Below are 54,608 nucleotides of genomic sequence, written 5' to 3'. Positions count from 1 at the left end.
AATGAGAAGTTCGCCACGGAGGTGGGACTTCCCGATGTGATCGCGCACGGCATGTTCACCATGGCCGAGGCGGTACGCGTCGTGACGGACTGGGCCGGTGACCCGGGCGCGGTCGTCGAGTACGGCGTCCGCTTCACCAAGCCCGTCGTCGTGCCGAACGACGAGAAGGGCGCGCTGATCGAGGTCAGCGGCAAGGTCGCGGCCAAGCTGGACGACAACCGCGTCCAGGTCGACGTGACGGTGCTGAGCGAGGGGCAGAAGGTGCTGAGCATGTCCCGCGCCGTGGTGCAGCTCTCCTGAGGGGCCGCGCCCGAGCAGTACGGCGATGAGTCCCGAGCGGTACGGCGATGAGTAAGGGGCACCCCTCCACGGGGGTGCCCCTTACCCCGCTTCCCCTGCCTCCGTATCACTCGCCTCTTGACTTGTTAGTGATTGGCCACTAACTTAGTTCTCATGGTCAGGATGAGCGCAGAAGAGCGACGCGAGAGCGTCATCCGCGCAGCGATCACCGAGTTCGCGCGAGGTGGCTACGACGGCACCTCCACCGAGGCGATCGCCAAGCGGGTCGGGGTGTCGCAGCCGTATCTCTTCCGGCTGTTCAAGAACAAGCAGGAACTCTTCCTCGCGGCGGCGACCCGCTGTCTGAATCAGACCCGCGAGGCGATGGCGGATGCCGCGCGCGATGTGGCGCCGGAAGATGTCCACCTGGCGATGGGGACCGCGTACAAGCAGCTTCTGGCCGAAGACCCCGACAGGCTGCTCATGCAGATGCAGGTGTACGTCGCCGTGGCCTCGGCCGAGGCGGCCGGGGACCATGACTTCGGCGAAGCGATCCGGGCCGAGTGGGAGAAGCTCTGGGACTTCTCGCATCTTGCCCTGGGCGCCGATGTGCAGGAGACCACGTACTTCCTGTCCTACGGAATGCTCATCAACGTCCTGGCGTCGCTCGGCTTCCCGAAGGGGCATCGCGTCTGGTCGGGCTTCGACATGTCCAACATTCCAGTGGCGGAGTAGGGCGCTCGCGCGTCCATGGATGTGCGCGTTTCTCTGCCTACGGAAGTTAGTCATCGATAACTAACATCAGGGGAAAGTCATGGAACAGAGCACGGCCCGCCGCGGCAGCGCCGCCTGGGCACTCGTCATCACCAGCGTCGCCGGCTTCATGGCGGCCCTCGACAACCTCGTCGTCACCACCGCACTCCCCTCCATCCGCAAGGACCTCGGAGGCGCGCTGGAGGACCTGGAATGGACGGTGAGCGCGTACACGCTCACCTTCGCCGTCCTGCTGATGTTCGGTGCCGCGCTCGGCGACCGCTTCGGCCGGCGCAGGCTCTTCATAGCGGGCCTGGCCGTCTTCACCGGCGCCTCCGCCGCGGCCGCCCTCGCACCCGGTATCGACGCCCTCATCGCGGCCCGCGCCGTCCAGGGTGTTGGTGCAGCGATCATGATGCCGCTTACCCTGACCCTGCTCACGGCGGCCGTCCCGGTCGCCCGGCGCGGTGCGGCTCTCGGCATCTTCAGCGCCGTCACCGGCCTCGCCGTCGCCAGCGGCCCACTCATCGGCGGCAGCCTGACCGAGCACATCTCCTGGCAGTGGATCTTCTGGCTGAACGTACCGATAGGCCTGGCGCTGCTGCCGCTGGCCCGGCTGCGTCTGGACGAGTCGTACGCACCCAACGCCCGGCTCGACATTCCAGGCACCCTGCTCGTCAGCGGCGGCCTCTTCGGGATCGTCTATGCACTGGTCAACGGCCAGGCCGACGGCTGGAGCAGCACCCCGATCCTGGCCGGTCTGATCCTGGGCACGCTCCTCCTGGCCGCCTTCGTGAGACACGGTCTGACGAGCAAGAACCCCATGCTCCCCATGCGGCTCTTCCGCAACCGCGCCTTCTTCGGCATCAACGCCGCGAGCCTGCTGATGTTCCTGGGGATGTTCGGTTCGATCTTCCTGCTCAGCCAGTTCCTGCAGGGCGTCGCCGGGTATTCGCCCACCGAGGCGGGTCTGCGGATGCTCCCCTGGACCGGAATGCCGCTGATCGTCGCGCCCGTCGCCGGATATCTCTCCGACAAGATCGGCGGCCGCCCGGTCGTCGCCACCGGCCTCGCCCTTCAGGCCGTGGGTCTGGCGCTCTTCGCGCTGGTCTTGGAGCCGGGTGTGTCGTACTCCGCGCAGCTGCCCGCACTGATCCTCAGCGGCATCGGCATGGCGCTGTACTTCGCCCCCGCTGCCAGCGTCGTCATGGCCAGCGTCCGCACGGCCGAACAGGGCGTCGCGTCCGGCGCGAACAACGCCCTGCGCGAGGTCGGCGGCGCGCTCGGTGTCGCGGTCCTCGGCGCGGTCTTCGCAGCCCAGGGCAGCTACGAGTCCCCCCAGGCCTTCACCGACGGCACCGTCCCGGCACTGTGGATCGGCGCGGGCGCGGTGGCCGTGGCGGCCATGGTCGCCCTGCTGATCCCGGGCCGCCGCCACCTGACACCGGCCGACGCCCCGGTGAGCTCGGAGGCCGTCGAGAAGTCCGTGCCCGTCGGCGTGTGACCGGAGGCGATGTGTCCCGTCGCCGTGTGATCCGTACGACAGCGGCGTACGCATCCGGTCCGTGGCCCCGCCCGAGAGGTGGAGCCACGGACCGTACCCTTGTCCCCGTGCAGGAACTCCACGACGCCCCCCTCGCCCCCCTGACCACCTTCCGGCTCGGCGGCCCCGCGACCCGCCTCGTCACGGCGACCACCGACGACGAGGTGGTCGCCGTCGTACGCGAGGCGGACGCCGCAGGCACCCCGCTGCTGATCATCGGCGGCGGCAGCAACCTGGTCATCGGCGACAAGGGATTCGACGGCACCGCGCTGCGCATCGCCACCCGCGGCTTCGAACTGTGCGGTACCACGCTGGAGTTGGCCGCGGGCGAGGTCTGGACGGACGCCGTCGCCCGCACCGTGGAAGCGGGCCTCGCGGGCATCGAGTGCCTGGCGGGCATCCCCGGCTCGGCCGGTGCCACGCCGATCCAGAACGTGGGCGCGTACGGCCAGGAAGTCTCCAGCACCATCACCGAGGTCGTGGCCTACGACCGCCGCAACGGCGAGACGGTCACCGTCCCGAACGCCGAGTGCGCCTTCTCGTACCGCCACAGCCGCTTCAAGCAGGACCCCGAGCGCTATGTCGTCCTGCGGGTCCGTTTCGAGCTGGAGGACGCGGGCGGTCTGTCGGCGCCGCTCAAGTACGCCGAGACGGCGCGCGCACTCGGCGTCGAGGCGGGCGACCGTGTCCCGGCGGCCGCCGCCCGCGAGACCGTACTGAAACTGCGCGCGGGCAAGGGCATGGTGCTGGACCCCGAGGACCACGACACCTGGTCGGCGGGTTCCTTCTTCACCAACCCGATCCTCGATCAAGCCGCGTACGAGATCTTTCTCACCCGGGTTCACGACCGCCTCGGCCCCGACGTCGCACCGCCCGCCTTCCCGGCGGGGGAGGGGCGCACCAAGACCTCGGCGGCATGGCTGATCGACAAGGCCGGCTTCACCAAGGGGTACGGCACCGGGCCGGCCCGGATCTCCACCAAGCACACGCTCGCCCTCACCAATCGCGGTGAAGCCACCACCGAGGACCTGCTCGCGCTCGCACGCGAGGTCGTGGCGGGCGTGCGCGAGGCATTCGGTGTCACGCTCGTCAACGAGCCGGTGACGGTCGGCGTCAGCCTGTAACCCGGCCTGTTCCCGGTCTGCAGCCCAGCCTGCTCAAGGCAAGCATCGGTCCGCAAAATCTGATGGAACCCGCCGTGCTCCCCAGGTTGTCGAGTGAGTGACAGGGTCTTCGGACCACACACCGCTCGGGGGGAGCGCCAGTGCGTCAGGGCGGCTCGGCTCGCGATTCGGAATTCGCGGATTTCGTGACGGCGTCACATGTGTCGCTGCTGCGGACCGCCCGTCTGCTGACGGGTGATCCGCACATGGCCGAGGATCTCGTGCAGACCGCGCTGATACGGGTCTATGCGCACTGGGGCCGCTCGGCCGGCTGGGACTCGCCTCAGGCGTACGCCCGCAAGGCCGTCGTCAATCTCTACGCGACCTGGCGCAGGCGCCGCTGGCACAGCGAGGTCGCCCACACCGGAGCGGAGAGCGCGGCGGACGGTCACGACATGGCCGGGAGCGCGGAGGCGAGGCTCGAACTGGGCCGCGCGCTCGCGGCTCTGCCCCGCGCCCAGCGAGCCGTGGTGGTCCTCCGCTACTACGAGGACCTGTCGGTGGAACAGACGGCCGAGCTGCTCGGCTGTTCGCCCGGGACGGTCAAGAGCCGTACCAACAGGGCCTTGGAGCGGCTGCGTACTGCGGGTGCGCTGGCCGGCTATGCGGGAAGGGGCGCGCGGTGAGCGACGAGGAAGAGGTGCTGAGGCGGGGCCTGAAGGATCTGGCCGAGGTGGGCGGTCAGGCCGGGGGTCTGACGGCGGTGGAGGCATTCCTGGCGAAGGCCCACCGGGCCCGGGCTCGCCGACGTGCGGCGGTCGCCGGCTGCGCAGTGGTGCTGGTCGCGGGTGGCGCGGGGCTGGGCGTGCGGCTCTCCGCCGGCGACCGAGCGCCGGACAGTGTGGTGAGCAAGGCGACCGAGAGCCCGTCGCCGCGGAAGGGGGGCCCGTTGGCGACCGGGCCTGCCAAGCCCGAGGAGCGGGTCAGGTACCGGTACGACATGTCCCAGACCTGCAATCTGCGGCATGCCGTCTTCGGCGGCCGCACCTGGGAAGTCGGCGACAAGGGGCCGCAGTACGTCCTCCGCTGGGCGCACGGAGCCGACCGCCACGGCGGGTACATGACGCTGATAGACACGGACACCGCCCTCTTCGAGACCGACGACCCCACACTGCCCGCGTTGGAGCTGCATCCCGTCTCCGGGAAGGTGCCCTGCATCGGCCAGGAACCGCAGCGGGCGCTGTCCGACGAGCCCGCCTACCCGATGGGCCCGAAGAAACCACGCATAGGCGCCAGGTATCCGTACTCCATGACCAAGGAGTGCGAGATGCAGTACGCGGCCTTCGGCGGCAGGTGGTGGAAGGCCGACGAGAAATGGTCATCAGGGGTCCGGGTGGACTGGGTGAACGAAACGCCCCTCGCCGCGTACATGACCCAGGTGGACAGCACCACCGCTCTCCTGGAGATCCCCCAGCCCCAGAAGAACTGGAAGATCAACTACCAACTGGTCGACCACAAGGGCGACGAGTGCGACTGAGCCGCGTAGTTGCACCCGGGGCGGTTCCCGGACAGGGCCTAGTACGCCACGCCCACACCCTGCTTGACCGTCGCGGGGTTCTCGATCATTCCCAGCATCGCGTGGGCCACATCCGCACGGCCGATCGTCCTGCCGCTGCGCGGAGTGCCGCCCACAACCGTCCGGTACGTGCCTGTCAGTGGCTTGTTCAGCAGCCGTGGCGGGCGTACCGAGGTCCAGTCCGTCGTGCTGCGCGCCAGCTCCTCCTCCATGGAACGGAGGTCGTCGTACACCGGCTTCAGCAAGGTGTTGATCACCGCGAGCGTCGTGCGGTCCAGCATCGGCTGGCGCTCGGGGACCGGGCCGAGCGGGGCCGCGCTCACCACCAGCAGTCGGCGTGTGCCCTCCGCCTCCATCGCCCAGAGCACCGAGCGCGTCAGCGCGGCCGCGACCCCGGCGTCCCCGCGCCTGCGTGCACCAAGACCCGAGAGGACCGCGTCACGCCCGGCGACCGCCTTGCGCAGCGACTCGCCCTCCTTCAGGTCCGCCTGGAACACCTGCAGGCAGGGACCCGTGATCGTGAACCGAGCCGGATCGCGCACCACCGCCGTCACCTCGTGCCCCGCCGCCAGCGCCTGCGTGACGATCTCCTGACCGATTTGGCCGGTCGCACCGAAAACTGTGAGCTTCATGGCGCACCCTCCTCGGGTGGGTAAGTATTCACTCACCTCTAGAGTGGGTAAGTACTCACTCACTCGTCAAGTCCCGTCGGAGGATCCATGCAGAAACCGGCTCGCGCCCGCATCGTCGACGCCGCCCATGAACTCATGCTCACCCTCGGCCTCGCCCGCACCACCACCAAGGAGATCGCCAAGGCGGCAGGCTGCTCCGAGGCCGCGCTCTACAAGAACTTCGCGAGCAAGGAGGAACTGTTCATCGCCGTCCTGAAAGAGCGGCTGCCCAAGCTGAGCCCGCTGCTCGCCGGCCTCACCGCCGAGCCGGGAAAGCATCCCGTCGAGGAGAACCTCACGGCGGTCGCCCGCGAGGCCGCGCTCTTCTACGAGCAGACCTTCCCGATCGCCGCCTCGCTCTACGCCGAGCCGCAGCTCAAGCGACGCCACGAGCAGGCCATGCGTGAGATGGGCGCGGGGCCGCACAGGCCGATCCAGGGCCTGGACGTCTATCTGCGGGCCGAGCAGCAGGCGGGCCGTATCGGCGCCGAGGCGGACACCTACGCCGCCGCCTCGCTGCTTCTCGGCGCCTGCGCCCAGCGTGCCTTCGCCTACGAGATGACGGAGGGCGGCAAACCCCCACAGCCCCTCGACGAGTTCGCCGCCGGCATTGCACGCACCCTGCTGCGCGGAATCAGTCCGTAGCCAGCCAGTTGTCGATCCCCGCCAGCAGCTTGTCCTTCACCTCGTCCGGAGCCGCCGACGCCCGCACCGACTGGCGTGCCAGTTCGGCCAGTTCGGCGTCCGTGAAGCCGTGGTGCCTGCGTGCCAGTTCGTACTGGGCGGCCAGCCGCGAGCCGAAGAGGAGCGGGTCGTCCGCCCCCAGAGCCATCGGTACCCCCGCGTCGTACAGGGTGCGCAGCGGCACATCGGCGGGCTTCTCGTACACGCCGAGCGCGACATTCGACGAGGGGCACACCTCGCAGGTCACCCCGCGCTCCGCCAGCTTCCGCAGCAGCCGCGGGTCCTCCGCCGCCCGTACCCCGTGGCCGATCCGCGAGGCGTGCAGATCGTCCAGGCAGTCCCGTACGGAAGCGGGACCCGTCAGCTCGCCGCCGTGCGGCGCCGCCAGCAGGCCGCCCTCCCGCGCGATGGAGAAGGCGCGGTCGAAGTCCCGTGCCATGCCCCGGCGTTCGTCGTTGGAGAGGCCGAAGCCGACAACCCCACGGTCCGCATAGCGCACTGCGAGCCGCGCAAGTGTGCGCGCATCCAGAGGGTGCTTCATACGGTTCGCCGCGACCAGCACCCGCATCCCGAGGCCGGTCTCCCGCGAGGCGCGCTCCACCGCGTCCAGAATGATCTCCAGCGCCGGGATCAGCCCGCCCAGCATGGGGGCATATGAGGTCGGATCGACCTGAATTTCCAGCCAGCCGGAACCGTCCCGGACGTCCTCCTCGGCCGCCTCGCGCACCAGCCGCTGGATGTCCTCGGGGGAGCGCAGACAGGACCGCGCCATGTCGTAGAGCCGCTGGAAACGGAACCATCCGCGCTCGTCGGTGGCCCGCAGCTTGGGCGGTTCGCCGCCGGTCAGGGCATCGGGCAGATGGACGCCGTACTTGTCGGCGAGCTCCAGCAGGGTGGTGGGCCGCATCGACCCGGTGAAGTGCAGATGCAGATGAGCCTTGGGCAGCAGGGTTACGTCACGTACACGCTCCATCCCAGGATCTTGCCGCAACACCGCGCCCAGGGACAGCCGCTTTCCCCGATCGGGTTCTTGCCCGAACGAAGAAACGGAACCCACCGACTCTGTCGAGTCGGTGGGCTCCGCCGTCGCAGGACGTCAGTCGCGCGCCTCGGCCAGCAGCTTCTGCAGCCGTGAGACACCCTCGACCAGGTCCTCGTCGCCCAGCGCGTACGAAAGACGCAGATAGCCGGGCGTGCCGAAGGCCTCGCCCGGTACGACCGCCACCTCGGCCTCGTCCAGGATCAGCGCCGCCAGTTCCACCGAGCTCTGCGGGCGCTTGCCGCGGATCTCCTTGCCCAGTAGCCCCTTCACCGAGGGGTATACGTAGAAGGCGCCCTCCGGCACCGGGCACAGCACGCCGTCGATCTCGTTGAGCATTCGCACGATCGTCTGCCGGCGGCGGTCGAAGGCGGTCCGCATCTCGGCGACCGCGTCCAGCGAACCGGAGACGGCGGCGAGCGCCGCGACCTGCGCCACATTGGACACGTTCGAGGTGGCGTGCGACTGCAGGTTGGTCGCGGCCTTCACCACATCCTTCGGGCCGACGATCCACCCCACGCGCCAGCCGGTCATCGCATAGGTCTTGGCCACACCGTTGACCACGATGCACTTGTCGCGCAGCTCGGGCACCAGCGCGGGCAGCGAGGTGAACTTCGCGTCGCCGTAGACCAGGTGCTCGTAGATCTCGTCCGTCAGCACCCACAGCCCGTGCTCGAGCGCCCAGCGCCCGATCGCCTCGGCGTCGGCCTCGCTGTAGACCGCGCCGGTCGGGTTGGACGGGGAGACGAAGAGCACGACCTTCGTACGCTCCGTGCGCGCAGCCTCCAGTTGCTCGACGGAGACCCGGTAGCCGGTGGTCTCGTCGGCCACGACGTCGACCGGGACGCCGCCCGCGAGGCGGATCGACTCGGGGTAGGTGGTCCAGTACGGAGCCGGGACGATGACCTCGTCACCCGGGTCGAGGATCGCGGCGAACGCCTCGTAGATCGCCTGCTTGCCGCCGTTGGTGACCAGGATCTGCGAGGCCTCGACCTCGTAACCGGAGTCGCGCAGCGTCTTCGCGGCGATGGCGGCCTTGAGCTCGGGGAGCCCGCCCGCCGGCGTGTAGCGGTGGTACTTCGGGTTCTTGCAGGCCTCGATCGCGGCCTCGACGATGTAGTCCGGTGTCGGGAAGTCCGGCTCACCCGCGCCGAAGCCGATCACCGGACGTCCGGCGGCCTTGAGGGCCTTGGCCTTTGCGTCGACGGCGAGGGTCGCGGACTCGGAGATCGCACCGATGCGGGCGGAGACCCGGCGCTCGGTAGGAGAGGTTGCAGCGCTCATACGGCCATCGTCCCAGACGGCCATCCCGCCCGGCACACATGTTTCGAGTAGCGGACAGGAACCGGGCCGAAGCTATCTGTTCGACGCCGGGCCTGCGAGCACGTACACTCACTCGTCGTTGGCCCACACCAACCACATCTTCGGATGGGGTAGGTTGGGGAAACCACAAAGGGTCGTAGCTCAATTGGTAGAGCACTGGTCTCCAAAACCAGCGGTTGGGGGTTCAAGTCCCTCCGGCCCTGCTACACACACCTTCGCCAGGATGTGTGCGCATGTACGTACATTCAATGAACCGGCCGTGCGGCTCCACCGGGCGCGGCGCGGCCACGACCCGGAATCAGGTGAAAGATCGTGACGGACGCCGTGGGCTCCATCGACATGCCTGATGCCGAGGACGAGGCGCCTGAGTCGAAGAAGAAGGCCCGCAAGGGCGGTAAGCGCGGCAAGAAGGGCCCCCTCGGTCGTCTGGCGCTCTTCTACCGACAGATCGTTGCCGAGCTGCGCAAGGTCGTCTGGCCCACTCGAAGCCAGCTGTCGACGTACACCACAGTGGTGATTGTCTTCGTAGTCGTCATGATTGGTCTGGTGACCGTGATTGACTATGGGTTCCAGGAAGCCGTCAAGTACGTCTTCGGCTGATCCCGCGGAGGGCGCCGGCAGCGGCGCCCCTTTCGCATGTTCCACCCCATCTGTATCCAGGAAGAAGCAGCCACCGTGTCTGACCCGAACCTGAACGACGCCATCGAGTCGGCGGAGTCCGTGGAGGACGAGCTCGACATCGTCGAGGCGGCGGACGCTGTGGAGCCGGACCAGGCCGAGGCTGCCGACTCCATCGCCGGTGAGCCGGCCGAGCAGGCCGCGGTGCACGTCGAGGAAGAGGCCACCGACGTGGCCGAGGTCGACGAGGACGAGGCCGCCGCAGCCGCTGTCGAGGACGAGGCCGAAGAGGCCGCCGACGTAGAAGCCGCCGAAGAGGCGGTTGATGTCGTGGAGGAAGAGCCCGCCGCCCCGGTCGACCCCGTCGCCGCGCTCCGCGACGAACTGCGCGGTCTGCCCGGCGAGTGGTACGTCATCCACACGTACGCCGGTTACGAGAAGCGCGTGAAGGCCAACCTTGAGCAGCGCGCCGTCTCTCTGAACGTCGAGGACTTCATCTACCAGGCCGAAGTGCCCGAGGAAGAGATCGTCCAGATCAAGAACGGCGAGCGCAAGAACGTCCGCCAGAACAAGCTCCCCGGATACGTCCTGGTCCGTATGGACCTGACGAACGAGTCCTGGGGCGTCGTCCGCAACACCCCCGGCGTCACCGGCTTCGTGGGCAACGCCTACGACCCGTACCCGCTGACCCTGGACGAGATCGTCAAGATGCTCGCCCCGGAGGCCGAGGAGAAGGCCGCCCGCGAGGCCGCCGAGGCCGAGGGCAAGCCGGCTCCGGCCCGCAAGGTCGAGGTCCAGGTGCTGGACTTCGAGGTCGGCGACTCGGTCACCGTCACCGACGGCCCGTTCGCGACGCTGCAGGCGACGATCAACGAGATCAACGCCGACTCGAAGAAGGTCAAGGGCCTCGTCGAGATCTTCGGCCGCGAGACCCCGGTCGAGCTGAGCTTCGACCAGATCCAGAAGAACTAGCTCCTTCAGGCAGTCCTCTGGAACATACGCCTCCGAACAGGTCAGATCGGCTCTCGCAGCCGCTCTGACCTGCTCGGTTTTTGGCCGCACAGCCCCAGCAGTTATCGTTGTGCGGTTGCCCCTTGGGCAGCAGGAAAGACATGAATAGGAAGAGGACCCGGAATGCCTCCCAAGAAGAAGAAGGTCACGGGGCTTATCAAGCTCCAGATCCAGGCCGGCGCGGCCAACCCGGCTCCGCCGGTCGGCCCCGCGCTGGGTCAGCACGGCGTCAACATCATGGAGTTCTGCAAGGCCTACAACGCTGCGACCGAGTCGCAGCGTGGCATGGTCGTGCCGGTGGAGATCACGGTCTACGAGGACCGTTCCTTCACCTTCATCACCAAGACTCCGCCGGCCGCCAAGCTGATCCTCAAGGCTGCGGGTGTGGACAAGGGCTCCGGCGAGCCTCACAAGACCAAGGTTGCCAAGCTCACCGGCGCCCAGGTCCGTGAGATCGCCTCGGTCAAGATGCCCGACCTGAACGCCAACGACCTGGACGCCGCGTCGAAGATCATCGCCGGCACCGCCCGTTCGATGGGCATCACGGTCGAGGGCTGACAGCCCCCGTTGACCTCAGTGGTAGGACCAAGCGCTGGTCCGCACCACGACTCCATACCTGAACCAACACAGGAGCAGAAGTGAAGCGCAGCAAGACTCTCCGCGCTGCGGACGCCAAGATCGACCGGGAGAAGCTGTACGCCCCGCTCGAGGCCGTCCGTCTCGCCAAGGACACCACCGCCACAAAGTTCGACGGCACCGTCGAGGTCGCCATGCGTCTGGGTGTTGACCCGCGCAAGGCCGACCAGATGGTCCGCGGCACCGTGAACCTTCCGCACGGCACCGGCAAGACCGCCCGGGTCCTGGTCTTCGCGACCGGTGACCGTGCTGCGGCCGCGGAAGCCGCTGGCGCCGACATTGTCGGCTCCGACGAACTGATCGACGAGGTTGCGAAGGGCCGTCTGGACTTCGACGCCGTCGTCGCCACCCCGGACCTCATGGGCAAGGTCGGCCGCCTCGGCCGCGTGCTCGGTCCGCGTGGTCTGATGCCGAACCCGAAGACCGGCACCGTCACCCCCGATGTCACCAAGGCTGTGAACGACATCAAGGGCGGCAAGATCGAGTTCCGCGTCGACAAGCACTCGAACCTGCACTTCATCATCGGCAAGGTCTCCTTCGACGAGACGAAGCTGGTCGAGAACTACGCCGCGGCGCTGGAGGAGATCCTCCGTCTCAAGCCGTCCGCCGCGAAGGGCCGCTACATCAGGAAGGCGACCCTGACCACGACGATGGGCCCCGGCATCCCGCTGGACTCCAACCGCACCCGCAACCTCCTCGTCGAGGAGGACCCGGCCGCGGTCTGAGCCTGACGGCTCACTCGGTACGTGAACCGGCCCCCGCACCTCGACAGAGGCGCGGGGGCCGGTTTTTGCTCAGGCGCCGCTTTTAATCACTGGCGCTGTCGGAGTCGAACGGTAGTGTCACGAGGGTTTGCGGAGCATCACGTACACCTGTGGGGGGAACATGCATCCGATGTACCGGAAGGCGGCCGGGGGGCTGCTCGCCGGAGCGCTGCTGTGCGGCACCGCGGCCTGTTCGGCGGGCACCACGCCGAAGCCGGACCGCCCGGCCGCGCAGAAGCCGCTCCGGGTCACCCTGGCGGCGGCGGTCAAGCGCGCGGCCGACCAGAACGAGAAGCTGACCTCGCTCTCGTACCGCATGAAGGGCCAGGTGCCGGGGGGCGGCGCGATCGAGGGCCAGGCTGCGATGGCGCTGAAGCCGCTCGCCCTGCGGATGAAGATGAAGCAGAAGAGCGCCGGGGAGAACGCCGAGGTCGAGATCCGCCTCGTCGGCGGCGTCATGTACCTCAACGGAGGCGAGAAGGCCGCTGCCGAGCTGGACGGCAAGACGTGGCTCAAGTTCGACCTGTCCGGGCTGGGCAAGGGCGGCCAGGACCCGCTGTCCGGGCTGGGCGGCCAGGCGGACCGGAACCCGACGGAGGACTCGTCCTCGCTGACCGCCGCCAAGGACCTCAAGAAGGTCGGCCAGGAGACGGTCGACGGCGTGGCCACCACCCACTACGCGGGCACCGTGCCGCTGGACGTGATGCGCGCGAGTCTCAAGGGCGAGGACGCGGCGACCAGGCAGCGCCGGGAGAAGAGCCTCAAGAAGTACGAGGAGATGGGCGTCAAGGCCGTCACGATGGACATGTGGATCGACGGGAACGATCACACCAAGCAGTTCCGCACCCGCGCGGCCGCCGAGAAGGGCCCGCTGGATCTCACCATCACGTTCCTCGACTACAACAAACCGGTCGTCGTGAAGGCGCCGCCGGCCTCCGCGACGGCGGACCTGGCCGAGATGTTCAAGGACATCGGGAGCGGCCAGGAGTGAGCCGTACGGCCCGATTTGCCTGACCGGGATCCGGTCCCGTACGCTTCCACAGAAGCCAAAGACCGCTGGTCGTTGCCGTGCTCTCGTAGAGGGTGTGGCGGCCGAAGGATCCGCTAGCTGCGGACGTCCTGCGCAGGTGACTGTGGACAGCTCCCGGATTCCATTCGGTTGAGCTACGCCCCGTGCGCCTGCGCCGGGGCGTTTCGTTTTGCCCAGCCCCTTCTGAGCGGTCCTCATCACCCGGAAGGAGGCCGACGCTCTATGGCAAGGCCCGACAAGGCTGCCGCGGTAGCCGAGCTCGCGGAGCAGTTCCGCAGCTCGAACGCCGCCGTGCTGACCGAGTACCGGGGTCTCACCGTGGCTCAGCTCAAGCAGCTGCGCCGTTCGCTCGGTGAGAACGCCCAGTACGCCGTGGTGAAGAACACGCTGACCAAGATTGCGGCCAACGAGGCCGGGATCAACACGCTTGACGACCTGTTCAACGGTCCGACAGCGGTTGCCTTCGTCACCGGTGACCCGGTGGAGTCGGCGAAGGGTCTTCGTGACTTCGCCAAGGACAACCCCAACCTCATCATCAAGGGCGGTGTCCTTGACGGTAAGGCGCTGTCCGCCGATGAGATCAAGAAGCTTGCGGACCTCGAGTCCCGCGAGGTTCTGCTCGCCAAGCTGGCGGGCGCCATGAAGGGCAAGCAGTCCCAGGCTGCCGCGCTCTTCCAGGCGCTTCCCTCGAAGTTCGTCCGCACCGCGGAGGCGCTTCGTGCCAAGAAGGCCGAGCAGGGCGGTGCCGAGTAATTCGGCTCGCGCATTGATCAGCGCCGCCTGAAGGCGAGCTGGTCGCAGCGGGCCGAACGCCCGCCGACATATACATCCCGGCACCAGCCGATTTAGTGGAAGGATCGCCCATCATGGCGAAGCTCAGCCAGGACGACCTGCTTGCGCAGTTCGAGGAGATGACCCTCATCGAGCTCTCCGAGTTCGTGAAGGCGTTCGAGGAGAAGTTCGACGTCACCGCCGCCGCTCCGGTCGCCGCTGCCGCTGGTGGCGCCGCTGCCGCCCCGGCCGAGGCCGAGGCCGAGCAGGACGAGTTCGACGTCATCCTCACCGGCGCCGGCGAGAAGAAGATCCAGGTCATCAAGGTCGTGCGTGAGCTGACCTCCCTGGGTCTGAAGGAGGCCAAGGACCTCGTGGACGGCGCCCCGAAGCCCGTTCTCGAGAAGGTCGCCAAGGACGCCGCCGAGAAGGCCGCCGAGTCCCTCAAGGGTGCCGGCGCGTCCGTCGAGGTCAAGTAAGTCCCCACTTGCGCCCACCGGCGCGTGGATTGAGTCTCTGACGCGTGGTTCCGCATAGGAGCCGCAAGGGACACAGCGAAGGGCGATCACCCAGACGGGTGGTCGCCCTTCGACGTGTGCGAGGCCTGCCCTGTTCTTCCGGATCCGGTGGGTATCGTGATCTTCGCCGTGCGCCCCTGACGCTGGTCAGTGACGATCTCAGCAGCCAGTTTGGGTTGGGGGGCCTTGACGAACCGCACGTAGCGCGCAATTCTCAGGACGCGTCGTCACAAGGATCCGGATCCGAGGCATGGATCGACGACCGAACGGGCAGTATCGAGGTGCGCCTGCTGGCGCGAGGGCAAGCCGCGGAGTTGAGAACAACGAGGGTCTCGAAAACCCGCACTGGACATCAGTGTGCCAAGTGGCTACACTGACCCTTTGCGCTGCCTGTTAACTGCCCCCTGCCCGTCACCAGGGGCATCCCCACGTATGAGCATCGTTGACTGAAGCATCCCTGAGCTGGCCATTTGGCCAACCAGGAGCGTCTGTCTCCGTGCCCATGGTGGGACCGGTACGCGCGTAGTGAGTCCGAGCCCTCGGAAGGACCCCCTCTTGGCCGCCTCGCGCAACGCCTCGACCGCGAATACGAACAACGGCGCCAGCACCGCCCCGCTGCGCATCTCCTTTGCAAAGATCAAGGAGCCCCTCGAGGTTCCGAACCTCCTCGCGTTGCAGACTGAGAGCTTTGACTGGCTGCTCGGCAATGCCGCATGGAAGGCTCGTGTCGAGGCGGCTCTGGACAGCGGACAGGACGTCCCCACCAAGTCCGGTCTGGAAGAGATCTTCGAGGAGATCTCTCCGATCGAGGACTTCTCCGGGTCGATGTCGCTGACCTTCCGCGACCACCGTTTCGAGCCTCCGAAGAACTCCATCGACGAGTGCAAGGAGCGCGACTTCACGTACGCGGCCCCGCTCTTCGTCACGGCCGAGTTCACCAACAACGAGACCGGCGAGATCAAGTCCCAGACGGTCTTCATGGGCGACTTCCCGCTCATGACCAACAAGGGCACCTTCGTCATCAACGGCACCGAGCGTGTCGTCGTGTCGCAGCTGGTCCGCTCGCCGGGTGTCTACTTCGACTCCAACATCGACAAGACGTCCGACAAGGACATCTTCACAGCCAAGATCATCCCGTCCCGGGGTGCCTGGCTGGAGATGGAGATCGACAAGCGCGACATGGTCGGCGTTCGCATCGACCGCAAGCGCAAGCAGTCCGTCACCGTCCTGCTCAAGGCTCTCGGCTGGACCACCGAGCAGATCCTCGAGGAGTTCGGCGAGTACGAGTCCATGCGCGCCACCCTGGAGAAGGACCACACCCAGGGCCAGGACGACGCGCTGCTCGACATCTACCGCAAGCTCCGCCCGGGCGAGCCGCCGACGCGCGAGGCCGCTCAGACGCTGCTCGAGAACCTCTACTTCAACCCGAAGCGTTACGACCTCGCCAAGGTCGGCCGCTACAAGGTGAACAAGAAGCTCGGCGCCGAAGAGCCGCTGGACGCCGGCGTGCTCACCACCGACGACGTCATCGCGACCATCAAGTACCTGGTCAAGCTGCACGCCGGTGAGACCGAGACCGTGGGCGAGAGCGGCACCCAGATCGTCGTCGAGACCGACGACATCGACCACTTCGGCAACCGTCGTCTGCGCAACGTCGGCGAGCTCATCCAGAACCAGGTCCGCACGGGTCTGGCTCGTATGGAGCGCGTTGTGCGTGAGCGCATGACGACCCAGGACGTCGAGGCGATCACGCCGCAGACCCTGATCAACATCCGGCCGGTCGTCGCCTCCATCAAGGAGTTCTTCGGCACCAGCCAGCTGTCGCAGTTCATGGACCAGAACAACCCGCTGTCGGGTCTCACCCACAAGCGCCGTCTGTCCGCGCTTGGCCCGGGTGGTCTGTCCCGTGAGCGGGCCGGCTTCGAGGTCCGTGACGTGCACCCGTCGCACTACGGCCGCATGTGCCCGATCGAGACCCCTGAAGGCCCGAACATCGGTCTGATCGGCTCGCTCGCCTCCTACGGCCGGGTCAACGCGTTCGGCTTCGTCGAGACGCCGTACCGCAAGGTCGTCGACGACCAGGTGACCGACGAGGTCGACTACCTGACCGCCGACGAGGAAGACCGGTTCGTCATCGCGCAGGCCAACGCCGCGCTGACCGACGACATGCGCTTCGCCGAAGCCCGTGTCCTGGTCCGCCGTCGTGGCGGCGAGGTCGACTACGTCCCGGGCTCCGACGTGGACTACATGGACGTCTCGCCGCGCCAGATGGTGTCGGTCGCGACCGCCATGATCCCGTTCCTCGAGCACGACGACGCCAACCGTGCCCTCATGGGCGCGAACATGATGCGTCAGGCCGTTCCGCTGATCACGGCCGAGGCGCCGCTGGTCGGCACCGGCATGGAGTACCGCTGCGCGGTCGACGCCGGTGACGTCATCAAGGCGGAGAAGGAAGGTGTTGTCCAGGAGGTCTCCGCGGACTACATCACCGTCGCCAACGACGACGGCACGTACACCACGTACCGCATCGCCAAGTTCTCCCGGTCGAACCAGGGCACCTCGGTCAACCAGAAGGTTGTCGTGGACGAGGGCGCCCGGGTCGTCGAGGGCCAGGTCCTCGCCGACGGTCCGGCCACCGAGCAGGGCGAGATGGCGCTCGGCAAGAACCTGCTGGTCGCCTTCATGCCGTGGGAGGGTCACAACTACGAGGACGCGATCATCCTGTCGCAGCGCCTCGTGCAGGACGATGTCCTCTCCTCGATCCACATCGAGGAGCACGAGGTCGACGCCCGTGACACCAAGCTCGGCCCGGAGGAGATCACCCGGGACATCCCGAACGTCTCCGAGGAGGTCCTCGCCGACCTCGACGAGCGCGGCATCATCCGTATCGGTGCCGAGGTCGTCGCCGGCGACATCCTGGTCGGCAAGGTCACGCCCAAGGGTGAGACCGAGCTGACCCCGGAGGAGCGTCTGCTCCGCGCGATCTTCGGTGAGAAGGCGCGTGAGGTCCGTGACACCTCGCTGAAGGTGCCCCACGGCGAGACCGGCAAGATCATCGGCGTACGCGTCTTCGACCGCGAGGAGGGCGACGAGCTGCCGCCCGGCGTGAACCAGCTGGTTCGCGTGTACGTCGCGCAGAAGCGCAAGATCACCGATGGTGACAAGCTCGCCGGCCGTCACGGCAACAAGGGCGTCATCTCGAAGATCCTGCCGATCGAGGACATGCCGTTCCTGGAGGACGGCACCCCGGTCGACATCATCCTCAACCCGCTCGGTGTCCCGTCCCGGATGAACCCGGGACAGGTCCTCGAGATCCACCTCGGCTGGCTCGCCAGCCGCGGCTGGGACGTCTCCGGTCTGGCCGACGACTGGGCCCAGCGCCTGCAGGCCATCGGCGCCGACCAGGTCGAGCCGGGCACCAACGTCGCGACCCCGGTCTTCGACGGTGCGCGCGAGGACGAGATCGCCGGTCTCTTCGAGGCCACGATCCCGAACCGCGACGGTGACCGGCTGGTCCAGCCGTCCGGCAAGGCCAACCTGTTCGACGGCCGCTCCGGCGAGCCGTTCCCGGACCCGATCTCGATCGGGTACATGTACATCCTCAAGCTCCACCACCTGGTCGACGACAAGCTGCACGCCCGCTCGACCGGCCCGTACTCGATGATCACCCAGCAGCCGCTGGGTGGTAAGGCCCAGTTCGGTGGCCAGCGATTCGGTGAGATGGAGGTGTGGGCGCTGGAGGCTTATGGCGCCGCGTACGCCCTCCAGGAGCTGCTGACCATCAAGTCCGACGACGTCACAGGCCGCGTGAAGGTCTACGAGGCCATCGTCAAGGGCGAGAACATCCCTGAGCCCGGCATTCCCGAGTCCTTCAAGGTGCTCATCAAGGAAATGCAGTCGCTCTGCCTCAACGTGGAGGTGCTCTCCTCGGACGGCATGTCCATCGAGATGCGCGACACGGACGAGGACGTCTTCCGCGCGGCGGAGGAGCTCGGTATCGACCTGTCCCGGCGTGAGCCGAGCAGCGTCGAAGAGGTCTGACGGGTCTGGCCGGGACCTCCTCGTGAGGTCCCGGCCCTGCCCCGGACCCGTACAGACCATGATTGAGACACGACCCCGAAAGAGGGATTGACGACAAGTGCTCGACGTCAACTTCTTCGACGAGCTGCGGATCGGCCTTGCCACCGCGGACGACATCCGACAGTGGTCGCACGGCGAGGTCAAGAAGCCGGAGACCATCAACTACCGCACGCTCAAGCCCGAGAAGGACGGACTCTTCTGCGAGAAGATCTTCGGTCCGACCCGGGACTGGGAGTGCTACTGCGGCAAGTACAAGCGTGTCCGCTTCAAGGGCATCATCTGTGAGCGCTGTGGCGTAGAGGTCACCCGCGCCAAGGTGCGCCGTGAGCGGATGGGCCACATTGAGCTGGCCGCTCCCGTCACCCACATCTGGTACTTCAAGGGCGTCCCGTCGCGCCTTGGCTACCTGCTCGACCTCGCGCCGAAGGACCTCGAGAAGGTCATCTACTTCGCCGCGTACATGATCACGTTCGTGGACGAGGAGCGCCGTACGCGCGACCTGCCCTCGCTGGAGGCTCATGTCTCCGTCGAGCGCCAGCAGGTCGAGAACCGCCGCGACTCCGACCTCGAAGCCCGCGCCAAGAAGCTCGAGACCGACCTGGCCGAGCTCGAGGCCGAGGGTGCCAAGGCCGATGTGCGCCGCAAGGTGCGCGAAGGCGCCGAGCGTGAGATGAAGCAGCTGCGCGACCGTGCGCAGCGCGAGATCGACCGTCTCGACGAGGTGTGGAACCGCTTCAAGAACCTCAAGGTCCAGGACCTGGAGGGTGACGAGCTGCTCTACCGCGAGCTGCGTGACCGCTTCGGCACGTACTTCGACGGCTCGATGGGTGCCGCGGCGCTGCAGAAGCGCCTGGAGTCCTTCGACCTCGAGGAGGAGGCCGAGCGTCTCCGCGAGATCATCCGTACTGGCAAGGGCCAGAAGAAGACCCGTGCGCTCAAGCGCCTCAAGGTCGTCTCCGCGTTCCTGCAGACCAGCAACAGCCCCAAGGGCATGGTGCTCGACTGCGTGCCGGTCATCCCGCCGGACCTGCGTCCGATGGTGCAGCTGGACGGTGGCCGCTTCGCGACCTCCGACCTGAACGACCTGTACCGCCGCGTGATCAACCGCAACAACCGCCTCAAGCGTCTCCTTGACCTCGGTGCCCCCGAGATCATCGTGAACAACGAGAAGCGGATGCTGCAGGAGGCCGTCGACGCGCTGTTCGACAACGGCCGCCGTGGTCGCCCGGTGACCGGTCCCGGTAACCGCCCGCTGAAGTCCCTGAGCGACATGCTCAAGGGCAAGCAGGGCCGTTTCCGTCAGAACCTGCTCGGTAAGCGTGTGGACTACTCCGCGCGTTCCGTCATCGTCGTCGGTCCGCAGCTGAAGCTGCACCAGTGCGGTCTGCCCAAGGCCATGGCGCTGGAGCTCTTCAAGCCGTTCGTGATGAAGCGCCTGGTCGACCTGAACCACGCGCAGAACATCAAGAGCGCCAAGCGGATGGTCGAGCGCGGCCGCACGGTCGTGTACGACGTCCTCGAAGAGGTCATCGCCGAGCACCCCGTTCTGCTGAACCGTGCGCCCACGCTGCACCGCCTCGGCATCCAGGCCTTCGAGCCGCAGCTGGTCGAGGGCAAGGCCATCCAGATCCACCCGCTCGTCTGCACCGCGTTCAACGCGGACTTCGACGGTGACCAGATGGCCGTGCACCTGCCGCTGTCCGCGGAGGCGCAGGCCGAGGCCCGCATCCTGATGCTGTCCTCGAACAACATCCTCAAGCCGGCCGACGGCCGTCCCGTCACCATGCCCACCCAGGACATGGTGCTCGGCCTCTTCTTCCTCACCACGGACGAGGAGGAGCGCGAGGTGCGCGGCGAGGGCCGTGCGTTCAACTCCACCGCCGAGGCGATCATGGCCTTCGACGCCCGGGAGCTCTCGCTCCAGGCGAAGGTCGACATCCGCTTCCCGGTCGGCACGATCCCGCCGCGTGGCTGGACCCCGCCGGTCGCGGAGGAGGGCTCGGACATCGCCGCGGGCGAGTGGCAGCAGGGTGACAGCTTCCGGCTGCGTACGACTCTGGGCCGCGCGCTCTTCAACGAGCTGCTGCCCGAGGACTACCCGTTCGTCGACTACACGGTGGGCAAGAAGCAGCTCTCCGAGATCGTCAACGACCTGGCCGAGCGCTACCCCAAGGTCATCGTGGCGGCGACGCTCGACAACCTGAAGGCGGCGGGCTTCTTCTGGGCGACCCGCTCGGGTGTCACCGTGGCCATCTCCGACATCGTGGTCCCCGACGCCAAAAAGGCGATCGTCAAGGGCTACGAGGCGCAGGACGAGAAGGTCCAGAAGCAGTACGAGCGCGGTCTGATCACCAAGCAGGAGCGCACGCAGGAACTCATCACCATCTGGACCAAGGCGACCAACGAGGTTGCCGAGGCGATGAACGCGAACTTCCCGAAGACCAACCCGGTCTCCATGATGGTCAACTCGGGTGCTCGCGGAAACATGATGCAGATGCGTCAGATCGCCGGTATGCGTGGTCTGGTGTCCAACGCCAAGAACGAGACCATCCCGCGGCCCATCAAGGCGTCGTTCCGTGAGGGTCTGTCCGTGCTGGAGTACTTCATCTCCACGCACGGTGCCCGTAAGGGTCTGGCGGACACCGCCCTGCGTACCGCCGACTCGGGTTACCTGACCCGTCGTCTGGTCGACGTCTCGCAGGACGTCATCATCCGCGAGGAGGACTGCGGCACCGACCGCGGTCTGAAGCTCAAGATCGCGGAGCGCGGCGCCGACGGTGTGCTGCGCAAGACCGAGGACGTCGAGACCTCCGTGTACGCGCGGATGCTCGCCGAGGACGTCGTCGTCGACGGCAAGGTCATCGCGCCGGCCAATGTCGACCTGGGTGACGTGCTCATCGACGCCCTGGTGGGCGCCGGTGTCGTGGAGGTCAAGACCCGCTCGGTCCTGACCTGTGAGTCGGCGGTCGGCACCTGTGCCTTCTGCTACGGCCGTTCGCTGGCCACCGGCAAGCTGGTCGACATCGGTGAGGCGGTCGGCATCATCGCCGCCCAGTCCATCGGTGAGCCCGGTACCCAGCTCACGATGCGTACCTTCCACACCGGTGGTGTGGCCGGTGACGACATCACCCAGGGTCTGCCCCGTGTCGTCGAGCTCTTCGAGGCTCGTACGCCCAAGGGTGTCGCCCCGATCTCGGAGGCGGCAGGCCGCATCCGTATCGAGGAGACCGAGAAGACCAAGAAGATCGTCGTCACCCCCGACGACGGCAGCGACGAGACGCCGTTCCCGATCTCGAAGCGTGCCCGTCTGCTGGTGGGCGAGGGCGACCACGTCGAGGTGGGCCAGAAGCTCACCGTGGGTGCCACCAACCCGCACGACGTGCTGCGGATCCTCGGTCAGCGCGCGGTCCAGGTCCACCTGGTCGGCGAGGTCCAGAAGGTCTACAACTCGCAGGGTGTGTCGATCCACGACAAGCACATCGAGATCATCATCCGGCAGATGCTGCGCCGTGTGACGATCATCGAGTCCGGCGACGCGGAACTGCTGCCGGGCGAGCTCGTCGAGCGCTCGAAGTTCGAGACCGAGAACCGTCGTGTGGTCACCGAGGGCGGTCACCCCGCCTCCGGCCGTCCGCAGCTGATGGGTATCACCAAGGCCTCGCTGGCGACCGAGTCGTGGCTGTCCGCGGCGTCCTTCCAGGAGACGACCAGGGTTCTGACCGACGCGGCGATCAACGCCAAGTCGGACTCCCTGATCGGCCTCAAGGAGAACGTCATCATCGGTAAGCTCATCCCGGCCGGTACGGGCCTGTCCCGTTACCGCAACATCCGGGTGGAGCCCACCGAGGAGGCCAAGGCCGCGATGTACTCGGCCGTCGGCTACGACGACATCGACTACTCGCCGTTCGGCACCGGCTCCGGCCAGGCCGTTCCGCTGGAGGACTACGACTACGGTCCGTACAACCAGTAAACGCTGGGGGTTCCGGGGGCGTCCTCCGGAATGACGCAGCGTACGCCCACAGGGCGGTCATCCCTCGCGGATGGCCGCCCTGTGTCGTCCATTGCAGGCTGGTGTGTCCTGCGCGTGTGCATTTGTTTTGACCGGAGCCGATGCGGTAGGTACGCTCTGACCTTGTGCCTGGGGTGTGCCTGGGCTCGTGTGCGTGTCCTCAACCGCATGGCGAGTCCGCGAAAGGCCACCGTAATCTGCGCTCTCTTCCCTTTGCGGGGGAGCCTGCAGCATTCGACACACCCGACCGCGTGGGTCGGCGACGTTCCAGGTTAGTTTCACATACGGCACACAGAAACCGGAGAAGTAGTGCCTACGATCCAGCAGCTGGTCCGGAAGGGCCGGCAGGACAAGGTCGAGAAGAACAAGACGCCCGCACTCGAGGGTTCTCCTCAGCGCCGCGGCGTCTGCACGCGTGTGTTCACGACCACCCCGAAGAAGCCGAACTCGGCCCTGCGGAAGGTCGCGCGTGTGCGTCTGACCTCCGGCATCGAGGTCACGGCCTACATTCCGGGTGAGGGACACAACCTGCAGGAGCACTCCATCGTGCTCGTGCGTGGTGGCCGTGTGAAGGACCTGCCGGGTGTTCGCTACAAGATCATCCGCGGTTCCCTCGACACCCAGGGTGTCAAGAACCGCAAGCAGGCCCGCAGCCGCTACGGCGCCAAGAAGGAGAAGTAAGAATGCCTCGTAAGGGCCCCGCCCCGAAGCGCCCGGTCATCATCGACCCGGTCTACGGTTCTCCTCTTGTCACGTCGCTGATCAACAAGATCCTGCTCAACGGCAAGCGTTCCACTGCCGAGCGGATCGTCTACGGCGCCATGGAAGGCCTCCGCGAGAAGACCGGCGCCGACCCGGTCATCACGCTGAAGCGCGCTCTCGAGAACGTCAAGCCGACTCTCGAGGTCAAGTCCCGCCGTGTCGGTGGCGCCACCTACCAGGTGCCGATCGAGGTCAAGCCCGGTCGCGCCGGCACCCTCGCGCTCCGCTGGGTCGTGGGTTACTCCCGCGCCCGTCGCGAGAAGACCATGACCGAGCGCCTCATGAACGAACTGCTCGACGCCTCCAACGGCCTCGGCGCTTCGGTCAAGAAGCGTGAGGACACGCACAAGATGGCCGAGTCCAACAAGGCCTTCGCGCACTACCGCTGGTAGTCGCTACCCACATCGAGACCGAGAGAAGATTGAGCCTTATGGCCACCACTTCGCTTGACCTGGCCAAGGTCCGCAACATTGGGATCATGGCCCACATCGACGCGGGCAAGACGACGACCACCGAGCGCATCCTGTTTTACACCGGTGTGAGCTACAAGATCGGTGAGGTCCACGACGGCGCTGCCACGATGGACTGGATGGAGCAGGAGCAGGAGCGCGGCATCACGATTACGTCCGCCGCGACGACCTGTCACTGGCCGCTCGAGGACGTCGATCACACCATCAACATCATCGACACCCCGGGTCACGTCGACTTCACGGTCGAGGTGGAGCGTTCGCTCCGCGTGCTCGACGGTGCCGTCACGGTGTTCGACGGTGTCGCCGGCGTTGAGCCGCAGTCCGAGACCGTCTGGCGTCAGGCGGACCGCTACGGCGTTCCGCGTATCTGCTTCGTCAACAAGCTCGACCGCACCGGTGCCGAGTTCCACCGCTGCGTCGACATGATCGTGGACCGCCTCGGCGCGACCCCGATCGTGATGCAGCTGCCGATCGGTGCCGAGGCAGACTTCAAGGGCATCGTCGACCTCGTTCGTATGAAGGCTCTTGTCTGGTCCGCCGAGGCCACCAAGGGCGAGATGTACGACGTCGTCGACATCCCGGCCACGCACACCGAGGCCGCCGAGGAGTGGCGCGGCAAGCTGGTCGAGACCGTCGCGGAGAACGACGAAGAGATCATGGAGCTGTACCTGGAGGGCGTCGAGCCCACCGAGGAGCAGCTGTACGCCGCGATCCGTCGTATCACCATCGCGTCCGGCAAGGGCGGCGGCACCACCGTCACCCCCGTCTTCTGCGGTACCGCGTTCAAGAACAAGGGCGTGCAGCCCCTGCTCGACGCGGTTGTGCGCTACCTCCCCTCCCCCCTGGACGTCGAAGGCATTGATGGCCACGACGTCAAGGACGCGGAGAAGGTCATCACGCGCAAGCCGTCCGAGGACGAGCCGCTGGCCGCCCTGGCCTTCAAGATCGCGAGCGACCCGCACCTGGGCAAGCTCACCTTCATCCGGGTCTACTCGGGTCGCCTGGAGTCCGGCACCGCTGTGCTGAACCCCACCAAGGGCAAGAAGGAGCGCATCGGCAAGATCTACCGTATGCACGCGAACAAGCGTGAGGAGATCGAGTCGGTGGGCGCCGGTGACATCGTCGCCGTGATGGGCCTGAAGCAGACCACCACCGGTGAGACGCTGTGTGACGACAAGAACCCGGTGATCCTGGAGTCCATGGACTTCCCGGCTCCGGTTATTCAGGTCGCCATCGAGCCCAAGTCCAAGGGTGACCAGGAGAAGCTGGGTGTCGCCATCCAGCGTCTCGCGGAGGAGGACCCCTCCTTCCAGGTCCACTCCGACGAGGAGACCGGCCAGACCATCATCGGTGGCATGGGCGAGCTTCACCTCGAGGTGCTCGTCGACCGCATGCGGCGCGAGTTCCGCGTCGAGGCGAACGTCGGCAAGCCGCAGGTCGCGTACCGCGAGACGATCCGCAAGGCCGTCGAGCGTATCGACTACACGCACAAGAAGCAGACCGGTGGTACCGGTCAGTTCGCGAAGGTGCAGATCGCGCTGGAGCCCATCGAGGGCGGCGACGCGACCTACGAGTTCGTGAACAAGGTCACCGGTGGCCGCATCCCCCGTGAGTACATCCCCTCGGTGGACGCGGGTGCGCAGGAAGCCATGCAGTTCGGCATCCTGGCCGGCTACGAGATGGTGGGCGTCCGCGTCACCCTGATCGACGGTGGCTACCACGAGGTCGACTCCTCCGAACTCGCGTTCAAGATCGCTGGTTCGCAGGCGTTCAAGGAGGGTGCCCGCAAGGCGTCCCCCGTGCTCCTCGAGCCGATGATGGCCGTCGAGGTCACCACGCCCGAGGACTACATGGGCGATGTCATCGGCGACCTCAACTCCCGCCGTGGCCAGATTCAGGCCATGGAGGAGCGCAGCGGTGCCCGGGTCGTCAAGGGCCTGGTTCCGCTGTCGGAGATGTTCGGCTACGTCGGAGACCTCCGCAGCAAGACCTCGGGTCGCGCAAGCTACTCGATGCAGTTCGACTCCTACGCCGAGGTTCCGCGGAACGTCGCCGAGGAGATCATCGCGAAGGCCAAGGGCGAGTAACTCTCCCGAGTACACGCTTTAGGCTTGTTACCGGAGCCTGCTGGGGACATTCCAGCCGTTACGCAAGTATTCGGCCGGAATGTCCCGGGCCCCGGCCATCCAGCAAAGATCACCTGGCGCCGATGAGTAAGGCGTACAGAACCACTCCACAGGAGGACCCCAGTGGCGAAGGCGAAGTTCGAGCGGACTAAGCCGCACGTCAACATCGGCACCATCGGTCACATCGACCACGGTAAGACGACCCTCACGGCCGCCATTACCAAGGTGCTGCATGACGCGTACCCGGACCTGAACGAGGCCTCGGCCTTCGACCAGATCGACAAGGCTCCTGAGGAGCGCCAGCGCGGTATCACGATCTCGATCGCGCACGTCGAGTACCAGACGGAGTCGCGTCACTACGCGCACGTCGACTGCCCCGGTCACGCGGACTACATCAAGAACATGATCACGGGTGCGGCGCAGATGGACGGCGCCATCCTCGTGGTCGCCGCGACCGACGGCCCGATGCCGCAGACCAAGGAGCACGTGCTCCTGGCCCGCCAGGTTGGCGTTCCGTACATCGTTGTCGCCCTGAACAAGGCCGACATGGTGGACGACGAGGAGATCCTGGAGCTCGTCGAGCTCGAGGTCCGCGAGCTGCTCTCCGAGTACGAGTTCCCGGGCGACGACCTTCCGGTCGTCAAGGTCTCGGCGCTCAAGGCGCTCGAGGGTGACAAGGAGTGGGGCCAGACCGTCCTCGACCTGATGAAGGCCGTCGACGAGTCCATCCCGCAGCCCGAGCGTGACGTCGACAAGCCGTTCCTGATGCCGATCGAGGACGTCTTCACGATCACCGGTCGTGGCACCGTCGTCACCGGTCGTATCGAGCGTGGTGTCCTCAAGGTCAACGAGACCGTTGACATCGTGGGCATCAAGCAGGAGAAGACCACCACCACGGTCACCGGCATCGAGATGTTCCGCAAGCTGCTCGACGAGGGCCAGGCCGGTGAGAACGTCGGTCTGCTCCTCCGTGGCATCAAGCGCGAGGACGTCGAGCGCGGCCAGGTCATCATCAAGCCCGGTTCGGTCACGCCGCACACCGAGTTCGAGGCCCAGGCCTACATTCTGTCGAAGGACGAGGGTGGTCGTCACACCCCCTTCTTCAACAACTACCGCCCGCAGTTCTACTTCCGTACCACGGACGTGACCGGCGTTGTGACCCTCCCCGAGGGCACCGAGATGGTCATGCCGGGCGACAACACCACCATGACGGTCAACCTGATTCAGCCGGTCGCCATGGAGGAGGGCCTCAAGTTCGCCATCCGTGAGGGTGGCCGGACTGTGGGCGCCGGCCAGGTCATCAAGATCAACAAGTAATTGCTGATCTGACCTGGTTGCTCCTGGAGCAACAGCTGGGGCCCCGCACTTCGGTGCGGGGCCCCTTTGCTGTGTCTGTCTGCGCTGAAGCCGGATCAGCCGGCGGTTCCTGCCTCGGGCTGCCAGGTCCAGGGGTGCGCGTCTGCCCCCAGGCCCACCACGGTGGCGCCCGAGCGGCCTATGTGAAGGGCGGGCGCGTCCAGTGCCGCCATGCCCCGAGTGCGCGTCAGGACCCTTCTGCCGGTGCGGAGTTGGAACCGTCCGTGGGTGTCCTTGCCGAGCAGTACGGGGCCGCCGGGCGCCGCGGCCACGCTCACCGGGGCGTAGCCGCCGAAGCCCTCCTTGCGGGGCCGTGCGGGGGCGCCCCCGGCGCGTACGGCCATCACGGCCGTGGCGGTCGGCCTGCGGTAGTACAGCTCTATGCCGCCGTCGTGGGTCGGCACAGGGGCGATCGCGTCCCCGGGCACGGGCAGGCCGCCGCCCGCGCGGTAGGTGAGCGGCAGGCCCATCGTGTCCTGCGTCCAGTGGTGTACGCCCTCGCGGCCGGCGGCAAAGACATGGACCCGGCCCGCGCGGTCCACGACCGTCGACAGGCCGTCCTGGATCTCCTCGCCGCCGAGGTCGCGCCAGCGGTCCCAGTTCCCTGAGGCGTCGCGGACCCGTGTGCTGATGCCCTTGTCGGCGTTGCGGACGAAGAGATGGACCCGGCCGTCGGGAGCCGCGACAGCGACGGGGACGCCGATGCGGCGGCCGCGGTCGTCTCCCCGCTCGGGGTTGCCGAGTCCCTTCCAGGCCAGGAACGCGCCGCCGGGGGAGCCCTGCTCCAGCAGGACGACCTCGCGCCGGTTGGGCCCGCCGCGGCCGCCGAGCTCGGAGAAGCGCAGCGCGAACAGCAGTTGGCGGCCGTCCTTCAGCGTTGCGCCGCCGAGCGCGGGCGCGAGCGGGCCGCCGCCGAGGTCGTCCGGGTTGCCCCACTGCCCGATGCCCGGCCTGGTCTCGCGCCAGCGGACCGCACGCAGCCCGAGCACACCGTAGGCGACCAGCCGGCCGGACGGCTCGGCGGCGACGACGGTACGGGCGCCGGGGTGGCGGTAGTGGGTGGAGCGGACCCAGCCCTTCTTGTTCTTGAGCGGACGGATGCCGCCGACGCTGTAGTCGCCGCAGCCGGACGGGTTGCCGCACTCCCACTGCGGGTCGCCGCCGTACGGGACGAGGTTCCCGGCCTTCTCCTTGAGCACCGCGGCCGGGAGGTTCTTGGGCCAGTGGCGGTTGTAGTAGCCGCGGAAGGCGGTGGCGACGAAGGCGGGCACATGGCCGCCGTCCTTCGTCGCACGGGCGACCCAGCGGACCATGGCGGCCCAGCTGAAGGAGGCGACCGCGGTGTGGTCGCCGTGATCCGAGTAGCCGCGCTGCTCGCTGTCCTTCTTGCGGGTGGCCTCGTCGCTGTGCTGGATGTCCGGGTCGGGGTCCAGGGTCTGGATCACGGTCGGCCGGTACTGCTCCATCAGCCCGACCAGTACGTCGACGAGCGAGTCGTAGTCGTACGAGACGGCCCTGCGCAGAGGGGAGTCGGCGGCGACGACGGTGGTCAGCCCCAGCGCGCGGTCCCGCCACAGGCTGGGCAGCGCCATGTACCGGCGCCTGGTGTGCATGGGGAGGTTGAGGAAGATCAGCTCGACCCTGCGGTAGCCGTTGACGAGGGTGTTGATCTCGGCACGGTGGCCGCCCTGCAGCGGGGCGACGTCCTTGGTCCACTCGGTGAACCTGCCGAGCCCGAGCAGGGATGCGTAGGCCTGGCGCAGGCCCTGGTGACGGGCCGAGGAGTAGGCGGCCTTGTCCGCCGGGTCGTTCGTGTTGCCGGGTATGTGGTTGATGCCCTCGTGCTCGCCGGCGGTGACGTACACGCAGACCAGCGGAACCCCGGCGTCCAGCATCCGCTGGGTGTCGGGGTTCATGAAGTACAGATCGTCGTCGGGATGGGCGAGTATCTGCATCAGCTGCGCCCGCCGGGAGCTGGCGATGGGTATGCCGGGTGCGGGGTCCGCGGTGGGGTAGGAGCGCCGCTGGGGTGGTGGTACGGAGCAGGAGCTGAGAGCGGCGGCCGCGGCGACGGCGGCTGTGGCGCTGACCACATTCCGTCTGCTCGGGCCGCTCAGGCGCGCGGCAGCCGCCCCCCGGGCATGCGCGATGTTCATCTGTCCCGCTCCGTCCGCTTCCCCCGCAGCGGGCAGACAGGCCCCCCTTGCTGCGTACTCTCACACTCAGATAAGGGCGGACGGGCTGGTCACAGGCGGTCCGCGCTCAGCAAGACGGCCGATCGACACGCGAGGTTGCCTCGCGTCGCAAGGGCGTGGGTGAGAAGCGGATCAGTGGGGTACTCTCTCCGGCCGCGATTGGCCAGGGGTCTGCCCCATATGGCACACTAGCCAGGTTGCTCGGTTGAGTGCCAATGCTGCGCGCCTCCCGCCGGGAGGACCGGAAGCGAGTCCCACAGTACTCGTCGCCCCATCTGCCGTAAGGCGGCGCTGGAGCGGACGTACGGGAATCTTCCGGGAAGTGTCAGCGGGGTACCGACCAGGCACTCGGTGGGTGTTCTTCCCCCGATGCGCGGCTACGGCCCGCACCCCTTGGTTGGGAAATCCTTCGGGAGATCTTCGTAGAGGGAGTGCGACACGCCCGACCGCGTGGGTCGGAGAAGAAAGCAGTACCCGCCGAGTTCCAGAGCGTTACGAGAGACAGGACTACTGAGTAGCCATGGCGGGACAGAAGATCCGCATCCGGCTCAAGGCCTACGACCACGAGGTCATCGACTCTTCGGCGAAGAAGATCGTCGAGACGGTGACCCGTACTGGTGCGTCGGTTGCAGGCCCGGTGCCGCTGCCCACTGAGAAGAACGTGTACTGCGTCATCAAGTCGCCGCACAAGTACAAGGACTCGCGCGAGCACTTCGAGATGCGCACGCACAAGCGCCTGATCGACATCCTCGACCCGACGCCCAAGACCGTTGACTCGTTGATGCGCCTGGACCTTCCGGCCGGCGTTGACATCGAGATCAAGCTCTGAGAGGCGCGGAAGAGATGGCTAAGCAGATCAAGGGCATCCTGGGCGAGAAGCTCGGCATGACCCAGGTCTGGGACGAGAACAACCGTGTCGTCCCGGTGACTGTGGTCAAGGCCGGTCCGAACGTTGTGACCCAGGTCCGTACGAATGACGTCGACGGCTACGAGTCGGTCCAGATCGCCTTCGGCGAGATCGACCCTCGCAAGGTGAACAAGCCCCTCAAGGGCCACTTCGCCAAGGCCGACGTGACCCCGCGCCGCCACCTGGTGGAGCTCCGTACCTCCGACGCCAGCGAGTACACGCTCGGCCAGGAGATCACTGCCGAGCTGTTCGAGTCCGGCGTCAAGGTTGACGTCACGGGCAAGAGCAAGGGCAAGGGCTTCGCCGGTGTCATGAAGCGTCACAACTTCAAGGGCCTCGGCGCCGGTCACGGCACCCAGCGCAAGCACCGCTCGCCCGGTTCCATCGGTGGCTGCGCCACCCCTGGGCGTGTCTTCAAGGGCATGCGCATGGCGGGCCGCATGGGTAACGAGCGGGTCACCACCCAGAACCTGACCATCCACGCGGTTGACGCGGAGAAGGGCCTGCTGCTCATCAAGGGCGCGGTTCCTGGTCCGAACGGCGGCCTCGTCCTCGTCCGCACTGCGGCCAAGGGGGTCTGAGGACTATGAGCACCATTGACATTCTGTCGCCCGCGGGCGACAAGTCCGGGACCGTCGAGCTCCCGGCCGAGATCTTCGACGCCAAGGTCAGCATCCCGCTGATCCACCAGGTCGTCGTCGCGCAGCTGGCCGCCGCCCGTCAGGGCACGCACAAGGTCAAGCGCCGTGGCGAGGTCCGTGGTGGTGGCAAGAAGCCTTACCGCCAGAAGGGCACCGGCCGCGCGCGCCAGGGTTCGACCCGTGCGCCGCAGTTCGCCGGCGGTGGCGTCGTCCACGGCCCCACGCCGCGTGACTACTCGCAGCGGACCCCCAAGAAGATGAAGGCCGCCGCCCTGCGCGGTGCCCTCTCCGACCGGGCCCGCAACAGCCGTATCCACGTCGTCACCGGCGTGGTCGACGGTGGCGTCTCCACGAAGGCCGCGAAGACCCTGCTGGGCAAGATCAGCGAGCGCAAGCACGTGCTCCTGGTCGTCGAGCGGGCCGACGAGGCCGCGTGGCTCTCCGCCCGCAACCTGCCCCAGGTGCACCTCCTGGAGCCGGGCCAGCTGAACACGTACGACGTGCTCGTCTCCGACGACGTGGTCTTCACCAAGGCCGCCTTCGAGTCCTTCGTGTCTGGCCCCAAGGCCGCTGAGACCGAAGGGAGCGACGCCTGATGTCCGAGGCGACCGTAACCAGCAAGACCTTCACGGACCCGCGCGACGTTCTCGTCAAGCCGGTTGTGTCCGAGAAGAGCTACGCCCTGCTCGACGAGAACAAGTACACGTTCATCGTCGCGCCCGGCTCCAACAAGACCCAGATCAAGCAGGCCGTCGAGGCGGTCTTCTCGGTCAAGGTCACCGGGGTCAACACGATCAACCGTCAGGGTAAGCGCAAGCGCACCAAGACCGGTTTCGGCAAGCGCGCCAACACCAAGCGCGCCATCGTGACCCTCGCTGAGGGCGACCGAATCGACATCTTCGGCGGCCCGACCTCCTGACGGAGGTCGAGTCGTCCGGAATCGGACGAGGACTGAGAAATGGGTATCCGCAAGTACAAGCCGACGACCCCGGGCCGTCGTGGCTCCAGCGTCGCCGACTTTGTCGAGATCACGCGGTCCACGCCGGAGAAGTCGCTGGTCCGCCCCCTGCACAGCAAGGGCGGCCGTAACAACACCGGTCGTGTGACCGTCCGTCACCAGGGCGGTGGCCACAAGCGCGCCTACCGCGTGATCGACTTCCGTCGTCACGACAAGGACGGCGTGCCGGCCAAGGTCGCTCACATCGAGTACGACCCGAACCGCACCGCGCGCATCGCGCTTCTGCACTACGCAGACGGCGAGAAGCGCTACATCATCGCGCCCAAGGGCCTGACGCAGGGCGACCGTGTCGAGAACGGCCCGGCCGCCGACATCAAGCCCGGCAACAACCTGGCGCTGCGCAACATCCCGGTCGGTACGACCATCCACGCCATCGAGCTGCGGCCCGGCGGCGGCGCGAAGTTCGCCCGTTCCGCGGGTGCCTCCGTGCAGCTGCTGGCGAAGGAGGGCACTATGGCCCACCTTCGTATGCCGTCCGGTGAGATCCGGCTGGTCGACGCCCGCTGCCGCGCCACCATCGGCGAGGTCGGCAACGCCGAGCAGTCGAACATCAACTGGGGCAAGGCCGGCCGTCTGCGCTGGAAGGGCGTACGCCCGACCGTCCGCGGTGTCGCGATGAACCCGGTTGACCACCCGCACGGTGGTGGTGAGGGCAAGACCTCCGGTGGTCGCCACCCGGTCAGCCCGTGGGGTCAGAAGGAGGGTCGTACTCGCTCGCCGAAGAAGGCATCGAGCAAGTACATCGTCCGCCGCCGCAAGACGAACAAGAAGCGCTAGGAGCGGGTTTAGATGCCGCGCAGTCTCAAGAAGGGGCCCTTCGTCGACGACCACCTCATCAAGAAGGTGGATGTCCAGAACGAAGCCGGCACCAAGAACGTCATCAAGACCTGGTCCCGTCGCTCGATGATCGTCCCGGCCATGCTGGGCCACACGATCGCGGTGCACAACGGCAAGACCCACGTCCCGGTGTTCGTCACCGAGTCGATGGTCGGCCACAAGCTCGGCGAGTTCTCGCCGACTCGCACCTTCCGCGGCCACGTCAAGGACGACCGGAAGTCGAAGCGCCGCTAACGCGGGGTGACTGACTATGACTTACACCGAAGGGACAACCATGGAAGCCAGGGCCCAGGCGCGGTACATCCGCGTCACGCCCATGAAGGCCCGCCGAGTGGTGGACCTCATCCGTGGCATGGATGCCACGGAGGCTCAGGCGGTCCTGCGTTTCGCCCCGCAGGCCGCGAGCGTGCCGGTTGGCAAGGTGCTTGACAGCGCCATCGCCAACGCTGCACACAACTACGACCACACCGACGCCTCTTCGCTGGTCATCAGCGAGGCGTACGTGGACGAGGGCCCGACCCTGAAGCGGTTCCGTCCGCGTGCTCAGGGCCGTGCCTACCGGATCCGTAAGCGGACCAGCCACATCACCGTGGTCGTCAGCAGCAAGGAAGGAACCCGGTAATGGGCCAGAAGGTTAACCCGCATGGGTTCCGGCTCGGCATCACGACGGACTTCAAGTCCCGTTGGTACGCCGACAAGCTGTACAAGGACTACGTCAAGGAAGACGTCGCCATCCGTCGGATGATGACGTCCGGCATGGAGCGCGCCGGTATCTCGAAGGTTGAGATCGAGCGCACCCGTGACCGCGTGCGGGTGGACATCCACACCGCGCGTCCCGGCATCGTCATCGGCCGCCGTGGCGCCGAGGCCGACCGCATCCGCGGCGACCTCGAGAAGCTCACGGGCAAGCAGGTCCAGCTGAACATCCTCGAGGTCAAGAACCCCGAGGTCGACGCTCAGCTGGTCGCGCAGGCCGTTGCCGAGCAGCTGTCCTCCCGCGTCTCCTTCCGTCGCGCCATGCGTAAGAGCATGCAGGGCACGATGAAGGCCGGCGCCAAGGGCATCAAGATCCAGTGTGGCGGCCGTCTCGGCGGCGCCGAGATGTCCCGCTCGGAGTTCTACCGCGAGGGCCGCGTGCCCCTGCACACGCTCCGTGCGAACGTCGACTACGGCTTCTTCGAGGCCAAGACGACCTTCGGCCGTATCGGTGTGAAGGTCTGGATCTACAAGGGCGACGTCAAGAACATCGCCGAGGTCCGCGCCGAGAACGCCGCTGCCCGCGCCGGCAACCGTCCGGCCCGAGGCGGCACCGACCGCCCGGCCGGTCGCGGTGGCCGTGGTGGCGAGCGTGGTGGCGGTCGCGGCCGCAAGCCGCAGCAGTCCGCGCCGGCAGCCGAGGCCCCCAAGGCCGAGGCTCCCGCCGCTGCCGCTGCTCCGGCTGCTGAGAGCACCGGAACGGAGGCCTGACCGACATGCTGATCCCCCGTAGGGTCAAGCACCGCAAGCAGCACCACCCCAAGCGCAGCGGTATGTCCAAGGGTGGTACGCAGGTTGCGTTCGGCGAGTACGGCATTCAGGCCCTCACTCCGGCGTACGTGACCAACCGCCAGATCGAGGCGGCTCGTATCGCGATGACCCGCCACATCAAGCGTGGCGGCAAGGTCTGGATCAACATCTACCCGGACCGTCCGCTGACGAAGAAGCCTGCCGAGACCCGCATGGGTTCCGGTAAGGGTTCCCCGGAGTGGTGGATCGCGAACGTCAAGCCCGGTCGGGTGATGTTCGAGCTGTCCTACCCGAACGAGAAGATTGCGCGTGAGGCGCTTACCCGCGCTGCTCACAAGCTTCCGATGAAGTGCCGGATCGTTCGGCGCGAGGCAGGTGAGTCGTGATGTCTACCGGTACCAAGGCGTCCGAGCTGCGCGAACTGGGCAACGAGGAGCTTGTTGCCAAGCTCCGCGAGGCCAAGGAAGAGCTGTTCAACCTCCGCTTTCAGGCGGCGACCGGTCAGCTCGAGAACCACGGTCGGCTGAAGGCCGTCCGGAAGGACATCGCGCGGATCTACACCCTGATGCGTGAGCGCGAGCTGGGCATCGAGACGGTGGAGAGCGCCTGATGAGCGAGAGCAACGTGACTGAGAACAAGATCGACCGCGGATTCCGCAAGACCCGTGAGGGTCTGGTCGTCAGCGACAAGATGGACAAGACCGTCGTCGTCGCCGTCGAGGACCGCGTGAAGCACGCGCTGTACGGCAAGGTCATCCGCCGTACGAACAAGCTCAAGGCGCACGACGAGCAGAACGCTGCCGGCGTCGGCGACCGCGTCCTCATCATGGAGACGCGTCCGCTGTCGGCGACCAAGCGCTGGCGCATCGTCGAGATCCTCGAGAAGGCCAAGTAATTACTTGAAGGGGTAACCCTTCGAGTCGGTTCCGCCAGGCTCGGCCGGGGCTGTCCAGTACAGCCCCGGCCGGGAACCGGCAGACAAACAGGAGATAGACGTGATCCAGCAGGAGTCGCGACTGCGTGTCGCCGACAACACTGGTGCCAAGGAGATCCTTTGCATCCGTGTTCTCGGTGGTTCCGGTCGCCGCTACGCGGGCATCGGTGACGTCATTGTCGCCACCGTCAAGGACGCGATCCCCGGTGGCAACGTGAAGAAGGGTGACGTCGTCAAGGCGGTCATCGTTCGCACCGTCAAGGAGCGCCGCCGCCAGGACGGCTCGTACATCCGCTTCGACGAGAACGCCGCTGTCATTCTGAAGAACGACGGCGACCCTCGCGGCACCCGTATCTTCGGCCCGGTGGGCCGTGAGCTGCGCGAGAAGAAGTTCATGAAGATCATCTCGCTCGCGCCGGAGGTGCTGTAAGCATGAAGATCAAGAAGGGCGACCTGGTTCAGGTCATCACCGGCAAGGACAAGGGCAAGCAGGGCAAGGTCATCGCGGCCTTCCCCCGCGAGGACCGCGTTCTGGTCGAGGGTGTCAACCGGGTCAAGAAGCACACCAAGGCCGGTCAGACCGCTCGCGGTTCGCAGACCGGTGGCATCGTCACGACCGAGGCCCCTGTCCACGTGAGCAACGTTCAGCTCGTCGTGGAGAAGGACGGCAACAAGGTCGTCACGCGCGTCGGTTACCGCTTCGACGACGAGGGCAACAAGATCCGCGTTGCCAAGCGGACGGGTGAGGACATCTGATGGCTACCACCACCACTCCGCGTCTGAAGACGAAGTACCGCGAGGAGATCGCGGGCAAGCTGCGTGAGGAGTTCTCGTTCGAGAACGTCATGCAGATCCCCGGCCTCGTCAAGATCGTGGTCAACATGGGTGTGGGCGACGCCGCCCGCGACTCCAAGCTGATCGACGGCGCGATTCGCGACCTCACCACGATCACCGGCCAGAAGCCTGCCGTCACCAAGGCTCGTAAGTCCATCGCGCAGTTCAAGCTGCGTGAGGGCCAGCCGATCGGCTGCCACGTCACGCTTCGTGGCGACCGCATGTGGGAGTTCCTGGACCGCACCCTGTCGCTCGCGCTTCCGCGCATCCGCGACTTCCGTGGTCTGTCCCCCAAGCAGTTCGACGGCCGTGGCAACTACACCTTCGGTCTCACGGAGCAGGTCATGTTCCACGAGATCGACCAGGACAAGATCGACCGCGTCCGGGGTATGGACATCACCGTGGTCACCACGGCGACCAACGACGCTGAGGGCCGCGCGCTCCTTCGTCACCTCGGCTTCCCGTTCAAGGAGGCGTAAGCGAGATGGCGAAGAAGGCTCTTGTTGCCAAGGCTGCTCGTAAGCCCAAGTTCGGTGTGCGCGCCTACACCCGCTGCCAGCGCTGTGGCCGTCCGCACTCCGTCTACCGCAAGTTCGGCCTGTGCCGCGTGTGCCTTCGTGAGATGGCTCACCGTGGCGAGCTGCCGGGCGTGACCAAGAGCTCCTGGTAATTCCCTACTTGGGAATTACCGGAGGCTCTCGGTAAGTATCTGGTCGGCGGGAGCCCTCCTTCACATGCCGTAGGCTTGTGGGGTTGGGCGCCCGCCGCCCTGACCGACTTACTACGCCGTAGGTCCCCGCACCGCACCCGTCCCGCCACTGAGTGGGGAGAGGGATGGCGCATACAGGAAACCCCGGCGAGAGAGGCCGAAGGCCAATTCATGACCATGACTGATCCCATCGCAGACATGCTCACGCGTCTGCGTAACGCGAACTCGGCATACCACGACTCCGTCGTGATGCCGCACAGCAAGATCAAGTCGCACATCGCGGAGATCCTCCAGCAGGAGGGCTTCATCACCGGCTGGAAGGTCGAGGACGCCGAGGTCGGCAAGAACCTCGTCCTGGAGCTGAAGTTCGGCCCGAACCGCGAGCGTTCGATCGCCGGCATCAAGCGAATCTCCAAGCCGGGTCTGCGCGTGTACGCGAAGTCCACCAACCTGCCGAAGGTTCTCGGCGGCCTGGGCGTGGCGATCATCTCCACGTCCCACGGTCTCCTGACCGGCCAGCAGGCGCAGAAGAAGGGCGTGGGTGGGGAAGTCCTCGCCTACGTCTGGTAGTCGGGAACGGAGGAATAGCTAATGTCGCGAATCGGCAAGCTCCCCATCCAGGTTCCCGCCGGTGTGGACGTCACCATCGATGGCCGCACGGTCGCGGTGAAGGGCCCCAAGGGTTCCCTCTCGCACACCGTCGCCGCGCCGATCGAGATTGTTAAGGGCGAGGACGGCGTTCTCAACGTCACCCGTCCCAACGACGAGCGTCAGAACAAGGCCCTGCACGGCCTGTCCCGCACGCTGGTGGCGAACATGATCACCGGCGTGACCCAGGGGTACGTCAAGGCGCTCGAGATCAGCGGTGTCGGTTACCGCGTCGCCGCGAAGGGCTCCAACCTGGAGTTCCAGCTCGGCTACAGCCACTCGATCCTGGTGGAGGCGCCCGAGGGCATCTCCTTCAAGGTCGAGTCGCCGACCAAGTTCTCGGTCGAGGGCATCGACAAGCAGAAGGTCGGCGAGGTCGCCGCGAACATCCGCAAGCTGCGGAAGCCCGACCCGTACAAGGCCAAGGGTGTCAAGTACGCCGGCGAGGTCATCCGCCGCAAGGTCGGAAAGGCGGGTAAGTAAGCCATGGCATACGGTGTGAAGATTGCCAAGGGCGACGCGTACAAGCGCGCCGCCATCAAGCGCCGCCACATCCGCGTCCGCAAGCACGTCTCCGGCACGCCGGAGCGTCCGCGCCTGGTCGTGACGCGCTCCAACCGCAACATCGTTGCGCAGGTCATCGACGACATCGCGGGCCACACGCTCGCGTCGGCGTCGACCCTGGACACCTCGATTCGTGGTGGCGAGGGCGACAAGAGCGCCCAGGCCAAGCAGGTCGGCGCGCTTGTCGCCGAGCGTGCGAAGGCTGCCGGCGTCGAGACCGTCGTGTTCGACCGTGGTGGCAACAGGTACGCCGGGCGCATTGCCGCTCTGGCTGACGCCGCCCGCGAAGCCGGGCTGAAGTTCTGAGCCCCGGTTCCGGGACTAACGGACGTAACAGAGAGAGGTAAATCCAATGGCTGGACCCCAGCGCCGCGGAAGCGGTGCCGGTGGCGGCGAGCGGCGGGACCGGAAGGGTCGCGACGGTGGCCCTGCCGCCGAGAAGACCGCTTATGTTGAGCGCGTTGTCGCGATCAACCGCGTTGCCAAGGTTGTCAAGGGTGGTCGCCGCTTCAGCTTCACCGCGCTGGTCGTGGTGGGCGACGGTGACGGCACCGTAGGTGTCGGATACGGCAAGGCCAAGGAAGTTCCCGCGGCCATCGCCAAGGGCGTTGAAGAGGCCAAGAAGAACTTCTTCAAGGTTCCGCGTATCCAGGGCACCATCCCGCACCCGATCACGGGCGAGAAGGCCGCGGGCGTCGTCCTGCTCAAGCCTGCTTCCCCCGGTACCGGTGTTATCGCCGGTGGCCCGGTGCGCGCCGTGCTCGAGTGCGCCGGCGTTCACGACATCCTGTCGAAGTCGCTCGGCTCGTCCAACGCGATCAACATCGTGCACGCGACCGTGGCGGCCCTCAAGGGCCTGCAGCGTCCCGAGGAGATCGCGGCTCGCCGTGGTCTGCCCCTCGAGGACGTCGCCCCCGCGGCTCTGCTTCGTGCGCGTGCGGGAGCGGGTGCTGCGTAATGGCCCGCCTCAAGATCACGCAGACGAAGTCGTACATCGGCAGCAAGCAGAACCACCGCGACACCCTGCGTTCGCTCGGGCTCAAGCGCCTGAACGACGTGGTTGTCAAGGAGGACCGTCCCGAGTTCCGCGGCATGGTGCACACCGTCCGCCACCTCGTCACGGTTGAGGAGGTCGACTGACATGGCGGAGAACAACCCGCTGAAGGTCCACAACCTCCGGCCCGCCCCGGGCGCCAAGACCGCCAAGACCCGTGTGGGTCGTGGTGAGGCGTCCAAGGGTAAGACCGCAGGTCGTGGTACCAAGGGCACCAAGGCCCGTTACCAGGTTCCGGAGCGCTTCGAGGGTGGGCAGATGCCCCTCCACATGCGTCTCCCGAAGCTCAAGGGCTTCAAGAACCCGTTCCGCACCGAGTACCAGGTCGTGAACCTGGACAAGCTCGGCGCCCTCTACCCGGAGGGTGGCGAGGTCACCGTTGCCGACCTGGTCGCCAAGGGTGCGGTGCGCAAGAACAGCCTCGTCAAGGTCCTGGGCCAGGGCGAGATCTCCGTGGCGCTGCAGGTGACGGTTGACGCCGTCTCCGGTTCCGCCAAGGAGAAGATTGCCGCTGCCGGCGGCACCGTCACCGAGCTCGTCTGAGACGAGTTCAGTGGCTGAAAGCTGAAAATCGACCGGGGATGCCTCTCAAATGGGGCATCCCCGGTTGGTCGTTCCTAGGGGGGCACTTCCGCCGGTAAGGTGGCGTGCACTGTTGCTGTAAACAAAGGGGGTTCTGCCCCCGGACCGCGTGGTCTGTGCACCTGGACCAAGCGGAATGCTTGATACGTATTCGTCGATCCTCAATACCGTCACCTCTGACGCAGTAGCGCGGGGGTCGCAGGAGGCACCGTGCTCACCGCGTTCGCCCGGGCGTTCAAGACGCCCGACCTGCGCAAGAAGCTGCTCTTCACGCTCGCCATCATCGTGCTGTACCGGCTGGGATCACACATCCCGGTCCCTGGCGTCGATTACCAGAACGTACAGACGTGTGTGGACCAGGCTTCGAAGGGCAACAACAGCCTGTTCGGCCTGGTCAACATGTTCAGTGGCGGAGCGCTGCTGCAGATCACGATCTTCGCGCTCGGCATCATGCCGTACATCACGGCGAGCATCATCCTGCAGCTGCTGACCGTGGTCATTCCGCGGCTGGAGGCCCTCAAGAAGGAGGGCCAGTCCGGTACCGCGAAGATCACGCAGTACACGCGCTATCTGACGGTCGCCCTCGCCGTGCTGCAGGGCACCGGCCTGGTCGCCACCGCCCGCTCCGGAGCACTCTTCGGCAACTGTTCCGTCGGCGACCAGATCGTTCCCGACCGCTCGATCTTCACCACCATCGTCATGGTCGTCACCATGACCGCGGGCACCGCCGCAGTCATGTGGCTCGGTGAGCTCATCACCGACCGCGGCATCGGCAACGGCATGTCGATCCTGATGTTCATCTCGATCGCCGCCGGTTTCCCGGGTGCCCTGTGGGCCATCAAGGCGAGCGGAAAGCTCGCCAAGGGCTGGATCGAGTTCGGGACCGTCATCCTGATCGGCTTTGTGATGGTCGCCCTGGTCGTCTTCGTCGAGCAGGCCCAGCGCCGTATCCCGGTTCAGTACGCGAAGCGCATGATCGGGCGGCGTTCGTACGGCGGCACGTCCACGTACATCCCGCTGAAGGTGAACCAGGCGGGTGTGATTCCCGTCATCTTCGCCTCGTCGCTGCTCTACATTCCGGCGCTGGTCGCGCAGTTCTCCAACTCGCAAGCGGGCTGGAAGACGTGGATTGAACAGCACTTCGTCAAGGGCGACCACCCGTACTACATCGCGACGTACTTCCTGTTGATCGTGTTCTTCGCCTTCTTCTATGTGGCGATCTCGTTCAACCCCGAGGAAGTCGCGGACAACATGAAGAAGTATGGTGGCTTCATCCCGGGTATCCGGGCAGGTCGACCTACTGCCGAGTACCTGAGCTACGTGCTCAACAGGATCACTTGGCCGGGCTCGCTGTACCTGGGTCTGATTGCTCTTGTCCCGACGATGGCGTTGGCAGGCTTCGGAGGCGCGAACCAGAACTTCCCGTTCGGCGGGACGAGCATCCTCATCATCGTGGGTGTGGGTCTGGAGACCGTGAAGCAGATCGAGAGCCAGCTCCAGCAGCGCAATTACGAAGGGTTCCTCCGCTGATGCGAATCGTCCTCGTCGGGCCGCCCGGTGCCGGCAAGGGAACGCAGGCTGCGTACCTTGCCAAGAACCTGTCGATCCCGCACATCTCCACGGGCGACCTCTTCCGCGCCAACATCAGCCAGGGCACGGAGCTCGGTCTCCAGGCCAAGGCCTACATGGACGCGGGAGATCTGGTGCCCGACGAGGTCACCATCGGCATGGCCAAGGACCGGATGGAACAGCCGGATGCCGCGAACGGCTTTCTGCTGGACGGCTTCCCGCGCAATGTCTCGCAGGCCGAGGCGCTCGACGCGATGCTCAAGTCCGAGGGCATGACGCTGGACGCGGTGCTCGACCTTGAGGTCCCCGAGGACGAGGTCGTGAAGCGGATCGCGGGTCGCCGCATCTGCCGCAACGACTCCGGCCATGTCTTCCATGTCACGTACTCCCCGTCGAAGCACGAGGGTGTCTGCGACATCTGCGGCGGCGACCTCTACCAGCGCGACGACGACTCCGAGGAGACCGTGCGCCGGCGCCTCGAGGTCTACCACACGCAGACCGAGCCGATCATCGACTACTACCGGGCGCAGAACCTGGTAGTCACGATCTCCGCGCTCGGCAAGGTCACGGACGTGACGCAGCGGGCGATGGACGCGCTGAAGAAGTCCGCGAAGAGCTGAGCAGTACCCCGTAGTAACTCCTGGTACGGCCGCGGTGTCCGACGGACGCCGCGGCCGTACTGTTGAGCAGAGACACGTCAGAGGTGGAAGGCAAGGCCATGGTGGAGATCAAGACCCCGGAGCAGATCGCCAAGATGCGTGAGGCGGGGCTGGTCGTCGCCGCGATCCATGCGGCGACACGCGAAGCGGCCGTGCCGGGCGCCACCACGAAGGATCTGGACGAGGTCGCCCGCAAGGTGATCGCCGACCATGGTGCGAAGTCGAACTTCCTCGGGTACGGCGGCTTCCCCGCGACCATCTGCACCTCGGTCAACGAGGTGGTCGTGCACGGCATCCCGGACGAGAAGACCGTCCTCAAGGACGGCGACGTCATCTCGGTCGACGCCGGGGCGATCATCGACGGCTGGCACGGCGACGCGGCCTACACGGTCTTCGTCGGCGATGGTCACGCTCCGGAGCTGATCGAACTCTCCCGGGTCACCGAGGAGTCGATGTGGGCCGGTATCGCGGCGATGAAGAACGGCAGCCGGCTGGTCGACGTCTCCCGTGCGATCGAGACGTACATCCGCCGCCAGCCGAAGCCGGGCGGCGGACGGTACGGGATCATCGAGGAGTACGGCGGCCACGGCATCGGCACCGAGATGCACATGGACCCGCACCTGCTGAACTATGTCTCGCGCAAGCGCGGCAAAGGCCCGAAGCTGGTCCCCGGCTTCTGCCTGGCGATCGAGCCGATGGTCTCGCTGGGCACCCCGCACACCGAGGTGCTCCAGGACGACTGGACGGTCATCACGACGGACGGCACGTGGTCCTCGCACTGGGAGCACTCGGTGGCTCTGACGGAAGAGGGCCCGCTGGTGCTGACGGCGCCCGACGGCGGCAGGGCGAAGCTGGCGGAGCTGGGCATCACGACGGCGCCGGACCCGCTGGCTTAACGATCTCCGGGGGTGGGCAGACTTGCCGGATTCGTCATTTCGGATGGCCTGACGTAGACTGATGCGTCGGCTCTCGTGTACTCGTGTGTCTGCATGCGGTGAGCGTGAGTCGATCAAGGTAGCCGATTCGAAAGGCGAAGCGTGGCCAAGAAGCAAGGTGCCATCGAAATTGAGGGCACCGTGATCGAGTCCCTCCCGAACGCCATGTTCAAGGTGGAACTCCAGAACGGTCACAAGGTCCTCGCGCACATCTCCGGCAAGATGCGGATGCACTACATCCGTATTCTCCCGGACGACCGGGTCGTCGTGGAGCTGTCTCCGTACGACCTGACGCGTGGGCGGATCGTCTACCGATACAAGTAGATCTTGCCCGCACCCCGCTTCGGCGTGGGTGGTGGCACTGACCCGGAGAACCTCACATCCCATGAAGGTCAAGCCGAGCGTCAAGAAGATCTGCGACAAGTGCAAGGTGATCCGCCGTCACGGTCGGGTCATGGTCATCTGCGACAACCTGCGCCACAAGCAGCGCCAGGGCTGAAGCACGACCTGCACCTCGCAGTTCTTCGCGCGACGCACGTAATACGTACATACGCAGAGCCCGTCCAAGCTACGGCTGACGACACCTCCGGCGGGGGCCGGGGACCCGGGCCGTACCACCTCTCTTGCGCGAGAGGTCGGCGGTCGGGAGCGGCTCTGCGGAAGACCCCCGAAAACAACTGGAGCCATTGAATGGCACGCGTTTCAGGTGTTGACATCCCGCGCGACAAGCGTGTGGAGGTTGCCCTCACCTACGTCTTCGGCATCGGGCGCACCCGGTCCAAGGAGATCCTCGCCACCACCGGCGTGAACCCGAACACCCGCGTTCGTGACCTGGCCGAAGAGGACCTCGTCAAGATCCGCGAGTACGTCGACGCCAACCTCCGCACCGAGGGTGACCTCCGCCGTGAGGTTCAGGCCGACATCCGCCGTAAGGTCGAGATCGGCTGCTACCAGGGTCTGCGGCACCGCCGCGGCCTGCCGGTCCACGGTCAGCGCACCAGCACGAACGCTCGTACCCGCAAGGGCCCGCGTCGCGCCATCGCCGGCAAGAAGAAGCCGGGCAAGAAGTAGTCCTCAGCGGACGCTCATCAGCGGTCTTCGCTGTAGGACCGACCACCTCCCTGTAGGAGATATAGATGCCCCCCAAGGGTCGTCAGGGCGCTGCCAAGAAGGTGCGCCGCAAGGAAAAGAAGAACGTCGCTCACGGGCACGCCCACATCAAGAGCACGTTCAACAACACGATCGTCTCGATCACGGACCCCTCGGGCAACGTGATCTCCTGGGCCTCCGCCGGCCACGTCGGCTTCAAGGGCTCGCGCAAGTCCACCCCCTTCGCCGCGCAGATGGCCGCCGAGTCGGCCGCCCGCCGCGCGCAGGAGCACGGCATGCGCAAGGTTGACGTCTTCGTCAAGGGTCCCGGCTCCGGCCGTGAGACCGCGATCCGCTCCCTCCAGGCCACCGGCCTCGAGGTCGGCTCGATCCAGGACGTCACCCCCACCCCGCACAACGGCTGCCGCCCCCCGAAGCGTCGCCGCGTCTGACCCCGTAGGGGCCGGACTTCGGGCGGTATGGCGCTTCGGTGCCGTACCGCCCGTACCCTTGTTCCGTTGGCATCAAATAGTGGGTGCCAAGACTGGAGGCATTTCTCATGCTTATCGCTCAGCGTCCTTCGCTGACCGAAGAGGTCGTCGACGAGTACCGCTCACGGTTCGTGATCGAGCCGCTGGAGCCGGGCTTCGGCTACACCCTCGGTAACTCGCTCCGCCGTACGCTCCTCTCCTCGATCCCCGGCGCTGCTGTCACCAGCATCCGGATCGACGGTGTCCTGCACGAGTTCACCACCGTGCCGGGCGTCAAGGAGGACGTCACCGACCTCATCCTCAACATCAAGCAGCTGGTCGTCTCCTCGGAGCACGACGAGCCGGTCGTGATGTACCTGCGCAAGCAGGGTCCCGGCCTGGTCACCGCTGCTGACATCGCCCCGCCGGCCGGTGTCGAGGTCCACAACCCGGACCTCGTTCTGGCGACGCTGAACGGCAAGGGCAAGCTGGAGATGGAGCTGACCGTCGAGCGCGGTCGCGGCTACGTCTCCGCCGTGCAGAACAAGCAGGTGGGCCAGGAGATCGGCCGTATCCCGGTCGACTCCATCTACTCGCCGGTGCTCAAGGTCACGTACAAGGTCGAGGCGACCCGTGTCGAGCAGCGCACCGACTTCGACAAGCTGATCGTCGATGTCGAGACCAAGCAGGCCATGCGTCCGCGTGACGCCATGGCGTCGGCCGGTAAGACCCTGGTCGAGCTGTTCGGTCTGGCGCGCGAGCTCAACATCGACGCCGAGGGCATCGACATGGGTCCGTCCCCGACGGACGCCGCGCTCGCTGCCGATCTGGCGCTGCCGATCGAGGAGCTCGAGCTCACCGTTCGTTCGTACAACTGCCTCAAGCGCGAGGGCATCCACTCCGTGGGTGAGCTCGTCGCCCGCTCCGAGGCCGACCTGCTCGACATCCGCAACTTCGGTGCGAAGTCGATCGACGAGGTCAAGGCGAAGCTGGCCGGCATGGGTCTGGCCCTGAAGGACAGCCCGCCCGGATTCGACCCGACCGCCGCCGCCGACGCCTTCGGTGCCGACGACGACGCGGACGCGGGCTTCGTGGAGACCGAGCAGTACTGAGCCCTGCGGTTCAGGGAAACTTCCGGCGGGCGGCCGCCCGCCGGTAACTGACACCGGTACCTGATACGGCCGGTGCAGATCACAAGGAGAAACACCATGCCGCGTCCCACCAAGGGAGCCCGTTTCGGCGGCAGCGCCGCGCACGAGCGTCTGCTTCTCGCGAACCTCGCGAAGTCGCTGTTCGAGCACGGCCGCATCACCACGACCGAGGCCAAGGCCCGCCGCCTGCGTCCGGTCGCCGAGCGCCTGATCACCAAGGCGAAGAAGGGCGACATCCACAACCGTCGTCTGGTGCTGCAGACGATCACGGACAAGGGCATCGTGCACACGCTCTTCACCGAGATCGCTCCTCGCTACGCCGAGCGCCCGGGTGGCTACACCCGCATCACCAAGATCGGCAACCGTCGTGGCGACAACGCCCCGATGGCTGTGATCGAGCTGGTCGAGGGTGAGATCGCCAAGAAGGCGACCGTCGCCGAGGCCGAGGCCGCCGCCAAGCGTGCGGTCAAGGAGTCCGAGACCAAGGCCGCCGAGGCCGAGGTCGTCGAGGACGCCAAGCCGGCCGACGAGGCCAAGGACGCCTGAGCGTTCTGACCTGGCTGTGCGAGCGGGCCCGTTCCCTCCGGGGAGCGGGCCCGTTCCGCTTTGAGAGGATCTGATACGTGAGTGACGAGGTGGAGCCCGGACACGTCCGGGTGCGGCTGGACCTGTCGTACGACGGCAGGGACTTCTCCGGCTGGGCCAAGCAGGCCCGTGGGCAACGGACCGTCCAGGGGGACATCGAGGACGCGCTGCGTACGGTGACGCGTTCCTCGCAGACGTACGAACTGACCGTCGCCGGGCGGACGGACGCCGGCGTGCACGCCCGTGGGCAGGTCGCGCATGTGGATCTGCCGGTGGAGGTGTGGGCCGAGCACCGGGAGAAGCTGCTGAAGCGGCTGGCCGGGAGGCTCGCGCGGGATGTGCGGATCTGGCGCGTCGAGGAGGCTCCGGCCGGATTCAACGCGCGCTTCTCGGCGATCTGGCGGCGGTACGCCTACCGCGTGAACGACAACCCCGGTGGTGTCGATCCGCTGTTGCGCGGTCATGTGCTGTGGCACGACTGGCCGTTGGACGTCGACGCCATGAACGCCGCGGCCGAAAAGCTGGTCGGCGAACACGACTTCGCGGCGTACTGCAAGAAGCGCGAGGGCGCCACCACCATCCGTACGCTGCAGCAGCTCTCGTGGGAGCGGGATGCGGCAGGCGTCATCACGGCGACCGTGAAGGCCGATGCCTTCTGCCACAACATGGTGCGCTCCCTGGTCGGCGCGCTGCTGTTCGTGGGGGACGGGCACCGGCCTGTGGAGTGGCCGGGGAAGGTACTGGCCGCGGGCGTACGGGACTCGGCCGTCCATGTGGTGCGGCCGCACGGGCTCACGCTGGAGGAAGTCGGCTACCCCGCAGACGAGTTGCTGGCCGCCCGGAACCGGGAGGCCCGCAACAAGCGCTCGCTGCCCGGGTCAGGCGGCGGGTTGGGCGGCTGCTGCTGAGGCCTGGGCCTCGCCGCGCCTGCGGATCTGACGGAACGTGAACTCCCCCAGGTCGTCGCCGATCTGGAAGGCCTTGGTGTCTCCCTTGGTGACGGACTTGGCCTTGGTGTAGCCGGTGAACGTGATGTAGGCGTACCGGCCGTAGGAGTTGTACGTGGAGCGGCAGACCGGGCCGCCCTGGCAGAAGGCGGGGACGCCGTCGCCGGACAGCGGCACGATGTTGCCCGACGCCTGCTGCACGGCCTTCTTGGCCTTGGCCTCGTTCTCGAAGGTGGCCACGCCGACGGTGACCGCGATGCCGCCCGCGCTGTAGGTGACGCGGAAGACCTGTTCGCAGCCGTTGTTTTCGAGGGCCGCGCCGAGGGCGCCCTTGGTGACGGACTTGCAGTCACCGGTGCGGGCCGTGGCGCCCTTGTCGTAGACACGCTCACCCATCGTCAGCTTCCTGCCCGGGAAGAGGGACTCCGCGCTGAGTGGCGCCGTGTCCTTCTTCCGGTCGGAGATGAAGTCCTTGGGGTCCGGCGGGGGCAGCGGCGCGACCGACGAGAAGGACGGCTCGGGCTGGGTGGTGTCGCTGGGCAGCTCGGGGGCCGCGGGCAGCTGGCTCGCGTTCTTGTCCGAGGACTGGTTGCTGTCATCGCTGTTGGAAGAGACGATCGCGCTCGCCACGATGCCCGCGACCGCGGCGGTGGCGAGCGCGCCGCCGCCGATCAGCAGCCAGCGCCTGCGGCGCGTGCGGGCCGCGGAGGCGTCGGCGAGCGCGGCCCAGTCCGGGGTGTTGTCCGCCGCTGCCGCCCTGGCCCGAAGGCCGAACGGGTCCGGCGTGGCCTGGTCCGCGCCGTACGGGTCAGGTGCGCCGTACGAGTTCTGCCCCCGGTACGGGTCCTGCCCTCCGTACGGGTCCTGGTTCTGTCCACCGGACCCCCACTGGGGTCCCCCCTGCCCAAAGCTCATGCCGCGCATCCTAAACCTGTTGGGCGCACGGGACGTCGGCGGTGAGAATCGGAGCATGGGACATCTCGAGGCGGCGCATCTGGAGTACTACCTACCGGACGGGCGGGTCCTCCTCGGCGACGCCTCGTTCCGCGTGGGCGAAGGCGCGGTGGTCGCCCTGGTCGGGGCGAACGGCGCGGGCAAGACGACCCTGCTGCGGCTGATGGCGGGTGAGCTGCAGGCGCACGGCGGGACGGTGTCGTCGAGCGGCGGGCTCGGCGTGATGCGGCAGTTCGTCGGATCCGTACGGGACGAGCGGACCGTACGCGACCTGCTGGTGTCGGTGGCCCAGCCGCGGATCAGGGAAGCGGCCGCGGCGGTGGATGCCGCGGAACACCTGATCATGACGGTCGACGACGAGGCCGCGCAGATGACGTACGCGCAGGCGCTGAGCGACTGGGCGGAGGCGCGGGGGTACGAGGCTGAGACGGTCTGGGACATGTGCACGACCGCCGCGCTGGGGGTTCCGTACGAGAGCGCGCAGTGGCGGCTGGTGCGCACCCTCAGCGGCGGCGAGCAGAAGCGGCTGGTGCTCGAGGCGCTGCTGCGGGGGCCCGAGGAGGTGCTGCTCCTCGACGAACCGGACAACTATCTGGACGTGCCGGGGAAGCGGTGGCTGGAGGACCGGCTGAAGGAGACCCGTAAGACGGTCCTCTTCGTCTCCCACGACCGGGAGTTGCTGTCGCGGACGGCGGAGAAGATCGTGAGTGTGGAGCCGGGGCCCGCGGGGTCGGACGTGTGGGTGCACGGCGGAGGCTTCGGTACGTATCACGAGGCGCGGCGGGAGCGGTTCGCGCGGTTCGAGGAGCTGAAGCGGCGCTGGGACGAGGAGCACGCGCGGCTGCGCGCGCTCGTGCTGCGGCTGCGGCAGCAGGCGGCGATCAGCCCTGACATGGCGTCGCGGTACCGGGCGATGCAGACGCGCTTCAAGAAGTTCGAGGAGGCGGGCCCGCCGGCCGAGCCGCCGCGCGAGCAGGACATCAAGATGCGGCTGCGGGGCGGGCGCACGGGGGTACGGGCGGTGACCTGCGCCGGGCTTGAGCTCACCGGGCTGATGAAACCGTTCTCGCTGGAGATCTTCTACGGGGAGCGGGTCGCCGTGCTCGGCTCCAACGGGTCCGGGAAGTCGCACTTCCTGCGGCTGCTGGCGGGCGACACGTCCGTGGCGCACAAGGGCGAGTGGAAGCTGGGGGCGCGGGTGGTGCCCGGGCACTTCGCGCAGACGCACGCGCACCCGGAACTGCTCGGGCGGACGCTGGTCGACATCCTGTGGACCGAGCATGCGAAGGACCGGGGCGGGGCGATGTCGGTCCTGCGGCGCTACGAACTGGAACGGCAGGGGGACCAGCGCTTCGAGAAGCTGTCGGGCGGACAGCAGGCGCGGTTCCAGATCCTGCTCCTGGAGCTGGCGGGCACGACGGCGCTGCTGCTGGACGAGCCGACGGACAACCTGGACCTGGAGTCGGCGGAGGCGCTGCAGGAGGGGCTGGAGGCGTACGAGGGGACGGTGCTGGCGGTGACGCACGACAGGTGGTTCGCGAAGACATTCGACCGGTATCTGGTGTTCGGGGCGGACGGGGTGGTGCGGGAGGCGGGGGAGCCGGTGTGGGACGAGGGGAGGGTGGCGCGGGCGCGGTGAGGTGGGGCGGGGCGCGCCTGCGGCGGGCCTTTCCCCCACCCCGCCCCTTCCCGAAACCGGAGCTCCGCCCCGGACCCCGGGGGGCGCGGCAGCTTCGCGCCGCGGGACCCGGGCGGGGCGCAGGGGCTCCGCCGCCTGGAGCGCTTCGCCCCCGCTCTGGGGGCGGCAGCTTCGCGCCGCCGGGGTCCGGACGGGGTGCGCCCCACGCGGGTGAGCGGTCGGCGGCTCTGCCGCCGCCAGTGCTTCGCCCCGGCTCTGTGGGGCGGCAGCTTCGCGTCGCTGGGTGTGGGCGGGGCTGCGCCCCCCGCCGGGCCCCGCTCTTGGCGGCGGCTGCGCCCACGCCGTGGGGTGAGGCCTGGGGCCGGGATCCGCGGGCGGCACCCGGGAAGGCCCCTGGGCGCGGCAGCTGAGGGTCCCAGGGGCGACCCCGGTCCCGAGCGGCGACCGGGGCCGCGCAGGGCGTACAGGGCCACCCTGGGCGTCGGTGGGGGCGGGAACCGGCCAGGCCCAGCGCGCGCATTTTGACCCAGGTGGGGGACCGCGGGTATTCTTCTGGTTCGTTATGCGTATTGGCTTGCTCTATCTCACGTGAGGGGCCCTTACGCCGGTCCACCGGGCCGATGACCAGCGGCAGGCACTCGGGTTGCGTCCCCGTAGCGCCGCCAAGGCTGTCGTGATCGTCCGGGTGGCCTTGTCAGGACCCGTCCCCTCAGCCCTAGCGGGCCTGGGGAGACCCCATCACTGAAGAAGCGAAGGCATACGACCGTGCGTACGTACAGCCCCAAGCCCGGCGATGTGACGCGCCAGTGGCACATCATCGACGCGCAGGACATTGTCCTGGGCCGTCTGGCGACCACCGCCGCCACCCTTCTGCGGGGCAAGCACAAGCCGATCTACGCGCCGCACGTTGACGCTGGTGACTTCGTCATCATCATCAACGCCGAGAAGGTTCACCTGTCCGGCAACAAGCGGACCCAGAAGATGGCGTACCGCCACTCCGGCTACCCGGGTGGTCTGCGTTCCATCCGTTACGACGAGCTGCTCGCCAAGAGCCCCGAGAAGGCCATCGAGAAGGCCATCAAGGGAATGCTCCCCAAGAACACCCTGGGCCGTCAGATGCTCTCGAAGCTGAAGGTCTACGCGGGCGAGAACCACCCGCACGCTGCTCAGCAGCCGGTCCCGTTCGAGATCACCCAGGTCGCGCAGTAGTTCCGGCCACCCCCTAAGACGTAAAGAAATCTGAGGAGAATCGTGGCCGAGACCACTGCAGAGACCCCGCTCGAGGGCGAAGAGACCTTCGCCGAGGTGACGACCTTCGAGTCGGAAGCCCCCGTCGAGGGCGAGTACACCTCCGAGTCCATGGCGTCCCGCTTCGGCGACCCGCAGCCGGCTGCCGGCCTGGGCCGTCGCAAGAACGCCATCGCCCGCGTCCGGATCGTTCCGGGCACCGGCAAGTGGAAGATCAACGGTCGCACCCTTGAGGAGTACTTCCCCAACAAGGTGCACCAGCAGGAAGTCAACGAGCCCTTCAAGGTGCTCGAGCTCGACAACCGCTACGACGTCATCGCCCGCATCTCGGGTGGCGGCGTCTCCGGCCAGGCCGGCGCCCTGCGCCTCGGCGTGGCCCGCGCGCTGAACGAGGCGGACATGGACAACAACCGCCCGGCGCTCAAGAAGGCCGGCTTCCTCTCCCGCGACGACCGTGCGGTCGAGCGCAAGAAGGCCGGTCTGAAGAAGGCCCGCAAGGCCCCGCAGTACAGCAAGCGCTAAATCGCTCGCTGGCCTGTACGGCTTACGTTCGCCCCGGCGGCACTCCGTGCTGCCGGGGCGTTCGTTTATCAACTACCTCGGGCGCATGACGGGCTATGGCGCTCAGAGGCTTGCATTTTCGGAGCATTTCGGAGGACAGCTGTGGGACGACTCTTCGGCACGGACGGCGTGCGCGGTGTCGCCAATGCGGATCTGACGGCGGAGCTCGCGCTCGGCCTCTCAGTCGCTGCGGCACATGTGCTCGCCGAAGCGGGGACCTTTGCAGGGCATCGGCCGACCGCCGTGGTCGGCCGTGATCCGCGAGCGTCGGGAGAGTTCCTGGAGGCCGCCGTCGTGGCGGGTCTCGCGAGCGCGGGCGTCGACGTCCTGCGGGTCGGCGTGCTGCCCACCCCCGCCGTGGCGTATCTCACCGGCGCCCTCGGTGCCGACCTCGGTGTGATGCTCTCTGCGAGCCACAACGCCATGCCGGACAACGGCATCAAGTTCTTCGCGCGCGGCGGCCACAAGCTCGCCGACGAGCTCGAGGACCGTATCGAGACGGTCTACGAGCAGCACCGCACCGGTGAGCCCTGGGAGCGGCCCACCGGCGCGGGCGTCGGCCGGGTCACCGACTACGACGAGGGCTTCGACAGGTACGTCGCCCATCTGATCGCCGTGCTGCCGAACCGCCTCGACGGCCTCAAGGTCGTCCTCGACGAGGCGCACGGCGCGGCCGCCCGCGTCTCGCCCGAGGCCTTCGCCCGGGCCGGGGCCGAGGTCGTCACCATCGGCGCCGACCCCGACGGGCTCAACATCAACGACGGCTGCGGGTCCACGCACCTCGGCATGCTGAAGGCCGCCGTCATCGAGCACGGCGCCGACCTCGGCATCGCGCACGACGGTGACGCGGACCGCTGCCTGGCCGTCGACGGCTCGGGTGAGGAAGTCGACGGGGACCAGATTCTGGCCGTGCTCGCCCTGGCGATGCGCGAGGCCGGGACGCTGCGCAAGGACACCGTCGTCGCCACCGTCATGTCCAACCTCGGTTTCAAGCTGGCGATGGAGCGCGAGGGCGTACAGATGGTGCAGACCGCGGTCGGCGACCGGTACGTACTGGAGTCGATGAAGGCCGAGGGCTACGCCCTGGGCGGCGAGCAGTCCGGGCACGTCATCGTCCTCGACCACGCGACGACCGGCGACGGCACGCTCACCGGCCTGATGCTGGCGGCCCGGGTTGCCGCGACCGGCCGTTCGCTGGCCGAGCTGGCCGCCGTCATGAACCGGCTGCCGCAGGTGCTCATCAACGTCCCGGACGTCGACAAGTCGCGGGTGAGGACCTCCGCCGAGCTGGCAGCCGCCGTAGCCGACGCGGAGCGCGAGCTGGGCGCCACCGGTCGCGTACTGCTGCGTCCTTCGGGCACCGAGCCGCTCGTACGGGTCATGGTCGAAGCCGCCGACATCGAGCAGGCCCGCTCGGTGGCGGGGCGGCTCGCGGACGCGGTCAAGTCCGCGCTCGGCTGATCCTCCCGGACCCCCACGCCGATCCCCGGAGGGGTCTGATGTCAGACCCCTCCGGACTTCGCCGCCGTACGCTCCCGCTGCCTGGCCCACAGGAACTTCTGCACCAGCAGCGTCAGCGTGCCGGCCAGCACGATGCCCAGCAGATTAAGCAGCAGCTGCTCCGTCGAGCCCCAGGTCTGCTCCAGGTCCCCATAGCTGAGTGCCACTGCGGCGTTCGCGGCGGCCGGGACCGTCGTCACCGAGATGGCCACACCGACCAAGGCGCCGGACTTGGCCGAGGTGAGGGAGAGCATGCCTGCCGACCCCGCCAGCACTGCGACGACGAACGAGAACCAGTCCGGGGCGTAGACGAAGCCCGTGTTGGGGCGGTCGGCCTTCAGTTGTTCCTCGGTGAACAGTCCCGTTGAGTCCATGAAGTAGCTGAAGGCGACCGTGAGCGCCATCGCCGCGGCGAAGCCCACGATCAGAGCCAGGAACGAGCGCCACGCCAGGCGCGGGGCGCGCTGGACCAGGGCCGTGCAGATGCCCGCCAGCGGGCCGAACTCCGGGCCCACCGCCATCGCGCCGACGATGAGGATCGCGTTGTCGAGCACCACACCGCACGCCGCGATCATGGTCGCCAGCGTCAGGAAGGCGATGTAGGTGACGGAGAGCGTCGACTCCTCGTGGGTGGCGTCGGTCAGGTGCTCCCAGAGCACCGCGTCCGCGCCCTCGCCCGGCGCCTCGGCCTCCGCCTTGTCGGCGCGGCTGGAGAGCGACAGGTCGATGTTCTCGACGGCGATCGACCCGGTCTCGTCGATGCCCAGCGCGCGCAGGCTGCCGATGAGTTCGTCGCCCGCCTCACGCGCCACGTCGCACAGCACCAGATCGCCCTGGGGATTGCGGGCGACGCCCGGGACGACGGCCAGGTGGGTGGTGCCAACCGTTCTCTCCACCGTCCGTACGACTTCGTCCGTTTGGTCGGCAGGAACGATCAGGCGCAGATGCAGCATGCTCAGAGTTTACGGAGGGAGAGGCGCTGCACCTTGTGGTCGGGTCCCTTCCGGAGCACGAGCGTGGCCCGGCCGCGGGTCGGCGCCACATTCTCCAGCAGATTGGGCTTGTTGATGGTGCGCCACATCGTGCGGGCGTAGTCCAGGGCCTCCTCCTCGGAGACCTGGGTGTACTTCCTGAAGTACGAGAAGGGGTTCTGGAAGGCCGTCTCGCGCAGCTTGCGGAAGCGGTTGAGGTACCAGGTCTCGATGTCCTCGGGCCGCGCGTCCACGTACACACTGAAGTCGAAGTAGTCGGCGAGACCGACGCGGGTGCGGCCGTCCTTGCCGGGCAGGGCCGGCTGGAGGACGTTGAGGCCCTCGACGATCAGGATGTCGGGGCGGCGGACCGTGAGGCGCTCGTCCGGAACGATGTCGTAGATCAGGTGGGAGTAGACGGGGGCGGTGACCTCGTCCTTGCCCGCCTTGATGTCGGCGACGAAACGGGTCAGCGCACGGCGGTCGTACGACTCGGGGAAGCCCTTGCGCGACATCAGGCCGCGGGACTCCAGCTCCTTCATCGGCAGCAGAAAGCCGTCGGTGGTGACCAGCTCGACCCGCGGGTGCTCCGGCCAGCGGGCCAGCATCGCCTGGAGGACACGCGCGACGGTGGACTTGCCGACCGCGACGGACCCGGCGACGCCTATGACGAAGGGGGTGCCGCGCTGCTCGCCGTGGCCGTTGCCGGCGTCGCCCAGGAAGGTGTTGAGCGCACCCCGCAGACCGGCTGTGGCCTGTACGTACAGGTCCGCCCCAGCC

62 protein-coding genes and 1 tRNA gene (1 of these 63 running past the window's edge) are annotated in these 54,608 nt (G+C 67.2%); 56 read left to right on the top strand and 7 right to left on the bottom strand.

The annotated features are described in order from the left end of the window. The 6 genes from OOK40_RS10640 to OOK40_RS10615 all read left to right on the top strand — a co-directional run. Positions 1-300, top strand: the 3' portion of a protein-coding gene (locus OOK40_RS10640; protein ID WP_266479215.1) for a MaoC family dehydratase. Its footprint begins 129 nt before the window's first position; only the last 300 of its 429 coding nucleotides appear in the window; the start codon falls outside the window, past its left edge; the stop codon is at positions 298-300. A 153-nt stretch (positions 301-453) separates the two neighbouring features. Continuing rightward, positions 454-1,014, top strand: a complete 561-nt coding sequence (locus OOK40_RS10635) for a TetR/AcrR family transcriptional regulator (protein ID WP_266479212.1) — start codon at positions 454-456, stop codon at positions 1,012-1,014. 79 nt (positions 1,015-1,093) lie between these two features. Continuing rightward, entirely contained in the window at positions 1,094-2,536 is a 1,443-nt protein-coding gene (locus OOK40_RS10630) for an MFS transporter (protein WP_266479209.1), read from the top strand. Between the two features lie 107 nt (positions 2,537-2,643). Next, on the top strand, positions 2,644-3,699 hold the full coding sequence (locus OOK40_RS10625) for a UDP-N-acetylmuramate dehydrogenase (protein WP_266479208.1): 1,056 nt from the start codon (positions 2,644-2,646) through the stop codon (positions 3,697-3,699). 140 nt (positions 3,700-3,839) lie between these two features. Beyond that, positions 3,840-4,364 (top strand): SigE family RNA polymerase sigma factor, encoded by a 525-nt coding sequence (locus OOK40_RS10620; protein ID WP_266479205.1) that lies wholly within the window; start codon positions 3,840-3,842, stop codon positions 4,362-4,364. Next, the gene (locus tag OOK40_RS10615; protein ID WP_266479203.1) at positions 4,361-5,215 is read left to right on the top strand and encodes a hypothetical protein; all 855 of its coding nucleotides are present in this window, start codon (positions 4,361-4,363) and stop codon (positions 5,213-5,215) included. The genes OOK40_RS10620 and OOK40_RS10615 overlap by 4 nt, the downstream gene beginning before the upstream one ends. 38 nt (positions 5,216-5,253) lie before the next feature. Here the strand turns inward: OOK40_RS10615 and OOK40_RS10610 are convergent, their stop codons facing one another. Further along, positions 5,254-5,886, bottom strand: a complete 633-nt coding sequence (locus OOK40_RS10610; RefSeq protein WP_266479201.1) for an NAD(P)-dependent oxidoreductase — start codon at positions 5,884-5,886, stop codon at positions 5,254-5,256. Positions 5,887-5,973: 87 nt separating this feature from the next. Between OOK40_RS10610 and OOK40_RS10605 the strand changes: the two genes are divergently transcribed. Then, positions 5,974-6,570 carry a TetR/AcrR family transcriptional regulator gene (locus tag OOK40_RS10605; RefSeq protein WP_266479200.1) on the top strand — a complete coding sequence of 199 codons (597 nt, stop codon included), beginning with the start codon at positions 5,974-5,976 and terminating at the stop codon, positions 6,568-6,570. Here OOK40_RS10605 and OOK40_RS10600 read toward each other — a convergent pair. Together OOK40_RS10600 and OOK40_RS10595 are read right to left on the bottom strand one after the other, a co-directional pair. After that, positions 6,560-7,582, bottom strand: a complete 1,023-nt coding sequence (locus OOK40_RS10600; RefSeq protein WP_266479199.1) for an adenosine deaminase — start codon at positions 7,580-7,582, stop codon at positions 6,560-6,562. The two genes, OOK40_RS10605 and OOK40_RS10600, sit on opposite strands and share 11 nt — an antisense overlap. A gap of 123 nt (positions 7,583-7,705) precedes the next feature. After that, positions 7,706-8,932, bottom strand: a complete 1,227-nt coding sequence (locus OOK40_RS10595; protein WP_266479198.1) for a pyridoxal phosphate-dependent aminotransferase — start codon at positions 8,930-8,932, stop codon at positions 7,706-7,708. Between the two features lie 169 nt (positions 8,933-9,101). Between OOK40_RS10595 and OOK40_RS10590 the strand changes: the two genes are divergently transcribed. The 14 genes from OOK40_RS10590 (at position 9,102) to tuf (ending at position 27,083) form a co-directional block, all read left to right on the top strand. Continuing rightward, positions 9,102-9,174, top strand: a tRNA-Trp gene (locus OOK40_RS10590). 109 nt (positions 9,175-9,283) lie between these two features. After that, a complete protein-coding gene (gene secE / locus OOK40_RS10585; protein ID WP_266479196.1) occupies positions 9,284-9,571 on the top strand; it encodes a preprotein translocase subunit SecE in 288 nt (95 codons plus the stop codon). A gap of 75 nt (positions 9,572-9,646) precedes the next feature. Next, positions 9,647-10,561 carry a transcription termination/antitermination protein NusG gene (gene nusG, locus OOK40_RS10580; RefSeq protein ID WP_266479194.1) on the top strand — a complete coding sequence of 305 codons (915 nt, stop codon included), beginning with the start codon at positions 9,647-9,649 and terminating at the stop codon, positions 10,559-10,561. A gap of 162 nt (positions 10,562-10,723) precedes the next feature. Then, positions 10,724-11,158 carry a 50S ribosomal protein L11 gene (rplK, locus tag OOK40_RS10575; protein ID WP_142214219.1) on the top strand — a complete coding sequence of 145 codons (435 nt, stop codon included), beginning with the start codon at positions 10,724-10,726 and terminating at the stop codon, positions 11,156-11,158. 80 nt (positions 11,159-11,238) lie between these two features. Further along, positions 11,239-11,961, top strand: a complete 723-nt coding sequence (gene rplA / locus OOK40_RS10570) for a 50S ribosomal protein L1 (RefSeq protein ID WP_266479191.1) — start codon at positions 11,239-11,241, stop codon at positions 11,959-11,961. A gap of 169 nt (positions 11,962-12,130) precedes the next feature. Continuing rightward, a complete protein-coding gene (locus OOK40_RS10565; protein ID WP_323136049.1) occupies positions 12,131-12,991 on the top strand; it encodes a DUF1396 domain-containing protein in 861 nt (286 codons plus the stop codon). Positions 12,992-13,252: 261 nt separating this feature from the next. After that, entirely contained in the window at positions 13,253-13,783 is a 531-nt protein-coding gene (gene rplJ / locus OOK40_RS10560) for a 50S ribosomal protein L10 (RefSeq protein WP_266479187.1), read from the top strand. 113 nt (positions 13,784-13,896) lie between these two features. After that, positions 13,897-14,280, top strand: a complete 384-nt coding sequence (gene rplL, locus OOK40_RS10555; protein WP_266479185.1) for a 50S ribosomal protein L7/L12 — start codon at positions 13,897-13,899, stop codon at positions 14,278-14,280. Positions 14,281-14,874: 594 nt separating this feature from the next. Continuing rightward, positions 14,875-18,360, top strand: a complete 3,486-nt coding sequence (gene rpoB / locus OOK40_RS10550) for a DNA-directed RNA polymerase subunit beta (protein WP_266479183.1) — start codon at positions 14,875-14,877, stop codon at positions 18,358-18,360. Positions 18,361-18,457: 97 nt separating this feature from the next. Then, positions 18,458-22,369, top strand: a complete 3,912-nt coding sequence (locus tag OOK40_RS10545) for a DNA-directed RNA polymerase subunit beta' (protein ID WP_266479181.1) — start codon at positions 18,458-18,460, stop codon at positions 22,367-22,369. Positions 22,370-22,717: 348 nt separating this feature from the next. Next, positions 22,718-23,089, top strand: a complete 372-nt coding sequence (gene rpsL, locus OOK40_RS10540; protein ID WP_003948652.1) for a 30S ribosomal protein S12 — start codon at positions 22,718-22,720, stop codon at positions 23,087-23,089. A 2-nt stretch (positions 23,090-23,091) separates the two neighbouring features. Then, positions 23,092-23,562, top strand: a complete 471-nt coding sequence (gene rpsG, locus OOK40_RS10535) for a 30S ribosomal protein S7 (protein ID WP_266479179.1) — start codon at positions 23,092-23,094, stop codon at positions 23,560-23,562. A 38-nt stretch (positions 23,563-23,600) separates the two neighbouring features. Further along, positions 23,601-25,727 carry an elongation factor G gene (fusA, locus tag OOK40_RS10530; RefSeq protein ID WP_266479177.1) on the top strand — a complete coding sequence of 709 codons (2,127 nt, stop codon included), beginning with the start codon at positions 23,601-23,603 and terminating at the stop codon, positions 25,725-25,727. A gap of 162 nt (positions 25,728-25,889) precedes the next feature. After that, on the top strand, positions 25,890-27,083 hold the full coding sequence (gene tuf, locus OOK40_RS10525) for an elongation factor Tu (RefSeq protein WP_266479175.1): 1,194 nt from the start codon (positions 25,890-25,892) through the stop codon (positions 27,081-27,083). A 95-nt stretch (positions 27,084-27,178) separates the two neighbouring features. On the opposite strand, the gene OOK40_RS10520 is transcribed toward tuf, so the two are convergent. Continuing rightward, complete coding sequence (locus OOK40_RS10520) at positions 27,179-29,278, bottom strand: PIG-L family deacetylase (protein ID WP_266479173.1); 2,100 nt, start codon at positions 29,276-29,278, stop codon at positions 27,179-27,181. Positions 29,279-29,837: 559 nt separating this feature from the next. On the opposite strand from OOK40_RS10520, the gene rpsJ reads away from it, so the two are divergent. From rpsJ to truA, 31 genes are all read left to right on the top strand, one after another. After that, the gene (gene rpsJ / locus OOK40_RS10515) at positions 29,838-30,146 is read left to right on the top strand and encodes a 30S ribosomal protein S10 (RefSeq protein WP_003948644.1); all 309 of its coding nucleotides are present in this window, start codon (positions 29,838-29,840) and stop codon (positions 30,144-30,146) included. 14 nt (positions 30,147-30,160) lie between these two features. Beyond that, positions 30,161-30,805, top strand: coding sequence for a 50S ribosomal protein L3 (rplC, locus tag OOK40_RS10510; RefSeq protein ID WP_266479171.1), 645 nt, complete (start codon positions 30,161-30,163; stop codon positions 30,803-30,805). A gap of 5 nt (positions 30,806-30,810) precedes the next feature. Next, positions 30,811-31,461, top strand: a complete 651-nt coding sequence (gene rplD, locus OOK40_RS10505; protein WP_266479169.1) for a 50S ribosomal protein L4 — start codon at positions 30,811-30,813, stop codon at positions 31,459-31,461. Continuing rightward, a complete protein-coding gene (rplW, locus tag OOK40_RS10500; RefSeq protein WP_266479168.1) occupies positions 31,461-31,784 on the top strand; it encodes a 50S ribosomal protein L23 in 324 nt (107 codons plus the stop codon). The genes rplD and rplW overlap by 1 nt, the downstream gene beginning before the upstream one ends. Before the next feature lie 39 nt (positions 31,785-31,823). Then, a complete protein-coding gene (gene rplB, locus OOK40_RS10495) occupies positions 31,824-32,660 on the top strand; it encodes a 50S ribosomal protein L2 (protein ID WP_108151510.1) in 837 nt (278 codons plus the stop codon). A 12-nt stretch (positions 32,661-32,672) separates the two neighbouring features. Continuing rightward, on the top strand, positions 32,673-32,954 hold the full coding sequence (gene rpsS / locus OOK40_RS10490; RefSeq protein WP_003956461.1) for a 30S ribosomal protein S19: 282 nt from the start codon (positions 32,673-32,675) through the stop codon (positions 32,952-32,954). Positions 32,955-32,994: 40 nt separating this feature from the next. Further along, positions 32,995-33,342, top strand: a complete 348-nt coding sequence (gene rplV, locus OOK40_RS10485; protein ID WP_004571827.1) for a 50S ribosomal protein L22 — start codon at positions 32,995-32,997, stop codon at positions 33,340-33,342. Then, the gene (rpsC, locus tag OOK40_RS10480; RefSeq protein WP_266479167.1) at positions 33,342-34,187 is read left to right on the top strand and encodes a 30S ribosomal protein S3; all 846 of its coding nucleotides are present in this window, start codon (positions 33,342-33,344) and stop codon (positions 34,185-34,187) included. Before rplV ends, rpsC begins: the two co-directional genes overlap by 1 nt. Positions 34,188-34,192: 5 nt before the next feature. Beyond that, the gene (gene rplP, locus OOK40_RS10475) at positions 34,193-34,612 is read left to right on the top strand and encodes a 50S ribosomal protein L16 (protein WP_014047785.1); all 420 of its coding nucleotides are present in this window, start codon (positions 34,193-34,195) and stop codon (positions 34,610-34,612) included. Further along, positions 34,612-34,836, top strand: coding sequence for a 50S ribosomal protein L29 (rpmC, locus tag OOK40_RS10470; RefSeq protein WP_142214203.1), 225 nt, complete (start codon positions 34,612-34,614; stop codon positions 34,834-34,836). Before rplP ends, rpmC begins: the two co-directional genes overlap by 1 nt. Then, positions 34,836-35,120, top strand: coding sequence for a 30S ribosomal protein S17 (rpsQ, locus tag OOK40_RS10465; protein WP_266479166.1), 285 nt, complete (start codon positions 34,836-34,838; stop codon positions 35,118-35,120). The genes rpmC and rpsQ overlap by 1 nt, the downstream gene beginning before the upstream one ends. A gap of 100 nt (positions 35,121-35,220) precedes the next feature. After that, positions 35,221-35,589, top strand: coding sequence for a 50S ribosomal protein L14 (gene rplN / locus OOK40_RS10460; RefSeq protein ID WP_003956455.1), 369 nt, complete (start codon positions 35,221-35,223; stop codon positions 35,587-35,589). Positions 35,590-35,591: 2 nt separating this feature from the next. Then, positions 35,592-35,915, top strand: a complete 324-nt coding sequence (rplX, locus tag OOK40_RS10455) for a 50S ribosomal protein L24 (RefSeq protein ID WP_142214201.1) — start codon at positions 35,592-35,594, stop codon at positions 35,913-35,915. After that, positions 35,915-36,472 (top strand): 50S ribosomal protein L5, encoded by a 558-nt coding sequence (gene rplE / locus OOK40_RS10450; protein WP_266479165.1) that lies wholly within the window; start codon positions 35,915-35,917, stop codon positions 36,470-36,472. Before rplX ends, rplE begins: the two co-directional genes overlap by 1 nt. A 5-nt stretch (positions 36,473-36,477) precedes the next feature. Next, the gene (locus tag OOK40_RS10445) at positions 36,478-36,663 is read left to right on the top strand and encodes a type Z 30S ribosomal protein S14 (protein ID WP_099500629.1); all 186 of its coding nucleotides are present in this window, start codon (positions 36,478-36,480) and stop codon (positions 36,661-36,663) included. A 210-nt stretch (positions 36,664-36,873) separates the two neighbouring features. Beyond that, complete coding sequence (gene rpsH / locus OOK40_RS10440) at positions 36,874-37,272, top strand: 30S ribosomal protein S8 (RefSeq protein ID WP_005313538.1); 399 nt, start codon at positions 36,874-36,876, stop codon at positions 37,270-37,272. 21 nt (positions 37,273-37,293) lie between these two features. Continuing rightward, positions 37,294-37,833 carry a 50S ribosomal protein L6 gene (rplF, locus tag OOK40_RS10435; protein WP_266479164.1) on the top strand — a complete coding sequence of 180 codons (540 nt, stop codon included), beginning with the start codon at positions 37,294-37,296 and terminating at the stop codon, positions 37,831-37,833. A gap of 3 nt (positions 37,834-37,836) precedes the next feature. Then, positions 37,837-38,220, top strand: a complete 384-nt coding sequence (rplR, locus tag OOK40_RS10430; RefSeq protein ID WP_266479163.1) for a 50S ribosomal protein L18 — start codon at positions 37,837-37,839, stop codon at positions 38,218-38,220. A 46-nt stretch (positions 38,221-38,266) separates the two neighbouring features. Continuing rightward, complete coding sequence (gene rpsE / locus OOK40_RS10425) at positions 38,267-38,872, top strand: 30S ribosomal protein S5 (RefSeq protein WP_266479162.1); 606 nt, start codon at positions 38,267-38,269, stop codon at positions 38,870-38,872. Then, complete coding sequence (gene rpmD / locus OOK40_RS10420; RefSeq protein ID WP_005313525.1) at positions 38,872-39,054, top strand: 50S ribosomal protein L30; 183 nt, start codon at positions 38,872-38,874, stop codon at positions 39,052-39,054. The genes rpsE and rpmD overlap by 1 nt, the downstream gene beginning before the upstream one ends. 1 nt (position 39,055) lies before the next feature. Beyond that, positions 39,056-39,511 carry a 50S ribosomal protein L15 gene (rplO, locus tag OOK40_RS10415; RefSeq protein WP_142214197.1) on the top strand — a complete coding sequence of 152 codons (456 nt, stop codon included), beginning with the start codon at positions 39,056-39,058 and terminating at the stop codon, positions 39,509-39,511. Positions 39,512-39,760: 249 nt separating this feature from the next. Further along, positions 39,761-41,080 carry a preprotein translocase subunit SecY gene (secY, locus tag OOK40_RS10410; RefSeq protein WP_266479159.1) on the top strand — a complete coding sequence of 440 codons (1,320 nt, stop codon included), beginning with the start codon at positions 39,761-39,763 and terminating at the stop codon, positions 41,078-41,080. Further along, positions 41,080-41,739, top strand: coding sequence for an adenylate kinase (locus OOK40_RS10405; protein WP_266479157.1), 660 nt, complete (start codon positions 41,080-41,082; stop codon positions 41,737-41,739). Before secY ends, OOK40_RS10405 begins: the two co-directional genes overlap by 1 nt. 98 nt (positions 41,740-41,837) lie before the next feature. Continuing rightward, positions 41,838-42,674 (top strand): type I methionyl aminopeptidase, encoded by an 837-nt coding sequence (map, locus tag OOK40_RS10400; protein WP_266479155.1) that lies wholly within the window; start codon positions 41,838-41,840, stop codon positions 42,672-42,674. A gap of 141 nt (positions 42,675-42,815) precedes the next feature. Then, positions 42,816-43,037, top strand: coding sequence for a translation initiation factor IF-1 (gene infA, locus OOK40_RS10395; RefSeq protein WP_003956442.1), 222 nt, complete (start codon positions 42,816-42,818; stop codon positions 43,035-43,037). Positions 43,038-43,098: 61 nt separating this feature from the next. Continuing rightward, a complete protein-coding gene (gene rpmJ, locus OOK40_RS10390) occupies positions 43,099-43,212 on the top strand; it encodes a 50S ribosomal protein L36 (protein WP_003956441.1) in 114 nt (37 codons plus the stop codon). Positions 43,213-43,403: 191 nt separating this feature from the next. Beyond that, a complete protein-coding gene (gene rpsM, locus OOK40_RS10385; protein ID WP_142214193.1) occupies positions 43,404-43,784 on the top strand; it encodes a 30S ribosomal protein S13 in 381 nt (126 codons plus the stop codon). Positions 43,785-43,849: 65 nt separating this feature from the next. Further along, positions 43,850-44,254, top strand: a complete 405-nt coding sequence (rpsK, locus tag OOK40_RS10380; RefSeq protein ID WP_003956432.1) for a 30S ribosomal protein S11 — start codon at positions 43,850-43,852, stop codon at positions 44,252-44,254. A 107-nt stretch (positions 44,255-44,361) separates the two neighbouring features. Further along, positions 44,362-45,384: a DNA-directed RNA polymerase subunit alpha gene (locus tag OOK40_RS10375; RefSeq protein ID WP_003956430.1), complete on the top strand. Its 1,023-nt coding sequence runs from the start codon at positions 44,362-44,364 to the stop codon at positions 45,382-45,384. Positions 45,385-45,480: 96 nt separating this feature from the next. Then, positions 45,481-45,969: a 50S ribosomal protein L17 gene (gene rplQ / locus OOK40_RS10370; protein WP_266479151.1), complete on the top strand. Its 489-nt coding sequence runs from the start codon at positions 45,481-45,483 to the stop codon at positions 45,967-45,969. Positions 45,970-46,046: 77 nt separating this feature from the next. Further along, positions 46,047-46,916, top strand: coding sequence for a tRNA pseudouridine(38-40) synthase TruA (truA, locus tag OOK40_RS10365; protein WP_266479149.1), 870 nt, complete (start codon positions 46,047-46,049; stop codon positions 46,914-46,916). Here the strand turns inward: truA and OOK40_RS10360 are convergent. Then, positions 46,887-47,870: a hypothetical protein gene (locus tag OOK40_RS10360; protein WP_266479147.1), complete on the bottom strand. Its 984-nt coding sequence runs from the start codon at positions 47,868-47,870 to the stop codon at positions 46,887-46,889. The genes truA and OOK40_RS10360 overlap by 30 nt on opposite strands. A gap of 55 nt (positions 47,871-47,925) precedes the next feature. On the opposite strand from OOK40_RS10360, the gene OOK40_RS10355 reads away from it, so the two are divergent. The 4 genes from OOK40_RS10355 to glmM all read left to right on the top strand — a co-directional run bounded on the left by OOK40_RS10355 (position 47,926) and on the right by glmM (position 52,818). Then, positions 47,926-49,548, top strand: coding sequence for an ABC-F family ATP-binding cassette domain-containing protein (locus tag OOK40_RS10355; RefSeq protein ID WP_266479145.1), 1,623 nt, complete (start codon positions 47,926-47,928; stop codon positions 49,546-49,548). 765 nt (positions 49,549-50,313) lie between these two features. Further along, positions 50,314-50,757, top strand: a complete 444-nt coding sequence (gene rplM, locus OOK40_RS10350) for a 50S ribosomal protein L13 (RefSeq protein ID WP_266479143.1) — start codon at positions 50,314-50,316, stop codon at positions 50,755-50,757. Between the two features lie 42 nt (positions 50,758-50,799). Next, entirely contained in the window at positions 50,800-51,318 is a 519-nt protein-coding gene (gene rpsI / locus OOK40_RS10345; protein ID WP_266479141.1) for a 30S ribosomal protein S9, read from the top strand. Between the two features lie 141 nt (positions 51,319-51,459). Next, positions 51,460-52,818, top strand: a complete 1,359-nt coding sequence (gene glmM / locus OOK40_RS10340; RefSeq protein WP_266479139.1) for a phosphoglucosamine mutase — start codon at positions 51,460-51,462, stop codon at positions 52,816-52,818. Between the two features lie 41 nt (positions 52,819-52,859). Here glmM and OOK40_RS10335 read toward each other — a convergent pair whose 3' ends face one another. Both OOK40_RS10335 and coaA read right to left on the bottom strand, forming a co-directional pair. Continuing rightward, entirely contained in the window at positions 52,860-53,810 is a 951-nt protein-coding gene (locus tag OOK40_RS10335) for a DUF389 domain-containing protein (RefSeq protein ID WP_266479137.1), read from the bottom strand. A 2-nt stretch (positions 53,811-53,812) separates the two neighbouring features. Further along, a partial coding sequence (gene coaA, locus OOK40_RS10330) for a type I pantothenate kinase (RefSeq protein WP_266479135.1) occupies positions 53,813-54,608 on the bottom strand: 796 nt, incomplete at its 5' end.

The sequence above is a fragment of the Streptomyces sp. NBC_01481 genome (assembly GCF_026339995.1).
Classification (GTDB): Bacteria; Actinomycetota; Actinomycetes; order Streptomycetales; family Streptomycetaceae; genus Streptomyces.
Note: the sequence above shows the minus strand (reverse complement) of the source record. Positions and strands in the feature narration are given on the sequence as shown.

What these genes read in the sequence shown, in the direction of transcription:
- rpsE (WP_266479162.1), top strand. Translation starts at nt 38,267, where the DNA reads ATGGCTGGACCCCAGCGCCGCGGAAGCGGTGCCGGTGGCGGCGAGCGG.
- rplB (WP_108151510.1), top strand. Translation starts at nt 31,824, where the DNA reads ATGGGTATCCGCAAGTACAAGCCGACGACCCCGGGCCGTCGTGGCTCC.
- rplK (WP_142214219.1), top strand. Translation starts at nt 10,724, where the DNA reads ATGCCTCCCAAGAAGAAGAAGGTCACGGGGCTTATCAAGCTCCAGATC.
- OOK40_RS10610 (WP_266479201.1), bottom strand. Translation starts at nt 5,886, where the DNA reads ATGAAGCTCACAGTTTTCGGTGCGACCGGCCAAATCGGTCAGGAGATC.
- rplJ (WP_266479187.1), top strand. Translation starts at nt 13,253, where the DNA reads ATGGCAAGGCCCGACAAGGCTGCCGCGGTAGCCGAGCTCGCGGAGCAG.
- rpsM (WP_142214193.1), top strand. Translation starts at nt 43,404, where the DNA reads ATGGCACGCGTTTCAGGTGTTGACATCCCGCGCGACAAGCGTGTGGAG.
- rplO (WP_142214197.1), top strand. Translation starts at nt 39,056, where the DNA reads ATGGCGGAGAACAACCCGCTGAAGGTCCACAACCTCCGGCCCGCCCCG.
- rplX (WP_142214201.1), top strand. Translation starts at nt 35,592, where the DNA reads ATGAAGATCAAGAAGGGCGACCTGGTTCAGGTCATCACCGGCAAGGAC.
- rplW (WP_266479168.1), top strand. Translation starts at nt 31,461, where the DNA reads ATGTCCGAGGCGACCGTAACCAGCAAGACCTTCACGGACCCGCGCGAC.
- rplE (WP_266479165.1), top strand. Translation starts at nt 35,915, where the DNA reads ATGGCTACCACCACCACTCCGCGTCTGAAGACGAAGTACCGCGAGGAG.
- OOK40_RS10565 (WP_323136049.1), top strand. Translation starts at nt 12,131, where the DNA reads ATGTACCGGAAGGCGGCCGGGGGGCTGCTCGCCGGAGCGCTGCTGTGC.
- rpmC (WP_142214203.1), top strand. Translation starts at nt 34,612, where the DNA reads ATGTCTACCGGTACCAAGGCGTCCGAGCTGCGCGAACTGGGCAACGAG.
- rpsH (WP_005313538.1), top strand. Translation starts at nt 36,874, where the DNA reads ATGACCATGACTGATCCCATCGCAGACATGCTCACGCGTCTGCGTAAC.
- rpsK (WP_003956432.1), top strand. Translation starts at nt 43,850, where the DNA reads ATGCCCCCCAAGGGTCGTCAGGGCGCTGCCAAGAAGGTGCGCCGCAAG.
- rplR (WP_266479163.1), top strand. Translation starts at nt 37,837, where the DNA reads ATGGCATACGGTGTGAAGATTGCCAAGGGCGACGCGTACAAGCGCGCC.
- rpsG (WP_266479179.1), top strand. Translation starts at nt 23,092, where the DNA reads ATGCCTCGTAAGGGCCCCGCCCCGAAGCGCCCGGTCATCATCGACCCG.
- rpsJ (WP_003948644.1), top strand. Translation starts at nt 29,838, where the DNA reads ATGGCGGGACAGAAGATCCGCATCCGGCTCAAGGCCTACGACCACGAG.
- rplF (WP_266479164.1), top strand. Translation starts at nt 37,294, where the DNA reads ATGTCGCGAATCGGCAAGCTCCCCATCCAGGTTCCCGCCGGTGTGGAC.
- OOK40_RS10520 (WP_266479173.1), bottom strand. Translation starts at nt 29,278, where the DNA reads ATGAACATCGCGCATGCCCGGGGGGCGGCTGCCGCGCGCCTGAGCGGC.
- rplC (WP_266479171.1), top strand. Translation starts at nt 30,161, where the DNA reads ATGGCTAAGCAGATCAAGGGCATCCTGGGCGAGAAGCTCGGCATGACC.
- OOK40_RS10605 (WP_266479200.1), top strand. Translation starts at nt 5,974, where the DNA reads ATGCAGAAACCGGCTCGCGCCCGCATCGTCGACGCCGCCCATGAACTC.
- OOK40_RS10595 (WP_266479198.1), bottom strand. Translation starts at nt 8,932, where the DNA reads ATGAGCGCTGCAACCTCTCCTACCGAGCGCCGGGTCTCCGCCCGCATC.
- OOK40_RS10375 (WP_003956430.1), top strand. Translation starts at nt 44,362, where the DNA reads ATGCTTATCGCTCAGCGTCCTTCGCTGACCGAAGAGGTCGTCGACGAG.
- rpsS (WP_003956461.1), top strand. Translation starts at nt 32,673, where the DNA reads ATGCCGCGCAGTCTCAAGAAGGGGCCCTTCGTCGACGACCACCTCATC.
- rpsC (WP_266479167.1), top strand. Translation starts at nt 33,342, where the DNA reads ATGGGCCAGAAGGTTAACCCGCATGGGTTCCGGCTCGGCATCACGACG.
- rpmJ (WP_003956441.1), top strand. Translation starts at nt 43,099, where the DNA reads ATGAAGGTCAAGCCGAGCGTCAAGAAGATCTGCGACAAGTGCAAGGTG.
- rplD (WP_266479169.1), top strand. Translation starts at nt 30,811, where the DNA reads ATGAGCACCATTGACATTCTGTCGCCCGCGGGCGACAAGTCCGGGACC.
- OOK40_RS10335 (WP_266479137.1), bottom strand. Translation starts at nt 53,810, where the DNA reads ATGCTGCATCTGCGCCTGATCGTTCCTGCCGACCAAACGGACGAAGTC.
- OOK40_RS10355 (WP_266479145.1), top strand. Translation starts at nt 47,926, where the DNA reads ATGGGACATCTCGAGGCGGCGCATCTGGAGTACTACCTACCGGACGGG.
- OOK40_RS10360 (WP_266479147.1), bottom strand. Translation starts at nt 47,870, where the DNA reads ATGAGCTTTGGGCAGGGGGGACCCCAGTGGGGGTCCGGTGGACAGAAC.
- rplQ (WP_266479151.1), top strand. Translation starts at nt 45,481, where the DNA reads ATGCCGCGTCCCACCAAGGGAGCCCGTTTCGGCGGCAGCGCCGCGCAC.
- fusA (WP_266479177.1), top strand. Translation starts at nt 23,601, where the DNA reads ATGGCCACCACTTCGCTTGACCTGGCCAAGGTCCGCAACATTGGGATC.
- OOK40_RS10635 (WP_266479212.1), top strand. Translation starts at nt 454, where the DNA reads ATGGTCAGGATGAGCGCAGAAGAGCGACGCGAGAGCGTCATCCGCGCA.
- OOK40_RS10630 (WP_266479209.1), top strand. Translation starts at nt 1,094, where the DNA reads ATGGAACAGAGCACGGCCCGCCGCGGCAGCGCCGCCTGGGCACTCGTC.
- OOK40_RS10600 (WP_266479199.1), bottom strand. Translation starts at nt 7,582, where the DNA reads ATGGAGCGTGTACGTGACGTAACCCTGCTGCCCAAGGCTCATCTGCAT.
- map (WP_266479155.1), top strand. Translation starts at nt 41,838, where the DNA reads ATGGTGGAGATCAAGACCCCGGAGCAGATCGCCAAGATGCGTGAGGCG.
- rplV (WP_004571827.1), top strand. Translation starts at nt 32,995, where the DNA reads ATGGAAGCCAGGGCCCAGGCGCGGTACATCCGCGTCACGCCCATGAAG.
- rplL (WP_266479185.1), top strand. Translation starts at nt 13,897, where the DNA reads ATGGCGAAGCTCAGCCAGGACGACCTGCTTGCGCAGTTCGAGGAGATG.
- rpsQ (WP_266479166.1), top strand. Translation starts at nt 34,836, where the DNA reads ATGAGCGAGAGCAACGTGACTGAGAACAAGATCGACCGCGGATTCCGC.
- OOK40_RS10445 (WP_099500629.1), top strand. Translation starts at nt 36,478, where the DNA reads ATGGCGAAGAAGGCTCTTGTTGCCAAGGCTGCTCGTAAGCCCAAGTTC.
- OOK40_RS10405 (WP_266479157.1), top strand. Translation starts at nt 41,080, where the DNA reads ATGCGAATCGTCCTCGTCGGGCCGCCCGGTGCCGGCAAGGGAACGCAG.
- rpmD (WP_005313525.1), top strand. Translation starts at nt 38,872, where the DNA reads ATGGCCCGCCTCAAGATCACGCAGACGAAGTCGTACATCGGCAGCAAG.
- rplP (WP_014047785.1), top strand. Translation starts at nt 34,193, where the DNA reads ATGCTGATCCCCCGTAGGGTCAAGCACCGCAAGCAGCACCACCCCAAG.